General features: G+C 66.1%; 50 protein-coding genes. 32 read left to right on the top strand and 18 right to left on the bottom strand.

Features of this window, described 5'->3' with window-relative positions:
* Positions 1 to 257: 257 nt before the first annotated feature.
* A complete protein-coding gene (locus V9K97_RS15755; protein WP_337319160.1) occupies positions 258 to 1,370 on the bottom strand; it encodes a class I SAM-dependent methyltransferase in 1,113 nt (370 codons plus the stop codon).
* 26 nt (positions 1,371 to 1,396) lie between these two features.
* Between V9K97_RS15755 and V9K97_RS15760 the strand changes: the two genes are divergently transcribed.
* Genes V9K97_RS15760 through V9K97_RS15780 form a run of 5 tightly spaced genes read left to right on the top strand, consistent with a single transcriptional unit; the run spans position 1,397 to position 4,890 of the window.
* The gene (locus V9K97_RS15760) at positions 1,397 to 2,173 is read left to right on the top strand and encodes an SDR family oxidoreductase (protein ID WP_337319162.1); all 777 of its coding nucleotides are present in this window, start codon (positions 1,397 to 1,399) and stop codon (positions 2,171 to 2,173) included.
* Between the two features lie 13 nt (positions 2,174 to 2,186).
* Positions 2,187 to 2,561, top strand: coding sequence for a dihydroneopterin aldolase (locus V9K97_RS15765; RefSeq protein ID WP_126747977.1), 375 nt, complete (start codon positions 2,187 to 2,189; stop codon positions 2,559 to 2,561).
* A gap of 51 nt (positions 2,562 to 2,612) precedes the next feature.
* Positions 2,613 to 3,545, top strand: a complete 933-nt coding sequence (ttcA, locus tag V9K97_RS15770; RefSeq protein ID WP_337319164.1) for a tRNA 2-thiocytidine(32) synthetase TtcA — start codon at positions 2,613 to 2,615, stop codon at positions 3,543 to 3,545.
* Positions 3,546 to 3,590: 45 nt separating this feature from the next.
* Positions 3,591 to 4,220 carry a membrane lipoprotein lipid attachment site-containing protein gene (locus V9K97_RS15775; protein ID WP_258504083.1) on the top strand — a complete coding sequence of 210 codons (630 nt, stop codon included), beginning with the start codon at positions 3,591 to 3,593 and terminating at the stop codon, positions 4,218 to 4,220.
* A 22-nt stretch (positions 4,221 to 4,242) separates the two neighbouring features.
* Positions 4,243 to 4,890 carry a histidine phosphatase family protein gene (locus tag V9K97_RS15780; protein ID WP_337319167.1) on the top strand — a complete coding sequence of 216 codons (648 nt, stop codon included), beginning with the start codon at positions 4,243 to 4,245 and terminating at the stop codon, positions 4,888 to 4,890.
* On the opposite strand, the gene V9K97_RS15785 is transcribed toward V9K97_RS15780, so the two are convergent.
* Both V9K97_RS15785 and V9K97_RS15790 read right to left on the bottom strand, forming a co-directional pair.
* On the bottom strand, positions 4,887 to 8,051 hold the full coding sequence (locus V9K97_RS15785; protein WP_337319169.1) for an efflux RND transporter permease subunit: 3,165 nt from the start codon (positions 8,049 to 8,051) through the stop codon (positions 4,887 to 4,889). The two genes, V9K97_RS15780 and V9K97_RS15785, sit on opposite strands and share 4 nt — an antisense overlap.
* Positions 8,048 to 9,265, bottom strand: coding sequence for an efflux RND transporter periplasmic adaptor subunit (locus V9K97_RS15790; RefSeq protein WP_337319171.1), 1,218 nt, complete (start codon positions 9,263 to 9,265; stop codon positions 8,048 to 8,050). Before V9K97_RS15790 ends, V9K97_RS15785 begins: the two co-directional genes overlap by 4 nt.
* Before the next feature lie 187 nt (positions 9,266 to 9,452).
* Here V9K97_RS15790 and V9K97_RS15795 point away from each other — a divergent pair, with 187 nt between their 5' ends.
* From V9K97_RS15795 to V9K97_RS15835, 9 genes are all read left to right on the top strand, one after another.
* Positions 9,453 to 9,902 carry a hypothetical protein gene (locus V9K97_RS15795; RefSeq protein WP_337319173.1) on the top strand — a complete coding sequence of 150 codons (450 nt, stop codon included), beginning with the start codon at positions 9,453 to 9,455 and terminating at the stop codon, positions 9,900 to 9,902.
* A 91-nt stretch (positions 9,903 to 9,993) separates the two neighbouring features.
* On the top strand, positions 9,994 to 11,358 hold the full coding sequence (miaB, locus tag V9K97_RS15800) for a tRNA (N6-isopentenyl adenosine(37)-C2)-methylthiotransferase MiaB (protein ID WP_258504078.1): 1,365 nt from the start codon (positions 9,994 to 9,996) through the stop codon (positions 11,356 to 11,358).
* Positions 11,358 to 12,785 carry a sensor histidine kinase gene (locus V9K97_RS15805; RefSeq protein WP_157612079.1) on the top strand — a complete coding sequence of 476 codons (1,428 nt, stop codon included), beginning with the start codon at positions 11,358 to 11,360 and terminating at the stop codon, positions 12,783 to 12,785. The genes miaB and V9K97_RS15805 overlap by 1 nt, the downstream gene beginning before the upstream one ends.
* A gap of 98 nt (positions 12,786 to 12,883) precedes the next feature.
* A complete protein-coding gene (locus V9K97_RS15810) occupies positions 12,884 to 13,540 on the top strand; it encodes a hypothetical protein (RefSeq protein WP_337319176.1) in 657 nt (218 codons plus the stop codon).
* A 31-nt stretch (positions 13,541 to 13,571) separates the two neighbouring features.
* Positions 13,572 to 14,960 carry a sigma 54-interacting transcriptional regulator gene (locus V9K97_RS15815; protein WP_258504076.1) on the top strand — a complete coding sequence of 463 codons (1,389 nt, stop codon included), beginning with the start codon at positions 13,572 to 13,574 and terminating at the stop codon, positions 14,958 to 14,960.
* 193 nt (positions 14,961 to 15,153) lie between these two features.
* On the top strand, positions 15,154 to 15,357 hold the full coding sequence (locus V9K97_RS15820; protein WP_307655219.1) for a hypothetical protein: 204 nt from the start codon (positions 15,154 to 15,156) through the stop codon (positions 15,355 to 15,357).
* Positions 15,358 to 15,364: 7 nt separating this feature from the next.
* Complete coding sequence (gene mdoH, locus V9K97_RS15825) at positions 15,365 to 17,380, top strand: glucans biosynthesis glucosyltransferase MdoH (protein ID WP_337319181.1); 2,016 nt, start codon at positions 15,365 to 15,367, stop codon at positions 17,378 to 17,380.
* Between the two features lie 303 nt (positions 17,381 to 17,683).
* On the top strand, positions 17,684 to 18,580 hold the full coding sequence (locus V9K97_RS15830) for an RNA ligase family protein (protein ID WP_337319183.1): 897 nt from the start codon (positions 17,684 to 17,686) through the stop codon (positions 18,578 to 18,580).
* Entirely contained in the window at positions 18,577 to 19,716 is a 1,140-nt protein-coding gene (locus tag V9K97_RS15835; protein WP_337319185.1) for an AAA family ATPase, read from the top strand. The genes V9K97_RS15830 and V9K97_RS15835 overlap by 4 nt, the downstream gene beginning before the upstream one ends.
* A gap of 66 nt (positions 19,717 to 19,782) precedes the next feature.
* Here the strand turns inward: V9K97_RS15835 and ffh are convergent, their stop codons facing one another.
* Positions 19,783 to 21,171 (bottom strand): signal recognition particle protein, encoded by a 1,389-nt coding sequence (ffh, locus tag V9K97_RS15840; RefSeq protein ID WP_258504072.1) that lies wholly within the window; start codon positions 21,169 to 21,171, stop codon positions 19,783 to 19,785.
* Positions 21,172 to 21,365: 194 nt separating this feature from the next.
* On the opposite strand from ffh, the gene V9K97_RS15845 reads away from it, so the two are divergent.
* From V9K97_RS15845 to V9K97_RS15880, 8 genes are all read left to right on the top strand, one after another.
* Entirely contained in the window at positions 21,366 to 22,175 is an 810-nt protein-coding gene (locus tag V9K97_RS15845) for a cytochrome C assembly family protein (protein WP_337313405.1), read from the top strand.
* The gene (locus V9K97_RS15850) at positions 22,172 to 22,429 is read left to right on the top strand and encodes a PP0621 family protein (RefSeq protein ID WP_157612073.1); all 258 of its coding nucleotides are present in this window, start codon (positions 22,172 to 22,174) and stop codon (positions 22,427 to 22,429) included. The genes V9K97_RS15845 and V9K97_RS15850 overlap by 4 nt, the downstream gene beginning before the upstream one ends.
* A gap of 15 nt (positions 22,430 to 22,444) precedes the next feature.
* Positions 22,445 to 24,142 carry a two-component system sensor histidine kinase NtrB gene (locus V9K97_RS15855; protein WP_337297361.1) on the top strand — a complete coding sequence of 566 codons (1,698 nt, stop codon included), beginning with the start codon at positions 22,445 to 22,447 and terminating at the stop codon, positions 24,140 to 24,142.
* A 4-nt stretch (positions 24,143 to 24,146) separates the two neighbouring features.
* Entirely contained in the window at positions 24,147 to 25,706 is a 1,560-nt protein-coding gene (locus tag V9K97_RS15860) for a sigma-54-dependent transcriptional regulator (RefSeq protein ID WP_443303457.1), read from the top strand.
* Positions 25,693 to 26,310, top strand: coding sequence for a 1,6-anhydro-N-acetylmuramyl-L-alanine amidase AmpD (gene ampD, locus V9K97_RS15865; RefSeq protein WP_337319187.1), 618 nt, complete (start codon positions 25,693 to 25,695; stop codon positions 26,308 to 26,310). Before V9K97_RS15860 ends, ampD begins: the two co-directional genes overlap by 14 nt.
* 351 nt (positions 26,311 to 26,661) lie before the next feature.
* On the top strand, positions 26,662 to 29,574 hold the full coding sequence (locus tag V9K97_RS15870; protein ID WP_337297363.1) for a ribonucleoside-diphosphate reductase subunit alpha: 2,913 nt from the start codon (positions 26,662 to 26,664) through the stop codon (positions 29,572 to 29,574).
* Between the two features lie 178 nt (positions 29,575 to 29,752).
* Positions 29,753 to 30,925 carry a ribonucleotide-diphosphate reductase subunit beta gene (locus tag V9K97_RS15875; protein ID WP_126747956.1) on the top strand — a complete coding sequence of 391 codons (1,173 nt, stop codon included), beginning with the start codon at positions 29,753 to 29,755 and terminating at the stop codon, positions 30,923 to 30,925.
* Positions 30,926 to 31,121: 196 nt separating this feature from the next.
* On the top strand, positions 31,122 to 31,664 hold the full coding sequence (locus tag V9K97_RS15880; RefSeq protein WP_337319189.1) for a histone H1-like DNA-binding protein: 543 nt from the start codon (positions 31,122 to 31,124) through the stop codon (positions 31,662 to 31,664).
* A gap of 97 nt (positions 31,665 to 31,761) precedes the next feature.
* On the opposite strand, the gene V9K97_RS15885 is transcribed toward V9K97_RS15880, so the two are convergent.
* From V9K97_RS15885 to V9K97_RS15915, 7 genes are all read right to left on the bottom strand, one after another.
* Complete coding sequence (locus tag V9K97_RS15885; protein WP_337297364.1) at positions 31,762 to 32,664, bottom strand: carbohydrate kinase family protein; 903 nt, start codon at positions 32,662 to 32,664, stop codon at positions 31,762 to 31,764.
* Between the two features lie 62 nt (positions 32,665 to 32,726).
* On the bottom strand, positions 32,727 to 34,160 hold the full coding sequence (locus tag V9K97_RS15890) for a DUF3426 domain-containing protein (protein WP_337319191.1): 1,434 nt from the start codon (positions 34,158 to 34,160) through the stop codon (positions 32,727 to 32,729).
* Positions 34,161 to 34,233: 73 nt separating this feature from the next.
* Positions 34,234 to 35,124 (bottom strand): 50S ribosomal protein L11 methyltransferase, encoded by an 891-nt coding sequence (gene prmA, locus V9K97_RS15895; RefSeq protein ID WP_337297366.1) that lies wholly within the window; start codon positions 35,122 to 35,124, stop codon positions 34,234 to 34,236.
* 19 nt (positions 35,125 to 35,143) lie between these two features.
* Complete coding sequence (accC, locus tag V9K97_RS15900) at positions 35,144 to 36,493, bottom strand: acetyl-CoA carboxylase biotin carboxylase subunit (protein WP_126747952.1); 1,350 nt, start codon at positions 36,491 to 36,493, stop codon at positions 35,144 to 35,146.
* A 2-nt stretch (positions 36,494 to 36,495) separates the two neighbouring features.
* Entirely contained in the window at positions 36,496 to 36,957 is a 462-nt protein-coding gene (gene accB, locus V9K97_RS15905; protein ID WP_258504063.1) for an acetyl-CoA carboxylase biotin carboxyl carrier protein, read from the bottom strand.
* A gap of 98 nt (positions 36,958 to 37,055) precedes the next feature.
* Positions 37,056 to 37,601 (bottom strand): TlpA family protein disulfide reductase, encoded by a 546-nt coding sequence (locus V9K97_RS15910; protein WP_337297368.1) that lies wholly within the window; start codon positions 37,599 to 37,601, stop codon positions 37,056 to 37,058.
* On the bottom strand, positions 37,602 to 38,201 hold the full coding sequence (locus V9K97_RS15915; protein ID WP_157612065.1) for a hypothetical protein: 600 nt from the start codon (positions 38,199 to 38,201) through the stop codon (positions 37,602 to 37,604).
* 101 nt (positions 38,202 to 38,302) lie between these two features.
* On the opposite strand from V9K97_RS15915, the gene mpl reads away from it, so the two are divergent.
* Positions 38,303 to 39,706, top strand: coding sequence for a UDP-N-acetylmuramate:L-alanyl-gamma-D-glutamyl-meso-diaminopimelate ligase (gene mpl / locus V9K97_RS15920; RefSeq protein WP_258504061.1), 1,404 nt, complete (start codon positions 38,303 to 38,305; stop codon positions 39,704 to 39,706).
* The gene (locus V9K97_RS15925; RefSeq protein ID WP_157612063.1) at positions 39,703 to 40,212 is read left to right on the top strand and encodes a cupin domain-containing protein; all 510 of its coding nucleotides are present in this window, start codon (positions 39,703 to 39,705) and stop codon (positions 40,210 to 40,212) included. The genes mpl and V9K97_RS15925 overlap by 4 nt, the downstream gene beginning before the upstream one ends.
* 16 nt (positions 40,213 to 40,228) lie before the next feature.
* On the opposite strand, the gene V9K97_RS15930 is transcribed toward V9K97_RS15925, so the two are convergent.
* From V9K97_RS15930 to V9K97_RS15955, 6 genes are all read right to left on the bottom strand, one after another.
* Entirely contained in the window at positions 40,229 to 41,347 is a 1,119-nt protein-coding gene (locus tag V9K97_RS15930; RefSeq protein WP_126747946.1) for a 3-deoxy-7-phosphoheptulonate synthase, read from the bottom strand.
* Positions 41,348 to 41,573: 226 nt separating this feature from the next.
* Entirely contained in the window at positions 41,574 to 42,116 is a 543-nt protein-coding gene (locus V9K97_RS15935; RefSeq protein ID WP_337319194.1) for a hypothetical protein, read from the bottom strand.
* Positions 42,117 to 42,163: 47 nt separating this feature from the next.
* Entirely contained in the window at positions 42,164 to 43,624 is a 1,461-nt protein-coding gene (gene tldD / locus V9K97_RS15940; RefSeq protein WP_258504058.1) for a metalloprotease TldD, read from the bottom strand.
* Between the two features lie 94 nt (positions 43,625 to 43,718).
* Entirely contained in the window at positions 43,719 to 44,873 is a 1,155-nt protein-coding gene (gene rodA / locus V9K97_RS15945) for a rod shape-determining protein RodA (RefSeq protein WP_337297373.1), read from the bottom strand.
* A 32-nt stretch (positions 44,874 to 44,905) separates the two neighbouring features.
* Positions 44,906 to 46,741 carry a sensor histidine kinase gene (locus tag V9K97_RS15950; protein ID WP_337319196.1) on the bottom strand — a complete coding sequence of 612 codons (1,836 nt, stop codon included), beginning with the start codon at positions 46,739 to 46,741 and terminating at the stop codon, positions 44,906 to 44,908.
* A gap of 17 nt (positions 46,742 to 46,758) precedes the next feature.
* On the bottom strand, positions 46,759 to 47,484 hold the full coding sequence (locus tag V9K97_RS15955; protein ID WP_337319198.1) for a response regulator transcription factor: 726 nt from the start codon (positions 47,482 to 47,484) through the stop codon (positions 46,759 to 46,761).
* Between the two features lie 369 nt (positions 47,485 to 47,853).
* Between V9K97_RS15955 and V9K97_RS15960 the strand changes: the two genes are divergently transcribed.
* From V9K97_RS15960 to V9K97_RS15980, 5 genes are read left to right on the top strand one after another with little or no spacing between them, the layout of a single operon-like run.
* Positions 47,854 to 48,447 (top strand): YqiA/YcfP family alpha/beta fold hydrolase, encoded by a 594-nt coding sequence (locus V9K97_RS15960; RefSeq protein WP_126747940.1) that lies wholly within the window; start codon positions 47,854 to 47,856, stop codon positions 48,445 to 48,447.
* Positions 48,448 to 48,498: 51 nt separating this feature from the next.
* Positions 48,499 to 50,556 (top strand): ribonuclease catalytic domain-containing protein, encoded by a 2,058-nt coding sequence (locus V9K97_RS15965; RefSeq protein ID WP_337319200.1) that lies wholly within the window; start codon positions 48,499 to 48,501, stop codon positions 50,554 to 50,556.
* Between the two features lie 51 nt (positions 50,557 to 50,607).
* Positions 50,608 to 51,459 carry an energy transducer TonB gene (locus V9K97_RS15970; RefSeq protein WP_258504054.1) on the top strand — a complete coding sequence of 284 codons (852 nt, stop codon included), beginning with the start codon at positions 50,608 to 50,610 and terminating at the stop codon, positions 51,457 to 51,459.
* 34 nt (positions 51,460 to 51,493) lie between these two features.
* A complete protein-coding gene (gene aroE, locus V9K97_RS15975) occupies positions 51,494 to 52,351 on the top strand; it encodes a shikimate dehydrogenase (RefSeq protein WP_337319202.1) in 858 nt (285 codons plus the stop codon).
* Positions 52,348 to 53,094, top strand: a complete 747-nt coding sequence (locus V9K97_RS15980; protein ID WP_337319204.1) for a transglycosylase domain-containing protein — start codon at positions 52,348 to 52,350, stop codon at positions 53,092 to 53,094. Before aroE ends, V9K97_RS15980 begins: the two co-directional genes overlap by 4 nt.
* Here V9K97_RS15980 and V9K97_RS15985 read toward each other — a convergent pair.
* A complete protein-coding gene (locus V9K97_RS15985; protein WP_337319377.1) occupies positions 53,039 to 53,476 on the bottom strand; it encodes a ribosomal maturation YjgA family protein in 438 nt (145 codons plus the stop codon). The genes V9K97_RS15980 and V9K97_RS15985 overlap by 56 nt on opposite strands.
* 7 nt (positions 53,477 to 53,483) lie before the next feature.
* Between V9K97_RS15985 and V9K97_RS15990 the strand changes: the two genes are divergently transcribed.
* The 3 genes from V9K97_RS15990 to ruvC all read left to right on the top strand — a co-directional run bounded on the left by V9K97_RS15990 (position 53,484) and on the right by ruvC (position 56,094).
* Positions 53,484 to 54,386 carry a lysophospholipid acyltransferase family protein gene (locus V9K97_RS15990; protein WP_337319379.1) on the top strand — a complete coding sequence of 301 codons (903 nt, stop codon included), beginning with the start codon at positions 53,484 to 53,486 and terminating at the stop codon, positions 54,384 to 54,386.
* A gap of 165 nt (positions 54,387 to 54,551) precedes the next feature.
* Positions 54,552 to 55,541 carry a phosphatidate cytidylyltransferase gene (locus V9K97_RS15995; protein WP_337297378.1) on the top strand — a complete coding sequence of 330 codons (990 nt, stop codon included), beginning with the start codon at positions 54,552 to 54,554 and terminating at the stop codon, positions 55,539 to 55,541.
* A 4-nt stretch (positions 55,542 to 55,545) separates the two neighbouring features.
* Positions 55,546 to 56,094, top strand: a complete 549-nt coding sequence (ruvC, locus tag V9K97_RS16000) for a crossover junction endodeoxyribonuclease RuvC (RefSeq protein WP_126747934.1) — start codon at positions 55,546 to 55,548, stop codon at positions 56,092 to 56,094.
* The last annotated feature ends 19 nt before the right edge of the window (positions 56,095 to 56,113 follow it).

Genomic DNA, 56,113 nt, shown 5'->3' on the forward strand with positions numbered 1-56,113 from the left:
CGTTCGGTTTCCAAGCCCCTCTGTATGCGCCGAGGAGCGGAGGGTTTCGCGGATCAGGGCTCGCAGCTGTTTGAGCGCAGCGAGTTCTGCGAGACCCCGCGAAACCCGAGCACCGCAGGTTGCCCCGTAGCGAAGCGCAGGGGTCGCAGACAGTGGGGTCGCCTTTCTTTTGCCTACGTTTCTTTGGCGAAGCAAAGAAAAGTAGGTCGCCCGCCGGGGCGAGACCCGGCCTCGGAATCAAAACCAAGCCAGCAGAGTCAGAGCGTATGACTCCGATCCCCCTCCACAAACCCCATCGCCTCCCAAGCCTCCCCCACAGCAAACCCCACCACCTTGAACAGCTCCCCCATCTCATGCTCATGAACGAGCCGAGCCGCCATTCCCCTCTCCGCAGTAGAGCCCTGCTCCATCCTCGCAAGCAACCCGCAGTTCAGCAGAAACCGAGCCTGGCTGGTATAGCCCAGCACTTCAAGCCCCGCTTCCTGCCCCGCAAGCGCAATGCCCGTGAAGTTGACGTGCGCAGTGATGTCCTTGTAGCCCACGTCGGACAGCGGATCGCCGTCGGCCTGGTGCGCCCGGTGACACATCACCGTTCCCATGTGGCGCTGCGGGTGGTAGTACTCGCGCTCCGGAAAGCCGTAGTCGATGAAGAAGGCCGCGCCCTTCGTCAGGCGGTCCGCCAGGGTCGCGACAAAAGCCTCGGCCTGATGATGGATTTCGGTCAGGTAGTCGTGCTCGCCCGGCACCTCGAGCGGTGGTCGCAGTGCGGTCTCGCGGTCGGCCCAGGTCCAGCCGGTGCCTTGCGCATCGCGCACGATGCCGCGCTCGAACCATCGGCCGCCCACGCGCGCCAGCAGTTGCACCGGCATCGCGTCGAGCACCTCGTTGCCAATCACCACGCCCTGCATCGATTCCGGCAGTTCGGCCAGCCATTCGACTCTGTCTGCATAGCGCACCAGGGCCTGCTGCTGGCGCTCGCGCAAGGTGCCCGAAAGATCGACGATGCGGTAGCGCACGTCGGTGCGGCCCATTTCGTCGAGGGCATGCAGCAGCTGCACCGCCAGGGCGCCGGAGCCGGCGCCGAATTCCCAGACCGTGTCGGTTCCGGTCTTCTGCAGCGCCTCGGCCACCTGCGCGGCAAGCGCCTGGCCGAACATGGGCGTGAGTTCGGGCGCGGTCACGAAGTCGCTGCCTGAAGACGGCATGTGGCCGAACTTGGCCGAGGTGTTGGCGTAGTAGCCCAACCCCGGCGCATACAGGGCCAGCGCCATGAAGCGGTCGAACCCGATCCAGCCGCCGGCGCGTTCCACGGCGCGGGCGATCAGGGCATCGAGGGCGATGGGTAAACTGTTCGTCGTCTTTGTCGTCACCCCCCGATTCTCCCTTCTCTGTCCGCATGAGCACAGCACCGCTTTCCGCAGGCCCCCGCACCGTCCTCGTCACGGGTGCGGGCCGCCGGCTGGGGCGCGAGATTGCGCTGGCGCTGGCCACGGGGGGCTGGCAGGTGGCGGTGCACTACCGCAGCTCTCGCATCGAGGCCGAGCAAACGTCGGCCGAATGCGCGGCGCTCTCGGGCAAATCGGCCGCCTTCGAGGCCGACTTGCTCGACGAAGGCGCCACCCGTGCCTTGCTGCCGCGAGTGGCGGCGCATTTCCACGGGGTCGATGCGGTGGTCCACAGTGCGGCGCTCTTCGAGCATGACGACGCGGCCAGCTTCAGCTATGCGCTCATGGAGCGCCATGCGCGCAGCAACACCGGCGCCGCCATTCTGCTGGCACAGGCGCTGCGCGACCACCTGGCGCTGCGCGATGCGCAAGGCGCGGTGGTTCACCTGCTCGACCAGAAGCTCTGGAACCCCAACCCCGACTTCCTGAGCTACACGCTCTCCAAAGCCGCGCTGGAAGCCGCCACGCCCATGCTGGCGCTGGCGCTGGCGCCGCGCGTGCGGGTGGTCGGCGTGGCGCCGGGCCTCACGCTTTCGAGCCACATGCTGGACGACGAAAAGTTTGCCCAGCTGCACAAGCTGTCGCCGCTGGGCCGCTCTTCCACGCCGGCCGACGTGGTCGCCACGGTGAAATTTGCGCTGGAGAACAACTCGATCACCGGCACCACGCTGCTGGTGGACGGCGGCCAGCACCTGATGAGATTCGAGCGCGATTTCTCGCTCATGTGAGCACCACAACACCATGTCTTCCATACCGCACGGCCACCAGACCCTCACCCTCCAGGGGCTGCGCTTCGACGCCAACCTGGGCATCCTCGAGCAGGAAAAGCGGGCGCCTCAGCCGATCCTGGTCGATGCCGAGCTCAACCTCGGCCCGCAGCCGCTGCTGCCGCAGGACGACGACATCTTTCATGTGCTGGACTACCGCAAGGTGCGCCGCATCATCATCGACGAGTGCACTGCCGAGCATGTGAACCTGCTCGAAAGCCTGATCGGCAAGCTCGCGCAGCGGCTGCTGCAGCTGCCCGGCGTGCGCGGCGTGCGGGTGAAGATTGCCAAGCTCGAAATCTTCGACGACTGCGAGGTGGCAATCCGCATCGAAGCCGGGGAATGGTGATCCAAGGCAAAATCGGGGGTCTTCCCCTCGTTTGACTGAAGTAGCTCACCAATGAACGCCGTCTGGATCGACGAGGCGCCCGTCGCCGGCGCCGCCACCACCAATTCCCTGAAGATCGAGCGCGAAACCCACAAGCTCGAAAAGCGCCTGTGCCGCGAGGTCGGCCGCGCCATCGTCGACTACAACATGATCGAAGAGGGCGACAAGGTCATGGTGTGCGTCTCGGGCGGGAAGGACAGCTACGCCATGCTGGACATCCTGCTCAAGCTGAAGGCGCGGGCGCCGATCCACTTCGACATCGTCGCGGTGAACCTCGACCAGAAGCAGCCCGGCTTTCCGGAAGAAGTGCTGCCCAAGTACCTGAGCGAGCTCGGCGTCGCCTTTCACATCGAGAACCAGGACACCTACAGCATCGTCAAGCGCGTGATCCCCGAGGGCAAGACGACCTGCGGCCTGTGCAGCCGCCTGCGCCGCGGCATCCTGTACCGCGTGGCGGACGAACTCGGTGCCACCAAGGTGGCACTCGGCCACCACCGCGACGACATGCTGCAGACCTTCTTCCTCAACATGTTCTTCGCGGGCAAGCTCAAGAGCATGCCGCCAAAGCTGGTGAGCGACGACGGCAAGCACATCGTCATCCGCCCCCTCGCCTACGTGGCCGAGAAAGACCTGGTGCGCTGGGCGCAGCACCGCGAATTCCCGATCATTCCGTGCACCCTGTGCGGCAGCCAGGAAAACCTGCAGCGCAAGCAGGTCGGCGAAATGCTGCGCGAGTGGGACAGGAAGTACCCCGGCCGCGTGGAAAACATGTTCACCGCGCTGCAGAACGTGGTGCCTTCGCACCTGCTGGACGGAACGCGGCACGACTTCAAGGGTCTGAAAGCGACGGGCGTGGCTGACGAAGACGGCGACAAGGCCTTCGACGCGCCCTCTTTCGACTTGCTCTCCCAGGCACCCGCAGCCCTGCGCATTCTTCAGGGCTGAACCGGCAACCCAGGGAATTTTGGGCCACGCAGCCCGGAGACCCTCATGAAACGTGCGTTCTTTGCTCTCTTTTTGGCAGCAACGCTGAGCGGCTGCGCCACCTCCTGGGTGGTGGACAGCGATGTGAAGAGCTTTTCTTCGCTGCCCACGATGCCATCGGGCGCCACCTACCGCTTCGAACGCCTGCCTTCGCAGCAGGCCGACGCCGCACGGCAGGAATCTCTGGAAGCAATGGCCGCCGCGGCGCTCGAAAAGGTGGGCCTGCGCCGCGACGATGCCCGCCCGACCTACAGTGCGCAAATCGGCGCGCGCGTGACGGCCGGCCTTTCGCCGTGGGCGGACCCATGGCTCTTCGACGGCCCGTGGGGTTATGGAGGTTATGGCGGCTATGGTTACCACGGCTACGCCCGCCGCTGGTATGGCGGCGGCTGGTACGGCGGCCCGGCCTTCATGCCGCCGGCGGCCAACCCCTGGTACGAGCGCGAAGTGAGCATCGTGCTGCGCGACATCGGCTCGAACCGCGTGGTCTATGAAACGCGGGCCCGCAACGACGGGCCGTACAACGCGAGCGCGGCCATCTTGCCGGTGATGTTCGATGCCGCGCTCCAAGGGTTTCCGAATCCGCCGCAGGGCGAGCGCCGGGTGAACATCGAGCTGCCCACGGCAAAGAAATGACGCGCTTCTAGAATCCCGCCGGATGGAAGAAATTACCCGTTTGATTGCCGTTCGCCATGGCGAGACCGCCTGGAACGTCGACACGCGCATTCAAGGCCAGCTCGACATCGGGCTCAACGCCACCGGCCTGTGGCAGGCCAAGCGCGTGGGGCAGGCGCTGGCGGACGAGGACATTGGCGTGATCTACGCGAGCGACCTCTCGCGCGCCTGGCAGACCGCGCAGGAAATTGCAAAACCCCACGGCCTCACGGTGCTGCCCGAACCCGGCCTGCGCGAACGCGCCTTCGGCCGCTTCGAGGGCATGAGCTTTGCGGAGATCGAGGCGACGCTCCCCGAGCAGGCCAGGCGCTGGCGCGAGCGCGACCCCGAGTTCGAGCCCGAAGGCGGCGAGAGCCTGCTGGTTTTTCGCGATCGCGTGACGCGCATCGCATCGAAGCTCGCCGCCCGCCACCCGGGCCAGCTGGTTACGCTGGTGGCCCATGGCGGGGTGATGGACGTGCTCTACCGCGCCGCCACCCGCCAGGAGCTTCAGGCGCCGCGCACCTGGCAGCTCGGCAATGCGGCCATCAACCGCATGCTGTGGACAGCCGAGGGCTTCAGCCTGGTCGGCTGGAGCGACACCGCCCACTTGGCGGCGGACGACGACGTCCTCGACGAAACGACCACCTAGGCGTGCGATGCCGTGCCGTGCGCCGCGGCGGCTTCGGCCTTTGCTTCGCCCGGCAGGTCGACCATCGGCCCGGTGCCGCTGTAGCGGTCGAGCGCCAGGTAGATGGCGGGCGTGATGTAGAGCGTGATCACCTGCGAGAAGATCAGCCCGCCCACCACGGCCACGCCCAGCGGCTGGCGCAGTTCGGCACCAGCACCCAGCCCCAGCGCAAGCGGCAGTGCGCCCATCAGCGCGGCCAGCGTGGTCATGAGAATCGGACGGAAGCGCAGCCGGCAGGCCTCGCGGATGGCGTCGACCGGCTTCATGCCTTCGGTGCGCTGCGCGTCGAGCGCGAAGTCGATCATCATGATCGCGTTCTTCTTCACGATGCCGATCAGGAGCAGGATGCCGATGGTCGCGATCAGCGTCAGGTCGAAGCCGAATATCTTCAGCGAGATCAACGCACCCACCGCCGCGGACGGCAGCCCGGCCAGGATGGTCAGCGGGTGGATGTAGCTTTCGTACAGCACGCCCAGCAGCACGTAGATGACCAGCACGGCCAGCACCAGCAGCACGGCCTGGCTCGATTGCGAACTCTGGAACACCGCCGCATCACCGCCATAGGTGGTGATGATCGACTGCGGCATCTTCAGCTCTTCCTTGAACTGGTCGATCTTCGCGGTCGCGTTGCCCAGCGGCACATCAGGCGCGAGGTTGAACGACACCGTCACCGCCTGCAGCTGGCCCTGGTGGTTGACCGAGGTCGGCCCCACCGTGCGCTTGACGGTCGAGAAGGCCGAGAGCGGCACCAGCCGCCCCGTGGTGCTGCGCACCGAGAGGCGCGAAACATCGTCCTCGAACTGCCGGTCGCTGTCCGCGGCCGAGAGAATCACCTGGTAGGTGTTGCTCGCGCCGTAGATGCTGCCGATCTGCCGGTCGCCGTAGGCGTTGTAGAGCGCCAGGCGCAGGTCACCCACCGCAACGCCGAGCACGCCGGCCTTGTCCCGATCGATTTCGAGCGTGGCCTGCAGGCCGCGGTTCTGCGAGTCGCTGGTCACGTCGCGGAAGACAGGGTCGGCGCGCATGCGCTCCATGAGCCGCGTGGACCACGGCACCACTTCGCCGGCGTTCACGCTTTGCAAGGTGTATTGGAAGCGCGCCTTGCTCTGGCGACCGCCCAGGCGCAGGTTCTGCACCGGCTGCATGTAGACCGCAATGCCCGGAATCTCGCGAAAGCGCTGGCGCAGCGATTCGAGCACCTTGGCCATCTTGGGGCGCTCGCTGCGGGGCTTGAGAACGGCGAAAAGACGGCCCGAGTTCTGCGTGGCGGTCGGGCCGCCCACGCCGACGAATGAGCTCACGTAGGCCACGCTCGGGTCGGCCTGGAGCGAAGCGGCCACGCGCTCCTGCAGCGCATTCATGGCGGTGAATGAAATATCTTCAGCCGCTTCGGTGGTGATCTGGATCTGGCCGATGTCTTCTTCGGGGAAGAAGCCCTTCGGAATGGAAATGAACAGCCAGGCCGTGACGACGAACGTGGCGCCGGCGACCAGCAGCATCAGCGTGCGATGGCCAAGGGTCCAGTCGAGCGTTCGCATATAGGTGCCGTGCACCCAGCGGTAGCCGCGCTCGAAGGCACGGCCAATGGCGGTTCCGGGTTCCGGATGCTCTTCTTCGTGGTCGATTGCGCCTTCGGGCCGCGGCGTGTGCTTGAGCAGCCGGCTCGCGAGCATCGGCACCAGCGTGAGCGACACCACGGCCGACACCAGCACGGCCAGCGCCACCACCACCGCGAACTCGTGGAACAGCAGGCCGATCACGCCTGGCATGAAGAAGATGGGAATGAACACCGCCACCAGCGAGATCGAGATCGAGATGATGGTGAAGCCCACTTCGCGCGCACCGCGCAGCGCCGCCGCGAACGGCTCCATGCCCTTCTCGACGTAGCGCATGATGTTTTCGAGCACCACGATGGCGTCGTCCACCACCAGGCCCACGGCCAGCGTGATGCCGAGCAGCGACACGTTGTCCAGGCTGTAGCCGAAGGCATACAGCAGCGCCACCGCGCCGATGAGCGAGATGGGAATGGTGACGGCCGGAATCAGCGTGGCCACCAGCCGGTGCAGGAACAGGAAGATCACCATGACCACCAGCGCGATGGTGCCCAGCAGCGTGAGCTGCACGTCGTGCACCGCCTCGCGGATGGACAGCGAGCGGTCGTTCACCATGTGGATCTCGACCGATTGCGGAAGCTCCGCCTTGAAGCGCGGAATGAGTGCGCGCACCGCATCCACCACCTCCACGGTATTGGCATTCGGCTGCCGCTGCACAGCCAGCGAAATGGAGCTCTGGCCGTTGAAGCTGCTCGCGGTCTTGACCGACTCGAAGCTGTCTTCGATGGTGGCCACTTCGTCGAGCCGCACCGGGGCGCCGTTGCGCTGGCCGATGATCAGCTTGGCGAAGTCTTCGGCCTTCGTGAGTTGCCGGTTGGCCTGGATGGTGAGGGTCTGGCGCGGACCGTCGAGCGTGCCGACCGGCGTGTTGGCGTTGGCCGAATTCACCGCCCTGGCGAGCTCGTCGAGCGTGATGTTGCGGGCGTTCAGCAGATCGGCATTGGCCTTGATGCGCACCGCGAAGGCCTTGCGCCCGTACACGGCCACCTGCGCCACGCCGTCGATGGTGGAGAGCGTGGGCGAGATCAGGTTCTCGGCATAGTCGTTGAGCTCCGAGGGGTTCATCGACGGCGAAATGAGCGCGATGAACAGCACCGGCGCATCGGCCGGATTCACCTTGCGGTACGAAGGCAGTTGCGTGAGCTCTTGCGGCAACTGGCGCTGGGCGCGCAGCAGCGCGGCCTGCACGTCGACGGCGGCGGCATCGATGTCGCGGCTGCTCACGAACTCGAGCGTGATCGAACTCACGCCCTGGGTGTTGACCGAGCTGATGGTCTGCAGGCCCGGAATGGTCGAGAACTGCTTCTCGAGCGGCAGCGCCACCGAAGAGGCCATGGTGTCGGGGCTTGCCCCCGGCAACTGGGCGTTCACGTTGATGACCGGTGTGTTGTAGCTCGGCAGCGCGGCGACCGGAATGCTGAAATACGCAAAGATGCCCGCCACCACCACTGCGGCGGACAACAGCACCGTCATGGCGGGACGGCGGATGCACAGCTCCGAGATGTTCATGCGCGTTCCCGCGGGGTCTTGACGTCCGACGAGGCCGCGCTGCCCGGCGTGACGCCGGTCGTGCCCGCCGGGGCGGCCTTTGCGTCGACGCGGACCTTGCCGCCCGGGCGCACGTTCTGGCTGCCCTCGATGACCACCTGCTCACCCGGCTCGACGCCGCTCACCGCCACCTTCGTGCCGAAGGTATAGAGCACCTGGACTTTGCGGCGCGCCGCGGTGCCGGCCTGGTCCACCACGTAGAGCGAGGCGCCGTCGGGCAGCATCATGAGCGCCGCGGCCGGTACCACGGTGGCGCCTGCGAGCGTGCGCACCGTGATGCGCGTGCCCACGAACTGGCCGGGCCACAGGCTCTGGTCGGCGTTGTCGAACACCGCCTTCGCGCGCACGGTGCCGATCTGCGGGTCGACCGTGTTGTCGACGAAATTGAGCACCCCGCTCAGCGGCTCGCGCCGGCCGGTCACGAGCGCCTCGACCTTGGCGCGGCTGCGCGCGGCGGCCAGCAGGTCCTGCAGATTGGCCTCGGGCACAGGGAAGCTCACCGCAATGGGATCGAGCTGCGTGATGGTGACGAGGGACAGCGTGGGCTGCACCAGCGTGCCCGGATAGATGTTGACGGCGCCGATGCGCCCCGCAATGGGCGCACGCAGCGTGGCATAGCCCAGCGCCACTTGCGCCGACTGCACCGCGGCGCGGTCGGCCGCCACCGCGGCGCGCTGCGCCTCGAGCTGCGACAGCGTGGCGTCGGTGGCGCTCTTCGAAATGAAGTTCTGCGCCAGCAGTTCCTGGCTGCGCTTGTACTGGCGCTCCAGGTCGGCCAGCGTGGCCTCGTCGCGCTTCTGCTGTGCGCGGGCGCGGGCCAGGTTGGCCTGGTCATTGCGGTCGTCCAGCGTGAAGAGCAACTGGCCCTCCTTGACGAACTGCCCTTCCTTCACGTGCACCGCCGCCACGGTATTGGTGACCTGCGGCCGGAGATCGACGCTGTTGAGGGACACCACGCTGCCGTTGACCTGGACCGTGACCGGCACGTCCTGCCGTACGGCGGTTGCGAGCGTTACCAGTGCCGGCGGCGCGCCGTCGGCGGGTGCCGCGCCCTTGGCGCCCGCGGCGGCCTTGGCATTGCCTGCGGCAAGCCGATCGCCAGATCCGCTCCACCACCATCCCGCGGCGGCTACGATCGACACACCTGCAAGGGCGAAGACGAGTTTTTTCTTCATGGATTTTTTGTGCACTTTGGGCTGACAGCGGCTATTGGATCAGCGGCCAGTTCACAGTGTCGACGGGTACCGTAAAGATAAGTAAAGCGGCAACGCAATGGCCGTGCACAACCCCGCTGTGGCAGGCGCAAGGCCGAATTCAACCTCGCCGCTAAAATCGCCGCTCCACAGCCTCTGGATATACCCCATGAACCGCTGCAAGAAACCCACGAATGCTCTCACTTTCATAGCGCTTTGCACAGTAGCTGCAAGCCTTTTTTCCATTGACGCGGCGGCCCAGGCCGACATTCCCCGGCCGCAGACGCAGAACGAATCGCTCGTAGGCGGCCGTACGTTCCCGATCGGCACGCTGCGCGGCAAGTTCATGGTGATCGACGGGGTCGACGTCGAACTCGACGGCAAGCCTGACCGAATGGCGCCGGGCGGACGCATCCGCAGCGCCCAGAACATGCTGGTCATGTCGAGTGCCATCACGGGTCAGAAATTCCTGGTCAATTACACGCGTGACGCAGCAGGCCTGCTGCGCGAGGTCTGGATCCTGACGCCCGACGAAGCCGTTGCCAGGCGCGAATCGCTCGACAAGCCGCTCTTGAACATCTGGCCGTTCACCACGAACGACACCGTCAACACGCAATAAAAATGCCAGCGGGCCCTCGCCCGCCGCGCTTCCGGACGCCGCGCGCGTCCGGTATTCCGCCTTCCCGCTCGGGAGGGCAAGAGAGCACCCCATGAGCAAAAAAGTCTTTATCAAAACCTTCGGCTGCCAGATGAACGAGTACGACTCGGACAAGATGGCCGATGTGCTGAACGCCGCGCAGGGCTACGAGCCCACCCAGAACGTGGACGAGGCCGACCTGATCCTGTTCAACACCTGCTCGGTGCGCGAAAAGGCCCAGGAGAAGGTGTTCTCCGACCTGGGCCGCGTGAAGCACCTGAAGGCCAAGGGCGTGAAGATCGGCGTGGGCGGCTGCGTGGCCAGCCAGGAGGGCGATGCCATCATCGCGCGCGCGCCTTACGTCGACATCGTGTTCGGCCCGCAAACGCTGCACCGCCTGCCCGAAATGCTGAACGACCGCGAGCGGCTCGACCGCCCGCAGGTGGACATCAGCTTTCCCGAGATCGAGAAGTTCGACCACCTGCCGCCCGCACGGGTGGAGGGCGCTACGGCGTTCGTGTCGATCATGGAAGGCTGCTCCAAATACTGCAGCTACTGCGTGGTGCCCTACACCCGCGGCGAGGAAGTGAACCGCCCGCTGGACGACGTGCTGGTGGAGATTGCCGGCCTGGCCGACCAGGGCGTGCGCGAGGTCACGCTGCTGGGGCAGAACGTGAACGCCTACCGCGGCCGCATGGGCGATACGGCTGAGATTGCCGACTTTGCCCTGCTCATCGAGTACGTTGCAGAGATTCCCGGCATCGAGCGCATCCGCTACACGACCAGCCACCCGAACGAGTTCACCCCACGGCTGATCGAGGCCTACGCCAAGGTGCCGCAGCTCGTGAGCCACCTGCACCTGCCCGTGCAGCACGGCAGCGACCGCATCCTGATGGCGATGAAGCGCGGCTACACCGCCATGGAATACAAGAGCACGGTGCGCAAGCTGCGCGCCATCCGGCCCGAGCTTGCGCTCTCCAGCGACTTCATCGTCGGCTTCCCGGGCGAGACCGACGAAGACTTTGCCAAGATGATGAAGCTGATCGACGACTGCCAGTTCGACAACAGCTTCAGCTTCATCTTCAGTCCGCGCCCTGGCACGCCGGCCGCGGCGCTGCACGACGACACGCCGCATGCGGTGAAGCTTGCGCGCCTGCAAACGCTGCAGCGCGTGATCGACGGCAACGTGCGCCGCTTCGGCGACGCGCTCGTAGGCACCACGCAGCGCGTGCTGGTCGAAGGCGCTTCGCGCAAGGACGCGAACGAACTGATGGGCCGCACGGAGTGCAACCGCGTGGTCAACTTCGAAGGCGATGCACGGCTCGTCGGGCAGATGGCCGACCTGCGCATCACGCGCTCGCTCGCCTACACGCTGCGCGGCGAAGTGGCCACGCGCGAAACGTCGACGGCGCCGGCTCCGGCCGCGCTCGCCGCCTGATGGCGAAGCGGCCATCGACGCGGGGCTCGTTCCAGCAGCTCCTTCTTTTCGCATTCCTGCTCATCACCGCCTTGCTGGTGGGCGTGGTGCTGCGCTCGGTTTTCCAGTACGACGCGCTCATGAGCCAGAGCCGCGATGCGGCCGCCCGTGCGCTGCGGCTCTCGGGCGCGGCCCAGTCGCTGGCCGAGCGCAGCGCGGCCATGGAGCGCGCCGGGCGCCAGTCGCTGGTGCTGAACGATGCCGTGCTGCGGCGCCGCTTCGACGATGCCGCGCGTGAAGCGCACCAGGTGCTCGAACGGCTCGAGAACAACGGCCTTGCGCCGGCGGGCATCCAGATGTGGCGCGCCCAGCTCGGCGTGATCGAAGGCCTGATGAGCGGAAGCGCCGACAGCGCCCTCTCGCGCGAAAGCACCATGGCCATGCAGTTCCGCGAACTCGATTCGCTGAACACCAACCTGGCGCAGCAAGCGCAGTTCCTCATCGAAACGCAGAACGATGCGCTGGCCAAGCGCATCGAGAACGCGCGCCGCCGCCTCATGCGCGAGGTGATCGCCGCCAGCGTGCTCGCCGTGTCTCTGGCCTTGGCTTTCGGCATCTGGCTTGCGCGCCCGTTCAAGCGGCTGGAGCACGCCATCGTCGGCCTCGGGCAAAACCGGCTCGACGAGCCGATCGACATTCGCGGACCGGCGGACATTCGGCGCGTGTCTCAGCAGCTCGAATGGCTGCGCTTGCGCCTGACCGAACTGGACGCCGACAAGGCGCGCTTCCTGCGCCATGTATCGCACGAGCTGAAAACGCCGCTGGCCGCGCTGAGGGAAGGTGTCTCGCTGCTCGAAGACGGTGTGACCGGGCCGCTCAACCCGGCCCAGCTTGAAGTGGCGCAAATCCTGAACCAGAACACCGTCTCGCTGCAGGGCCAGATCGAGGCATTGCTGCGCTTCAATGCCGCGGCCTTCGAGGCGCGCGAGCTGCGCCGGGAACGCACCGAGCTGCTGCCGCTGATCGAGGAACAGATCGAGGCGCAGCGCCTGCAGTGGCAAGCGCACGGCCTGCGCGTACGCGCAGAGGGCGAACCGCTCACGGTCACGGTGGACCGCACCAAGCTCGGCACCGCCATTGCAAACCTGCTGTCCAATGCCATCCGCTATTCGGCGCGCGGCGGAGTCATCAATATCGTGGTGTCGAGCACGCCGGATTCGGCCTGCATCGATGTCAATGACGCCGGCCCGGGTATTGCCGAAAGCGACCGCGACCGCATTTTCGAGCCGTTCTACCGGGGCGAACGCCAACCCGAGCATGCGGTCAAGGGCACCGGCATCGGCCTTTCCATCGTGCAGGAGTACATTGCTGCCCATGGGGGCCGCATCACCCTGCAGCCGAGCGGGCCTGGCGCGCGTTTTCGCATCGAACTGCCGCGCACGGCCTGATCCCGGATCCAGCCTCCAGAACAACCCACCGCGAATCCTTCGTGAAGCCTCCGGGCATCCACCTGAAACACTGCCTTTTGTCTTTCCTTCGTCGATCCATGTCTTTTTCGTTCGTCCGCAGTTCGACCTTCTCCGGGGCGATGGCCGTGCCTTTCGTCCTGCTGCTGGCCGCCTGCGCGACGCAACCCGAACCCCCGGCCGAGGCCACCGCCCTGCCGCCGCCGCCCGTGGTGCCGCGCGTGATGCCCGTGGAGGCCGAGCCCAAGGCGCCGGCCACGCAGCCGGCATCGCTCTTCACATTGATGACTCAAGGCCCTGTGGCGGCGATGCTGGCCTATGCCGACAAGGTGCGTCCGCTGGGCGGTGCCGAACTGAGCGCCGAGATCACCCGCGCCGGCGATCCGGGCGATTCGCCCAGCGCACAGATGCAGCTGGCGCTGCTGCTTGCGCAGACGCGCGTGCCGGCCGACCTGGCGCGCGCCCTTGGGCTGATGCAGCGCGTGGCGGCCAACCCCTCGCCCGAGGCGCAGCCGCTGCAGCCGCTCGCGCGCGCGCTGGCCGCGCGCTACGTGGAGCAACGCCGCGTCGAGGACGACCGCGACAAGCAGGTGCAGCAGCTGCGCGAAAGCCAGCGCCGCATCGACCAGCTGAACGACCGCATCGAAGCGCTGCGCGCCATCGAACGCAGCTTCGCGCGCCCGAACGCGCCGGCACCCACCCTGCCCCCACCCAACGGCACCAAGCCCACCCCATGAACATCCAGCGGCTGCAGAAAGAGGTTCTTCGATGAGCACGACCGGCGCGCGCCTGCTGGTGGTGGACGACGATCCGGACATGCTGCGGCTGCTCTCGATGCGGCTGAGTTCGGTCGGCTACCAGGTCACTGCCGTGACCTCGGCCGAAACCGCGCTCACCCAGCTCGAGATCGAGCATCCGCAACTGGTACTCAGCGACGTACGGCTGCCCGGCCGCGACGGGCTCCAGTTGTTCGATGAAATAAGAAAGCGCCACCCCTCGCTGCCGGTGATCCTGCTCACCGCCCACGGCACCATTCCGGATGCGGTCGAGGCCACGGCGCGCGGCGTGTTCACTTATCTCACCAAGCCGTATGACGGCCGCGAGCTGCTCGACAAGATCGCCCAGGCGCTGGCGCTCGGCGCCCCGGCCAGCACGCCCGCCAAGGCCGGCGACGAAAGCTGGCGCGCCGAAATCGTGAGCCGCAGCAACCGCATGTCCGAACTGCTGGCCGAAGCGCGCATGGTCGCCAAGTCGGACGCCTCGGTGCTTTTGCGCGGAGACAGCGGCGCCGGCAAGGAGCTGCTGGCGCGTGCCATTCACCGCGCGAGCGCTCGCGCCGACAAGCCCTTCGTGGCCGTCAATTGCGGCGCCATTCCCGAGGCGCTGCTCGAGTCGGAACTGTTCGGCCACATGAAGGGCGCCTTCACCGACGCGCACGCCAACCACAAGGGCCTGTTCCAGCAGGCCGACGGCGGCACGCTGCTGCTGGACGAAATCGGCGACATGCCGCCCGCGCTGCAGGTCAAGCTGCTGCGGGTGCTGCAGGAGCGCGCGGTACGGCCGCTGGGCGCCAGCCAGTCGATCGAGGTCGACGTGCGCATCATCTCGGCCACCCACCGCGACCTGGACGCGGCCATGGAAGCGGGCCAGTTCCGCGAGGACCTTTATTACCGCCTGAACGTGGTCACGCTCACGCTGCCGCCGTTGTCGGCCCGGCGCGAGGACATTCCGCTCCTGGCCAACCACTTCCTGCAGAAGCTGTCGACCAAGTACGGCAAGCGCCTGTCCGGCTTCGCGCCCGAGGCACTGAAGGCGCTGGCCACCGCCGCCTGGCCGGGCAACGTGCGGCAGCTCTACAACGTGGTGGAGCAGGTTTGCGCGCTGTCGAGCTCGCCGCTCATTCCGCTGGCGCTGGTGCAGCGGGCACTGCGGGTGCCGACGGTCGAGGTCCAGACCTATGCCGAGGCCAAGCAGCGTTTCGAGCGCGACTACCTGGTCGGGCTGCTCAAACTGACCGACGGCAACGTGGCCGACGCGGCCCGCCTGGCCGACCGAAATCGCACCGAGTTCTATCGCCTGCTGCAAAAGCACGAACTCACCCCGGGCCACTTCAAGGCCGACCCTGTCGCTCCGGGCAGCGAGCCTGTCGCTGACTAGCGACGGCGCTAAGCTGTTGATTTAAAAGGCTCTTTTCCGCCAGCCTCCCAGGCTTGTCGGGATTCGGCGACAAAAACAGGGGTTTCGGAGCCTCCCAACCGGTTCCAACCCCGAAAATCGCATCCAGATCGCGCTAAGTTGTTGATCTGAAAGCGTTTTTTCATCCTGGCACAGGGTTTGCCCCTGTACAGGCATGACAGCACTCAACAGCCCATCTTTCGCACTGCGCCAGCAGCGCGACGGCCTGCGTCAAAAGCAGTTTTCCCCCGTGCGGCCCCGTGCCGCCGGTCATTCGCTGGCCGCGCTCGCAAGCGCAGGCGGCGCCGAACCGGATTGCGTGGTCAAGCGCTTTCCTGCCATTGGCGACACCCCTTCCCTCGACAAGCAACGTTGGTAAATCACACATGAAGCCGAACGACTTCTCCCAACTGAACGTGCTGACCGAAGCCGACTTTTCGCACCGCAGCCCGGTGCGTGAAGAACGCCACCCTAATTCCGTGACCGCTCCGCCGGTCAACCGCGGCTCCATGGCGCCCCGCCCCTGGCGCGGTTTCTGGAACAGCATCGGCACCGCCTTGCTGGTCAAGCTCGGCGCCGGCGGCAAGCCGGAAAGCCAAACCGCCGAAGCCGGCGAACAGGTCAAGCAGCCGTGGCAGCGCGCCGCGGCGCAGCGCCGCTTCGCCTTCATGGCGCTCACGCTGCTGAGCACCGTGATCGCCTCTGCGCTGTTTGCCGGCGTGCAGCCCGACTACGACAACATCTGGCTCGAATACGGCCAGATCGGCCTGTACGGCCTGCTTTCGGGCTGGGTCGTCACCGGTTTTGTCACGGCGCTCATGGGCTTCTATGTCTCGGTGCGCGGTGACAAGCACGCCCTGTCGGTCAAGCAGGTGGCCCACCACCCGATGAACCCCGAGGCACGCACCGCCATCATCATGCCGATCTGCAACGAAGACGTTGCCACGGTGTTCGCAGGCCTGCGCGCTACCTGCGAATCGGTCGCGGCCACCGGCCATGCCAAGCAGTTCGACGTGTTCGTGCTGTCCGACAGCTACAGCCCCGAAACCGCCGCCGCCGAGCGCGCCGCCTGGGAAGACCTTCGCGCCGCACTGGCCGACAGCCCGAACCAGCCACAGGTCGAGGTGTACTACCGCCTGCGCACCCGCCGCACGCACCGCAAGGCCGGCAACGTGGCCGACTTCTGCCGCCGCTGGGGCAAGGACTACCGCTACATGGTGGTGCTCGACGCCGACTCCGTGATGAGCGGCGACTGCCTGACCTCAATGGTCAAGCTGATGGAAGCCAACCCCACCGCCGGCATCATCCAGACCGCCACGCAGGCCATCGGCCACGTGACGCTGCATGCCCGCGCGCAGCAATTCGCCTCCCGCGTGACGGGCCGCCTGTTCACGCTGGGCATGCAGTTCTGGCAACTGGGCGAATCGCACTACTGGGGCCACAACGCGATCATCCGCGTCGAGCCCTTCATGAAGCACTGCGCTCTGGCCCCTATCAAGGGCACCGGCGGCATGTCGGGCGGCATCATGTCGCACGACTTCGTCGAAGCCGCGCTGATGCGCCGCGCGGGCTACAACGTGTGGCTCTGCGCCGACCTGGTCGGCAGCTACGAGCAGCAACCGCCGGACCTGCTGGCCGAACTCCAGCGCGACCGCCGCTGGTGCCAGGGCAACCTGCAAAACGCCCGCCTGATGGCCGAACCCGGCATTCACCCGGTGCACCGCGCAATGTTCGTGACCGGCACCATGGCTTATGTCTCGGCACCGCTGTGGCTCGCTTTCCTGACGCTGGGCACCGCGCTGTGGCTAAGCGGCTCGAGCCTCATCTCCAGCTGGAGCGTGCTGCCAGCGGAACTGGCCGGCCTGTGGATCTGGACCCTGTGCCTGTTGTTCCTGCCCCGCGTGCTCGGCATTGCCGCCGTGCTGATGCGCGGCGAGCAACGCCAGTACGGCGGCCTGTGGGGCCTGGTGAAGAGCTCGGTGCTCGAAAGCGCCCTGGCCATCGTGCAGGCGCCGGTTCGCATGCTGGCCCACTCGCTGTTCGTGCTGGTTGCCCTCACCGGCATCAAGCTCGACTGGAAGTCGCCCCCGCGCGAAGCCGCTGCCGTGCCGTGGAAGGTTGCCGTGTCGCAGCTCGCTCCCATGAGCGTGGTGGTTGGTGCGCTGGCCCTGGGCGTTGCAATGATCGACCCGAGCGCGCTGATCTGGCTCATGCCCGTTGGCCTGCCGCTGCTGCTGGCAATTCCGCTCACGGTGCTGACCAGCCAGATCGCACTGGGCACGTCGCTGCGCGACCGCGGCTTCCTGTTGATTCCCGAAGAGTCGCGTTCGCCGGCCGTGCTGCGCCGCGCATGGATGCATGCGGTGCGCCTTGCGCGTCCCGCGGCACTGGCCACAGCCTGATGCGCTGAAGACACAGCCCTCCAAAAAAGCCGGCCTCAGGGTCGGCTTTTTTTATGGTGCGTGGCTAGAATCGCGCCTTCCTTTTTTCAACCCACGGATCCCTCGATCCCCTGGAGCGCCAAGTGCCCCGATTCGCCGTCACCACCCTCTGACGCCGACAACACCACTCGCTGGTCATGTCGGGCGCCTAGCTGCGTTCCCTCACTGACCAGGCACGGCCCGCTTCGGCCGCCGAGTCGATCTCTCTTCCAGCTTCGCTCCCGCACGTTGTCGGTTCTTCCTGATTTGCATCTGGAGAACAACGTGTTCCCTCTCTCTTCTCTTTCATCCGTTCCGCTGCTCAAGTACCCGCGTACTGCGCATCTGGAAGGCTCGCGCTTGCAGGCCGGCGACACCGACGATGGCCAGACGCCGTTGTCCGCGCTGCAGGGCCAGCATGTGGTCATCGAGGAAAAGCTCGATGGCGCCAATGCGGCCGTGTCGTTTACCTCCGGGGGCGAGCTGCTGCTGCAGTCGCGCGGCCACTATCTCGCGGGCGGTGCCGGCGAGCGCCAGTTCAACCTGTTCAAGCACTGGGCCGCCGCCCACGAGCCGACGCTGCTAGAGCGGCTCGAGGACCGCTATGTGATGTACGGTGAGTGGTGCTTTGCAAAGCACAGCTGCTGGTACGACCGGCTGCCCGCGTTCTTTCTGGAGTTCGACCTCTACGATCGCCAAGCGCAGTGCTTCCTGTCGACACCCGCACGGCACGCATTGCTCGACGGCAGCCCGGTACTTTCGGTACCCGTGCTCTACGAAGGCGAGATGCCGCACCAGGCGAAGGCACTGCGCTCGCTCGTGCGGCCATCGCTCGCGCGCAGCGCCGGCTGGAAAGTGGCCTTCGAACAGGCCGTGATGCAGGAAGGCCAGCCGCTCGAGCTCGTGCGGCAGCAGACCGACCTGTCCGACTTGGCTGAGGGCCTGTACCTCAAGACCGAGTCGCAGGGCGAGGTGACCGGCCGCTACAAGTGGGTGCGGCCTGATTTCGTGCAGACCATCCTCGACTCGGGCTCGCACCACAGCCGCCGGCCCGTGCTGCCCAACCAGCTCGCGCCAGGTGTCGACCTCTACGCGCCGACGCCGCAAGTGGGCTGGCACGACCTGGGGCTACGCACGCTCCGTGACCCCGCAGAACTGACAACAACAAGGAGGCCGCGATGACCTACGACGACTTGCGCGCACTGGCGCCGACGCCTCCGCAGGGCTACGACTGGGCCGAGTGCTGCGAACTGCTGCCGGCCCTGCTGCGCCTTGAAGAGACGCCGCAAGACCCGTACTACCACGCCGAAGGCAATGTCGGCATCCACACTCGCATGGTGCTGGACGCGCTGATGCAGGATCCGCATTACCAGCGCGCCGGCGCCGAAGGCCGCTTCGTGCTGTTCATGGCCTGCCTGCTGCACGACATCGCCAAGCCGGACACCACCGTGATCGACGAAGCCAGCGGCCGTATCGGCCAGCCGGGCCATTCGCGCCGCGGTTCGGTCGATGTGCGCGTGCTGATGTGGAAGGCCCGCGTGCCGTTCGCGCTGCGCGAAGCCGTATGCCGGATCATCGCGGTGCACCAGGTACCGTTCCATGCCTTTGCCTCGCGCAAGGGGGTGCGGCCCGAGTGGTTGGTGCACAAGCTCTCGTGGGAACTGAGCCTGCCCGACCTGTGCTGCGTGGCGCGCTGCGACATGCTCGGGCGCCACTGCGAGAAGCGCGCAGACAGCATGGCCGACATCGCGCTTTTCGAGGAATTGGCCCGGGAAGAAGGCTGCTGGGAAGGCCCTCGCCAAATGGCGGATGCCCACACGCGGCTGGCTTACTTCCGAGGCGCGGACACCAGTCCCGACTACCCGTTGTTCCAGGCTGCGGGTTCGCAGGTAACGGTGATGTGCGGCCTGCCCGCGAGCGGCAAGAACCACTGGGTGGCGCAGCACCGCAAGGGCTGGCCGGTCGTGTCGTTCGACGATGCGCGTGCCGAACTGGGGTTGAAGCACGGCGAGAACGACGGGCTGGCCGCGCACCATGCGGTCGATGGGGCCAAGGCGCTGCTGCGCAAGCAGGAGCGCTTCGTCTGGAACGCCACGCACCTGAGCCAGCAGATGCGCACCAAGACGCTGGACCTGCTCTGGGCGTATCACGCCCGGATCGAACTGGTGTACCTGGAGGTGCCGCATCCCGAGCTGATGCGCCGCAACCGCGAGCGCGACACCACGTTGTCGAACGCGGGCATCGAGCGGATGCTGCATCGCTGGGAGCTGCCGGCGCCCGTGGAGGCGCACGCGACGGTCTACGACGTGCAGACCTGAAAACGACGAAGCCCGCCGGGGAATGTCCCGGGCGGGCTTCTGTCTACCTATATATATGCGTGGGGCTCAGAACGGCAGCTTCGGACCCCCAGGGCCACCCATTCCGCCCATGCCTTTCATGCCGCCCATCTTCTTCATCATCTTCATGAGGCCGCCGCCCTTCATCTTCTTCATCATCCCCTGCATCTGCTCGAACTCGTTGAGCAGGCGGTTCACTTCCTGAACCTGCACGCCCGCGCCGGCCGCGATGCGGCGCTTGCGGGTGGCCTTGAGCAGTTCGGGCTTGCGGCGTTCCAGCGGCGTCATGCTCTGGATGATGCCTTCCTTGCGGCGGATGTCGCGCTCGGCGCGGGTCATGTCGGCTTCGGTGGCCTTGGCGGCCATCTGCTGCGGCAGCTTGTCCATCAGGCTCGACAGGCCGCCCATCTGCTTCATCTGCTGCAGCTGGCCGAGAAAGTCGTTCAGGTCGAAGCCCGCGCCGCTCTTGACCTTGGCCGCGAGCTTCTGCGCCGCCGCCACGTCGACGCCGGCCGTGACCTGCTCGACCAGCGCAACGATGTCGCCCATGCCCAGGATGCGGCCGGCGTGGCGCTCGGCGTCGAACACCTCGAGCCCGTCGATCTTTTCGCTCGTGCCGGCAAACTTGATCGGCACGCCTGTGACTTGGCGCACCGACAGCGCCGCGCCGCCGCGCGAATCGCCGTCGGTTTTGGTCAGGATGATGCCGGTGAGCGGCAGCGCGTCCTTGAAGGCCTTGGCGGTGTTGATCGCATCCTGGCCCTGCATCGCATCGACCACGAACAGCGTTTCGACGGGGTCGAGCGCGCCGTGCAGCTGCTTGATTTCGGTCATCAGCACTTCGTCGATGGCGAGGCGGCCGGCCGTGTCGACCAGCAGCACATCGAAGAAATGGCGCTTGGCATGGTCGAGCGCGGCGCGTGCAATGTCGAGCGGCTTCTGGTCCGGCGTGCTCGGGAACCATTCGGCACCGGCCTGCTTGGTGACCATCTTGAGCTGCTCGATGGCGGCGGGCCGGTAGACGTCGCCCGACACGGTCAGCACCTTTTTCTTGCGCTTTTCGATCAGGTGCTTGGCCAGCTTGGCGGTGGTGGTGGTCTTGCCCGCGCCCTGCAGGCCGGCCATCAGAATGACTGCCGGCGGCTGGGCCGCAAGGTTGATGTCGGACACGCCCTCGCCCATGGTGGCGGCGAGTTCGCGGTTGACGATGCCGACCAGCGCCTGGCCCGGCTTGAGCGAACCCAGCACTTCCTGGCCGAGCGACTTTTCCTTGACGCGGGCGACGAAGTCGCGCACCACGGGTAGCGCTACGTCGGCCTCGAGCAATGCCATGCGCACTTCGCGCAGCATGTCCTGCACGTTGCTTTCGGTAATGCGCGCCTGGCCGCTCATCGTCTTGACGAGGCGGGAGAACTTTTCTGAGAGGGCGGTGGCCATGGAAGAAATGCCTTGCTGCCCGCCGGGGCGGGTCATTGGGAAGTCGTAACTGATGTGAGTGTCGGCCGCCTGCGCCCATTCGCGAAACGCCGCCAGACCGGCTTTGCCGAACCGCAGGTGTTGCCCCCGGCAGCGGGTTGGCGATGCGCCACGATGTGCGCGAAGACTGGGGGCGAGCCTATTACACTCGTGCAATGATTTTAGCGATCCCCTCCCCACTTGCCGTGGCGCTGGGCATCGCCACCGCGGCTGCCTACGGATTTGCCGCCGCCGCGGGCGCCCGCCTGAGCCGAAAAGCCACCCAATGGGCGTTGGGACTCGCATGGCTGCTGCATGCCGCGGTGCTTGCCCATGGCCTGATCGGCAGCGAGCCGCGCTTCGGCTTTGCGCCGGCGCTCTCCGTCACGGCATGGCTGGTGCTTACCGTCTACGCGGTCGAAAGCCGCATGTACCCGCAACTGAAAGTTCGGCGGGCGCTGGCTTGGCTAGGCGCGGCCGCGGTGGTGCTGGCCGTTCTGTTTCCCGGCACGCCGCTGCACGTTTCGGCATCGCCCTGGCTACCGCTGCACCTGGCGCTCGGAATTGCGTCCTATGGTTTGTTCGGCGCCGCGGTGGTGCACGCCTGGCTGATCACACGGGCTGAAAAGCAGATTCGCCTCGCCACCGAGCCGCAGGCCGGGGTGCCGCTGCTCACGCTCGAACGGCTCACCTTCCGCTTTGTCACGGCGGGGTTCGTTCTGCTTTCCGCCACGCTGCTGGCGGGCCTGCTGTTCAGCGAAACGCTCTACGGCGCCACCGTGCGCGCCTGGAAGTGGGACCACAAGACAGTGTTCTCGGTGCTGGCGTGGATGAGCTTTGCCGTGCTGCTGGTGGGGCGCGCGCGCTTCGGCTGGCGCGGCCGCACGGCGCGCCGCGTGCTGTATGCCGGCTCCGCCTTGCTGCTGCTGGCCTATGTGGGTTCGCGTTTTGTGCTCGAAGTGGTGCTGGCGCGCGGCACGGCATGAAATACCTGCTCGTCCTCGCGGTGCTCTGGGTGGCAATCTGGCTCTGGCGCAAGAACCGCCGCGAAGAAATGCGCGACGCGCAGCGCGAAAAGGCAGCCCGCGCCCAGCGCCAGCCCGCCGCACCGGCCGCACCCAAGGCCATGCTGCGCTGCGCGCATTGCGGCTTGCACCTGCCTGCGAGCGATGCGCTCGGCGGCCCGGGCGACGCGGTCTACTGCAGCGCTGCGCACCGTGAGGCCGCCGAGCGCGGCTGAACGGGTGCTGCCTCCATGAGCTCGTCTCTCTGGTCGCGCGGCGAGGCCGTCACCGACTGGGACGTGCTCGAGCCGGGCCGCAGCGAAAGCGCCGCGCTGCTGCGGCTGTGGCGCGGTTTCATGGCGGCGCGCTGCTTCGTGGCGCTGGTGCTCGTGCTGTTGCAGGGCGTGTCCTTCGCACTCGGCCAAACGATGCAGCCGTTGGCCATTGCGCTTTCGGCGGGCTACCTGGCGGCGACCTGGCTGGGTGCGCGCTACGCGCATTTCACGCCGCCGATCCGGGGCTTTGCGGCGCTCTGGTTCGTCACCATCGGCATCGACCTGGGCACCTTCACCGCGCTCCAGGTGCTGCAAGGCGGCAACATCAACTACACGCCGCTGTTCGCACTGCCGGTGCTCATGAGCGCGGTGCTCGGAACCGTGACCGTGGGTCTGGGCACCACGGCCACTGTCACGCTGCTGTTGCTGGCGGACGCGGGCTGGCACTGGCTCCAGCAGCCCGGCGACTCGTCCACCCGCTTCGTGCAGGCGGCGCTCACGGGCACCGGGCTTTTCGTGGTGGCGCTGCTGGCGCACGAGCTCGCACGCCGGCTCGCACGAGAAGAAGCCACCGCTGAGCGCAACCGCAGCAGTGCGCAAATGCAGGCGCAGGTGAACGACCTGGTCATCGAAACGCTGAGTGAAGGCGTGCTGGTGATCGACGCCGAAGGCCTGGTGCACGCGGCCAATCCGGCCGCCGATGCCATCCTCGGCCAAGGCCTGGCCAAGCTCCCCCTGCCCTTTGCGCTGCACACGCAGCCCGCTTGGCATGCGCTGGCCGCGCTGGCGCGCCAGACCTTTGCGCGCCGGGCGCCGCAATCCGAAGAAATTCCGGTGGCGCAAGCGCGCGGCGCGGCACGCGAAGTGCGGGTGCGCACGCGGCTCACGCCCACCAGCGACCAGCGCGTGGACAGCCTGTGCGTGATGTTCCTTCAAGACCTGCGCGAACTCGAGGCCCGCATCCGCACCGAGAAGCTGGCGGCAATGGGCCGCATGTCGGCTGCAGTGGCGCATGAAATCCGCAATCCGCTGGCCGCCATCACACAGGCCAGCGCGCTGCTCAACGAAGACCTCACCGATCCCGCGCACCGAAAGCTGACCAGCATGGTGCAGCACAACGCCCAGCGTCTCGCACGCATCGTGGACGACGTGCTCGACGTTTCGCGCGCGCGCCAGCAGCGCGTGCTTTCGCTCGGCGAGCAGGTCGCGCTCGACCCCGCCGTGCGCGCCCTCGCCGAAGAATGGGTGCGCCAGACGCAGCGCCCGGGCGTTCTCATCACGCTCGATGCCGCCGACAGCGAGGTGCGCTTCGACGTCGAGCACCTGCGCCGGCTGCTGGTGAACCTGCTGGACAACGCGGCGCGCTACGCCGGCAAGCGCGAGGGCTCGATCCAGGTCGTCACCACCACGCAGCGCGGAAGCTCAGGCCGGCCGAGCCTGCAGGTGTGGAGCGACGGCGCGCCGCTGGAGCCGGCGGTGCAGCGCCATTTGTTCGAGCCGTTTTTCTCTTCCGAAAGCCGCTCCAGCGGACTCGGCCTGTTCTTGTGCCGCGAGCTGTGCCGACGCCATGGCGCCACCATCGGCTACGAGCGCCGGGCGCTTGTGGCGGGCGGACCCGAAGGCAACGAATTCTTCGTCAGCTTCGCTCCCAGCGAAAACCGGCTGACACAATAGCGCCGTGAGCACTCCCAATCCCCCTTCCCTGCAGCGCCCGGCCAACATCCTGGTCATCGACGACGAGCCCGACCTGCGCACGCTGTACGAACTCACGCTGCTGCGCGAGGGCTACCGCGTGGAAGCCGCGGGCAGCGTTTCGGAAGCATGGGAGCACCTGGAGGCCGGGCAATTCGATGCGGTGATCACCGACATGCGGCTGCCCGATGGCCAGGGCATGGAAATCATCCATCGCATCCAGAAGGACCAGCGCACCGAGCGCTGCGTAGTGATGACGGCCTACGGTTCCGCCGAGAACGCGGTCGAGGCGCTGAAAGCCGGCGCGTTCGATTACCTGACCAAGCCCGTCGACCTGAAGCAGTTCCGCGCCGTGGTTGCCTCGGCCGTGCAGGCGCAGCAGGCCGCGCCCGTCAAGGCCACGAAAACGGCACCGGCGGCACAAGGCGAACGTGCCGGCGACACGCCCGGAGTGACAGGCAGCGGCATTGCGGCGCTCGAGCGGCTGGTGGGCAACTCGGAGCCGATGCGCCTGGTCAAGTCGCGCATCGCCAAAGTGGCGCGCGGCATGGCGCCCGTGCTGGTGCGCGGCGAATCGGGCACCGGCAAGGAGTTGGTGGCGCGCGCCGTGCACGCCTGCAGCCAGCGCAGCGACGGCCCGTTCGTTGCGGTCAACTGCGGCGCCATTCCGGAGAACCTGCTCGAGGCCGAATTCTTCGGCGCACGCAAGGGCTCGTACACCGGCTCGTCGCAAGACCGCGATGGCTACTTCCAGGCCGCGCGAGGCGGCACGCTGTTCCTCGACGAAATCGGCGACCTGCCGCTGGCAATGCAGTCCAAGCTGCTGCGCGCGATCCAGGAGCGCAGCGTGCGCTCCATCGGCTCCACGCAGGAAGACGCGGTCGACGTGCGCATCGTGAGCGCCACCCACAAGGACCTGCATGCCGAGGTCAACGCCGGCCGCTTCCGCCAGGACCTGTTCTACCGGCTCAACGTGATCGAGATCGCGGTGCCGGCGCTGCGCGACCGGCGCGAGGACCTGCCGGCGCTGTGCGCCGCATTGCTTGCGCGCATTGCGCACGACGGCGGACTGCAGGTGCCGCATCTTTCCGGCGACCTGCTGCACCGTCTCGCGCAGCATCCGCTGCACGGCAATGTGCGCGAACTCGAAAACCTGCTGCACCGCGCCGTGGCGCTCAACGACGGCGACGAACTGCACCTGGACCTGATGGGCGGTGGACAGCCCGCCGTCGCGGGGCTTGCGGCTTCGGCGCCCTCGTCTTCTCCGCCGCCGGACGACGGCGAACCACTCACCGCTGCAGCACCCGCGGCCGCCTTCGTTGAACCCAAGACCGCACCGCCACCCTTGCCGTCCGACCTGCAGGCCTACCTCGACCAGCAGGAGCGCGAAATTCTGGTGCGTGCGCTGCATGAAAGCGGCTTCAACCGCACCGCCGCAGCCGCGCGGCTCGGCATGAGCCTGCGCCAGATCCGCTATCGCATCGCGCGCCTGGGCATCACCACGCCCAACGGCGACGAAGGTACCGCGAGCAATGCCGACGACTGAAGCAGCAACGTCGAACGCGAGCGGCGAGGACGGCCTCTGGCGCGCCGGCTGGTACCGCTTTGCAAAGGCGCTGCAATCGCCGAATTTCGGCCCGCGACCGGCAGGCGCGCAGACCGACCTGATCGTGCTGCATTCCATCAGCCTGCCGCCCGGCGAATATGGCGGCGATGCGGTGCAGCAGCTCTTCGCGAACCAGCTCGACTGGGACGCACACCCTTACTTCCAATCCATTCGCGGCCTGCAGGTTTCCTCGCACTTCTATGTGCGGCGCAACGGTGAACTCTGGCAGTTCGTGAGCTGCGACGACCGCGCCTGGCATGCCGGCGTCTCGTCCTGGCGCGGCCGCGAAAACTGCAACGACGATTCGATCGGCATCGAGCTCGAAGGCCTGGAAGGCCAGCCTTTCGACGAGGCCCAATACGAAACGCTGGCCAGCCTTTGCGCGGCGATTGCGCAGCACTACGCCATCGCGTTCATCGCGGGCCACGAGCACATTGCGCCGGGCCGCAAACAGGATCCGGGCGCGGGCTTCGATTGGCAATTGCTGCGCGGCCAGCTCGGCTGGAGTCCGCGGATGTTCCCCGAACAGGTGCTGCCGCTCTAATTTTTTTAATCGGTCGGCGGTATGCGATGCGGCGTTCTTGCGCCGCAGCAATCTCTAAAATCCAGAGCGCGCCTCCAGCAACCATGCGCCTTGCAGGCCCAAATCCGCTTGCAAGCCACAGCCCGCGCGGGTTGCGCGACCATAGGCCAGTATTCATGGGGCATCGCTGGCCGAGTGCCGCGCCCAAACAAATACGCCACTGTGTTGAATATCTCAAAAAACACTACATCTAGTGGTTGTAGACGCTTCGCACCCTAGATATAGTGTCTTCCGTCCGGTCATCACGCACCGGCGCAATGCCCCGCCAAGGCATTGCCACCCAACAAGAATTGCCACACCGAGAGGAAGCGAATGCAAACAGCCCTGAACACCCCATCGACCCCGCGTGCCGTTCCCTCGACGCCGCAGCAGCAACGAGACACTGCTGGCTCGCCTACCGGTCAGAACCTCGCGCACTACCAGATCATCCGTCGCAACGGCGCCGTGGTTCCCTTCGAACCCAACAAGATCGCCATCGCGATGATGAAAGCCTTCCTGGCGGTGCACGGCACCCAGGGCGCGGCTTCGGCCAGCGTGCGCGAAACGGTCGACGCCCTCACGCAAGGCGTGATCCGCGCCATGGTTCGCTCGCGTCCGGGCGGCGGCACCTTCCACATCGAAGACGTGCAAGACCAGGTCGAACTCGGCCTGATGCGCGGCGGCCACCACGAAATTGCGCGCGCCTATGTGCTGTATCGCGAACGCCGCACGCAAGAGCGTTCCAAGCAAGGCACGCAGGAAACGCCGGCTGCGCCGCTGCTCCACGTGCTGGACCGCGGCGAGCGGGTGGCGCTCGACCTTAACGAGCTCAAGGGCCTGATCGAATCGGCTTGCGAAGGCCTGGGCGACGGCATCAGCGCCGCACCGATCGTCGCCGAGACGATGCGCAACCTGTACGACGGCGTGCCGCTCGACGAGGTGTACAAGGCCTCGATCCTGGCCGCCCGCACGCTCATCGAGAAAGACCCCGACTACACCTTCGCGACCGCCCGCCTGCTGCTGCACACGATCTTCAAGGAAATCATCGGCCGCGAAGTCATGCCCGCCGAGCGCGCGCAGACCTACGCCGACTACTTCCCGCAGTTCATCAAGAAGGGCGTCGAGAACGAACTGCTCGACGAGAAGCTGCTGCAGTACGACCTGCCCCGCCTGGGCGCGGCGCTCAAGGCCGAGCGCGACAACCAGTTCGACTACCTCGGCCTGCAGACGCTGTACGACCGCTACTTCCTGCACGTGCGCAAGTCGCGCATCGAACTGCCGCAAGCCTTCTTCATGCGCGTGGCGATGGGCCTCTCGCTGAACGAAATCGACCGCGAAGCCCGCGCCATCGAGTTCTACGAAGTGCTGTCTTCGTTCGACTTCATGTCGAGCACGCCCACGCTCTTCAACGCCGGCACGCTGCGCTCGCAGCTGTCCAGCTGCTACCTGACCACCGTGCCCGACGACCTGGACGGCATCTACGAGTCGATCAAGGAAAACGCCCTGCTCTCGAAGTTTGCGGGCGGCCTGGGCAACGACTGGACCCGCGTGCGCGCACTGGGCAGCCACATCAAGGGCACCAACGGCGAATCGCAGGGCGTGGTGCCGTTCCTCAAGGTGGTGAACGACACGGCCGTGGCGGTGAACCAGGGCGGCAAGCGCAAGGGCGCGGTCTGCACGTACCTTGAAACCTGGCACCTCGACATCGAGGAGTTCCTGGAACTGCGCAAGAACACCGGCGACGACCGCCGCCGCACGCACGACATGAACACGGCCAACTGGATTCCCGACCTCTTCATGCGCCGCGTGATGGAAAAGGGCACCTGGACGCTGTTCTCGCCGTCGAACGTGCCCGACCTGCACGACCTGTTCGGCGCCGACTTCGAGAAGGCGTATGTCGCCTACGAAGAAAAGGCCGCGCGCGGCGAGATCAAGCCCGCCCGCACCATCCAGGCGTCGGACCTGTGGCGCAAGATGCTGACGATGCTGTTCGAGACCGGCCATCCCTGGATCACGTTCAAGGACGCCTGCAACGTGCGCTCGCCGCAGCAGCACGCCGGCGTGGTTCACTCGTCGAACCTGTGCACCGAAATCACGCTGAACACCAGCGACACCGAAACCGCCGTGTGCAACCTGGGTTCCGTGAACCTGCTGCAGCACCTGAAGGACGGCAAGGTCGACCAGGAAAAGCTCAAGAAGACGATCTCGACCGCGATGCGCATGCTCGACAACGTGATCGACATCAACTACTACGCCGTGAAGAAGGCGCGCGACTCGAACCTGCGCCACCGTCCGGTCGGCCTGGGCCTGATGGGCTTCCAGGACGCGCTGTACGAACTGCGCATTCCCTACGCCTCGCAAGAAGCCGTGCAGTTTGCCGACGAGTCGATGGAAGCCATCTGCTACCACGCCTACTGGGCCTCGACCGAGCTGGCCAAGGAACGCGGCAAGTACTCGAGCTACAAGGGCTCGCTGTGGGACAAGGGCATCCTGCCGATCGACACGCTCGACCTGCTTGAAAAAGCACGCGGCGGCTATGTCGAGGTCGACCGCTCGGCCACCCTCGATTGGGACGCGCTGCGCCAGAAGATCAAGGCCGACGGCATGCGCAACTCCAACTGCGTGGCCATCGCACCGACCGCGACCATCTCGAACATCATCGGCGTCGACGCCTCCATCGAGCCGTGCTTCGGCAACCTCTCGGTCAAGTCGAACCTGTCGGGCGAGTTCACCGTGATCAACCACTACCTGGTGCGCGACCTGAAGCGCCTGGGCCTGTGGGACGACGTGATGGTGATGGACCTGAAGCACTTCGACGGTTCGCTGCGTCCGATCGACCGCGTGCCGCAAGACGTGAAGGCGCTCTACGCCACCGCGTTCGAAGTGGAAACCACGTGGCTCGTCGAAGCCGCCTCGCGTCGCCAGAAGTGGATCGACCAGGCGCAATCGCTCAACATCTACATGGCCGGCGCATCGGGCAAGAAGCTCGACGACACCTACAAGCTCGCATGGCTGCGCGGCCTGAAGACCACCTACTACCTGCGCACGCAGAGCGCGACGCACGCCGAGAAATCCACGGTGCAATCGGGCCGCCTCAATGCGGTGTCGTCGGGCAGCGATGCACCTTCGGGCATGAGCGCACTCGACGCAGCGGCTGCCGCAGCAAAGGCGCAGATGAACGCGATTCCCGCAACCGACATCGCGTTCTGCGGCGTGGACGATCCGACTTGCGAAGCATGCCAATGACGCGTCAGTGAAGAGAGCGAGGTCCATGCACAACGCGCGAACTCTCAGTCGATCACGGCATTGACTGACATCGCGCGATGCATGAGAGCAACATAACAACCACATAAATGGAGCGCGACGTGAACGAGCACTTTGCAACTCACATCGTTGCTCCGATAATTGAGCATTGGATTTTTCTATGTTGACCTGGGACGAAGAAGTCAAGCCCTCCTTACCAAAGGATATGCAACAAGGATTGCAGCAACACCACGCATCGACCAGCGGCTTGCCCGCAGGCCGACCGGTGGACGCTCCGACTTCGTCGATTGCACAACCCACGGCCCCCGTCGCAGCGCAGCGCGTCAAGGCTTCCGACAAGCGCATCATCAACGGCCAGACCGACGTCAACCAGTTGGTGCCGTTCAAGTACAAGTGGGCTTGGGAAAAATACCTCGCCACTTGCGCCAACCACTGGATGCCGCAAGAAGTGAACATGACGCGCGACATCGCATTGTGGAAAGACCCGAACGGCCTGACCGAAGACGAGCGCCGCATCGTCAAGCGCAACCTCGGCTTCTTCGTGACCGCCGACTCGCTGGCCGCCAACAACATCGTGCTGGGCACCTACCGCCACATCACGGCGCCCGAATGCCGCCAGTTCCTGCTGCGCCAGGCTTTCGAGGAAGCGATCCACACGCACGCGTACCAATACATCGTCGAGTCGCTCGGCCTGGACGAGAGCGAGATCTTCAACGCCTACAACGAAGTGCCGTCGATCCGCGAGAAGGACCAGTTCCTGATCCCGTTCATCGACGCCATCAGCGACCCCCACTTCAAGACCGGCACGCACGAAACCGACCAGACGCTGCTCAAGTCGCTCATCGTGTTCGCCTGCCTGATGGAAGGTCTCTTCTTCTACGTCGGCTTCACGCAAATTCTTGCGCTGGGCCGCCAGAACAAGATGACCGGCGCCGCCGAGCAGTACCAGTACATCCTTCGCGACGAGTCGATGCACTGCAATTTCGGCATCGACCTGATCAACCAGCTCAAGCTCGAGAATCCCGGCCTCTGGACCAACGAGTTCAAGGCCGAGATCAAGGCCCTCTTCATGAAGGCCGTCGAGCTCGAGTACAAATACGCCGAAGACACCATGCCGCGCGGTGTGCTCGGCATGAACGCCTCCATGTTCAAGGGCTACCTGCGCTACATTGCCAACCGGCGTGCACAGCAGATCGGCCTCGAAACGCTCTTCCCGAACGAGGAAAACCCGTTCCCCTGGATGAGCGAAATGATTGACCTGAAGAAAGAGCGCAATTTCTTCGAGACCCGCGTGATCGAGTACCAGTCGGGTGGCGCGCTCTCCTGGGATTGAATCTTTCCGATAAGAATTAATGAATTCAAGAATTGCCCTTGCCACCGATCGCGCCGAAGAGCGCGGCATGGACGAGGGCTCAGGTGTTCATGGTGCTGGAGCACAGATTCCAACGCCATGAATCGCTTTGCGCTACCAACGTGCGCGGAGTGCTTCAATAGGTTGATTTTTTCAACTTGATCAAGGAGAAATAGAAATGGCAACTGCAAAGAAAGCGCCGGCTAAGAAAGCCGCTGCAAAGAAGGCTCCGGCAAAGAAGGTCGCGGCCGCTAAGAAGGCTCCCGCCAAGAAGGTAGCTGCGAAGAAGGCTCCGGCCAAGAAGGTCGCTGCCAAGAAGGTAGCTGCCAAGAAGGCGCCTGCGAAGAAGGTAGCCGCCAAGAAGGCAGCTCCGGCAAAGAAGGCCGCTGCCAAGAAGGCTCCGGCGAAGAAGGCCGCAGCGAAGAAGGCTCCTGCCAAGAAGGCGGCGGCGAAGAAGGCTCCGGCGAAGAAGGCCGCTGCCAAGAAGGCCCCTGCGAAGAAGGCTGCCGCCAAGAAGGCTCCTGCCAAAAAGGCTGCGGCCAAGAAAGCCGCGAAAAAGCCCGCTGCCAAGCCTGCCGCTGCTGCCAAGAAGCCTGCTGCCAAGAAGCCTGCTGCGAAGAAGGCCGCCAAGGCAGCCCCTGCCGCAGCGCCTGCTCCTGCTGCGCAAACGACGCTGAACCCGCAGGCAGCCTGGCCGTTTCCGACGGCCAGCAAGCCCTGAGCTTCTCAGCGGCCTTGACGGCAAAAAGCCCGGCACCTCACGGTGTCGGGCTTTTTTTATGCGCGCCGCCCGCGAAGGCGAGCGAGCAAGCGGCGGCTCAGAGGCCCAGCGCCTTCTTGTCAATCTGGTAGTTCTGAGGCCCGCGCTGCGCGATCTTGAGCGCACCGATGCGGTTGCCAAGCGCCGCGCATTGCGCGAGCGGCCACTCCTTCTCCAGGCCGAACAGCAGCGCGCCGCGCCATGCATCGCCGCAGCCAGTGGGTTCGACCACCGCAGTCGGCGTTACGCCCGGCACGTGCTCGCGCTCGCCATCGGTCCACACTTCGCAGCCCTCGGCCGCCAGCGTGACCACCAGGCCGCGCACGCGCTTGGAGATTTCTGCCAGGCTCCAGCCGGTGCGCTGCGAAAGCATCTTTCCCTCGTAGTCGTTGACGACCACCCAGCTTGCCAGATCGATGAAGTGCTTGAGCGCCTCGCCGTCGAACATCGGCAGGCCCTGGCCTGGATCGAACACGAACGGAATGCCGGCGGCGGCGAATTGCTCGGCATGCTGCAGCATCGCGTCGCGGCCATCGGGCGCGATGATGCCGACGCGGATGTCTTCGCGGGCGGCAATCTTCGTGAGATGCGCCTGCTGCATCGCACCGGGGTGGAATGCCGTGATCTGGTTGTTGTCGACGTCGTTCATGATCATCGCCTGCGCGGTGAAGGTGTCGTCGAGCTGGCGCACGAACTCGGTGCTGATGCCCAGCGTGCGCAAGCGCTCCAGGTAGTCGGCTCCGTCGCTTCCGAGCGTGGCCATTGGCAATGCCGTGCCGCCCAGCGCGTTGAGGCTGTAGGCGATGTTGCCGGCACAGCCGCCAAAGTCACGCCGCAGGCCCGGCACCAGGAACGACACATTGAGAATGTGCAGCTGGTCCGGAAGGATCTGGTCGGCAAACCGGCCCTCGAAAGTCATGATGGTGTCGAACGCGAGGGAACCGCAAATCACTGCTGCCATGGTGAGCCGTTGGTTGAAGGATGAATGAATGAAATGAACGAGGCACGGGCGCGAACCCGGGCTTAAGGATAGAACGCTTCCACGCGGTAGCCGGCAATAGGCGGCAGCGTTGCCGCCTCCGTTGCGGACAACGTGAGCGGCAGCGATGCGGCCTGGTCGGAGCGCGCCGCAAGCACCGTCGGCGCACCGTAATCCGAAGCCGCCAGCACGCGGCGCACCACTGCCCGCTCCTGCGTGTCGAGCAGCGAAAGCTCGATGGCCGGCATGGCCAGCGGAACCGTGGCACCGTTGCGCAAGGTAAAGCTGAGCCGGTAGTCGTTGTTGCCGGTCTTCTCGCGCGCGAAGGCGGCGCCTTCGATCACGATGTCGCCGATCTGGCGCAACGCCGTGAGCTCGCAGCCGGTCAATCGGCACATGGCGGCGAATGCGGGGCGCAGGTTCGGCTGGCGGGCCACGATGCCATTGCGCTCGTGATGCAAGACCTGCGCGACGAACAGCAGAACGGCCAGCACGGCGAAGAACCAGAGCGCAAATCGTACGACGCCGCGATGCCAGAACCCTTCGGTGCCACGGTCCGCCTTCTCGTCACCGGAGAAAGGAACCCTGTCCGAATCCTCCGCTTCGTGAAGCGGCGCCGGGAGCGGCAGAGGACCCGAATCGCCGTCCAGTTCGCTCGCCTGCCTCACCATCGACGCGGACGCCTTTGCGGCGGTGCGCTCATCGCGCGCCTTGGCGCTCGCGATCTTGGCCGACTTGATGCGTGCCCGGCGCAGCGCCTTCTGCATCTGCACCTGGTCGCGGTCTTGCGCGGCCTCGTGCTTTTCGTCTTCGACGCTGGCCGATGCCGCCATTTCGCGAGCCTTGATGCGCAAGGCCGGCAAGGGAGGCGGCGGTGGTGGTGGCGGCGAAGGTGGCGCCGCGAGATTCAGGTCGATGTTCGGAAACGGGGGCAGCGAGCTCGCAGGTGGCCGCCATTCGGGCTCGTTGGCCTCGAAGTCGGACCACAACTCGTCGGCGATGATTCCGTGCGCAGGCAGGACGAAGGCCGTCGCGGACGGCGTCGCAGGTGCGGAACTTGGCGCAGGCGTCGGTGCAGGCCTGGTCTCCGGAAGCGGCGCCGGCGGCAGAAGCTCGTCCGTTTCTTCCAGCGGCGACGAAGCGACCGCGTCCGACGCTTCACCATGCTCCGGTTCGTCGTCGAAGAAGTCCGCGTCTTCCGTCGCACTCGAAGACTCCGGCCCGGCCTGCTCGGCCTGCGTAGGGTGCTGCTGCTCAGACGGCCCGGGCTCCGCCTCGGCCTTTGCGGAAGGCGCCGTCGGAGGCGGAGGTGGCGCCGCCGGACCCGGCACGCCGTCCGGCGCCTCGTGCAGATCGAGCGTGGCGTCGAACACATGGCTGCAGCGGCCGCAACGTACCCATCCATCCGAGATGCGAAGCTGGTCGCGCACCACCTTGAAGGTGGTGGCACAGGCGGGGCAACGCGTGACAAGGCTCATGACCGGGCGATTGTAGGGTTGAGCCCCCGCCTCGCGAGCGGTGCGCGACGGTGCGAAATCCCGGCCGCGCTGCTCAGCAGCGAGCCGTCATCAGGATCCAGCCGTCCTCGCTGTCGCTGACCTCGAGCGCGGCATAGGGCGCGTAGGCCTGCTTCAGTTCGTCGGCCTGCCGCTCGAGAATGCCGGCGAGCACCAGCGATCCACCCGGCGCCACGTGGCTGCGCAGCAAGGGCGCAAGCACCTTGAGCGGCGTTGCAAGGATGTTGGCCAGCACCGTGTTGTAGCTGCCCTTGGCCGCTTCCGGCAGGCCGGCATTCAGGCGCACGCCATTGGCTTCGGCGTTGAGGCGGGTCGACGAAACGGCGGCCTCGTCGATGTCGACGGCATCGATATCGCGTGCGCCGAACTTCGCCGCGCCAATGGCAAGAATGCCCGAGCCGCAGCCGTAGTCGAGCACGCGCTGGTCGCCGAATGCGCCTTCGCCCTGCTTCGCGATCCAGCGCAGGCACATGCGCGTGGTGGGGTGCGTGCCGGTGCCGAAAGCGAGCCCCGGGTCGAGCCTGATCAACTGCCTGGCTTGCTCGGGCGGCTCATGCCAGGTGGGCACGATCCAGAACTCGGGCGTGATTTCGACCGGCGCGAATTGCGACTGCGTGAGCCGCACCCAGTCTTGATCGGGCACCGGCGCCACGCCGAGCACCGCGCAGCCTTCGAAGAAGTCTTGCAGCGCGAGCACCGACGCAGCCTCTTTGGCAAGGGCTTCGTCGGCGAACAGCGCAATGACGCGCGACCGCTGCCAGCCCTCCTTGGGCGGCGGCATGCCAGGCTCGCCGAACAGCGCCTGCTCGGCATCGGTCTGCGCATCGGCGTCTTCCACCGAAACGCTCAGCGCATCGAGTGCGTCGAGCGCGTCGCTGACCATTTCGACCCGGTCTTCCGGCGCCATCAGGCGAAGTTCAAACATGGGTGGCGTCGGGTGTTGCTCAGCGCTTGTGTGCCGCCAGCCACTCTTCCAGGTAGTGGATGTTGGTGCCGCCGCTCATGAACTTGGCGTCGACCATCAGCTCGCGGTGAAGCGGAATGTTGGTCTGGATGCCTTCGATCACGGTTTCGTTCAGCGCCGTGCGCATGCGCGCCATGGCCTGCTCGCGCGTGTCGCCATACACAATGATCTTGCCGATCATCGAGTCGTAGTTGGGCGGCACGAAGTAGTTGGTGTACGCATGCGAATCGACGCGAACGCCAGGGCCGCCCGGCGGGTGCCACATGGTGATGCGCCCCGGCGACGGCGTGAACTTCCAGGCGTCTTCGGCGTTGATGCGGCACTCGATCGCGTGGCCGCGCATTTCGATCTGTCGCTGCGTGAACGGCAGCTTCTCGCCCGCCGCCACCATGATCTGCGTTTTCACGATGTCGATGCCGGTGGTGAACTCGGTCACCGGGTGCTCCACCTGCACGCGCGTGTTCATCTCGATGAAATAGAACTCGCCGTTTTCGTACAGGAACTCGAAGGTGCCGGCGCCGCGGTAGCCGATTTTCTTGCAGGCCGCCGCGCAGCGCTCGCCGATCTTCTCGATCAGCTTGCGCGGAATGCCGGGCGCCGGCGATTCCTCGATCACCTTCTGGTGGCGCCGCTGCATGGAGCAGTCGCGCTCGCCCAGATAGACCGCGTTCTTGTGCTTGTCGGCCAGGATCTGGATTTCAACGTGGCGCGGGTTCTGGAGAAACTTCTCCATGTACACGGCCGGATTGTTGAACGCAGCGCCGGCTTCCGCCTTGGTCATCTGGATCGCGTTGACCAGTGCCGCTTCGGTGTGCACCACGCGCATGCCGCGGCCACCGCCGCCGCCGGCGGCCTTGATGATGACCGGGTAGCCGATGGCGCGCGCGATGCGCTTGTTGGTGGCGGCGTCGTCGGACAGCTCGCCCTCGGAGCCGGGCACGCAAGGCACGCCGGCCTTGATCATGGCCTGCTTGGCCGAGACCTTGTCACCCATCGTGCGGATGTTGTCGGGCGTGGGGCCGATGAACTGGAAACCGCTTTGCTCCACGCGCTCGGCGAAGTTGGCGTTTTCGCTCAGGAAACCATAGCCGGGGTGAATCGCTTCGGCGTCGGTGACCTCGGCCGCCGAGATGATCGCCGGCATGTTGAGATAGCTCAGCGACGATGGCGCGGGGCCGATGCACACGGCTTCCTGCGCCAGCTTGACGTACTTTGCGTCGCGGTCCGCTTCGGAATAGACCATCACGGCCTTGATGCCGAGCTCGCTGCAGGCGCGCTGGATCCGGAGGGCAATTTCCCCCCGGTTTGCAACCAGGATCTTCTTGAACATGGTCACTCGATGATGAACAGCGGCTGGCCGTATTCGACTGCCTGACCGTTTTCGCCGAGGATCTGGGTGATCGTGCCGGACTTGTCCGCTTCGATTTCGTTGAGGATCTTCATCGCTTCGATGATGCAGACGGTGTCGCCCTCGTTGACCTTGCTGCCAACTTCGACAAAAGCCGGTGCGCCAGGGCTGGACGAACGATAGAAGGTGCCGACCATCGGCGACTTGACCGCATGCCCGGCGGGCGCGGCTTCGGCGGCCGGCGCGGCAGCAGCAAGCGCAGGCGCCGCAGGCGCACCGGCGGCGGGAGCAGCGGCAGGTGCCGCCACGGTCTGAACATATTGCACCGGGGCAGCGCCGCCGCCCTTGACGATGCGAACCTTGCCTTCGGTTTCGGTGATTTCCAGTTCGGAAATATTGGATTCCGACACCAAATCGATCAGTGTCTTGAGTTTGCGCAGATCCATGAGGCTCCAGTGCCGACTTTGCCGGTCATTAGGATGTAACTTGGCCAAAAATCGTTGATCTTTAGCGATTGGCGGCGAATGCCGAGGTGTATCTGATTCTAACCGTGAACGAGTTCACGTCGCCACGTGTCCAGATCGGCGGGCTCGAGCTTGCCCATTTTACGAGCCGCGACGGTCCCCGCGCCCGTAAGAACCAGCGTGAACGGCAATCCTCCGGCGGTGTTGCCAAGGCTTTTTACCAGTTCAGTACCCTGCAAACCGGCCAACCCAAGCGGGTAGCTGACGGGCGTCTTCTGCAGGAACTTGCGGACGGCGCTAGGCTGATCTATCGCCAAACCGACGACTTGCCAGCCGTTCGCGCCATTTTCGCGGAAGAAGCGATCGATCATCGGCATTTCTTCCACGCATGGCGGGCACCACGTGGCCCAGAAATTCAACAGCAGCGGCTTGCCGCGTAGGCTCGAGAAAACCAGTTCACCGCCCTCCGGACGGTCGAATCGCTGATCCCAGAAGGCGGCATCCAGGACTTCGCCTTTGGTGCTGCCGCCACGCTCACGCCACCACGCGCCGCCCAAGCCTGCCGCGGCGGCCGCGACCGCCACGCCGCCATACATGAGGCGGCGCCGTGTGGGCGAAGAAGTCATTCACTTGTCCTTTTCTCTTTCAATCAGCCGGCGCAGCGCGGCCAGATCGCCGCGCGGTGTGCGCCCCTGGGCGTCGGGCCGAAGCGCTCCGCGCAGGTCGTCGAGGTCGTACACCAGCAGGTGGACCCCGATTTCCTCGCCCAGCGCACGGCTTGCGGCATGCACGCTCAATGCCTCGACCTGCTCACCGTGAAATCCGGTGACCATTCGCGGCTCGTAATCCACGTGATGGTCGATGAGGGCAATTTCGGCCGACTTGGAATCATCGCAGAACAATTGAATATAAATGTCTGACAGCCGCGTGGCCGTGCCGTGCCACACAGCCCCCCCGATGTGCGGCCGGAACGCCGCCATCCGCTCCATCCATTCGAGCGCGAGCAGCCGCAAGGCATGCAGCTCCTGCGGCTGGGTGTCGGCGCAGTAAAGCGCGATGTAGTCACGCACTTCGGCCTCGACCTCGTCGTTGTTCGGCAGCGCCGTGCGCGACGACAGGCCAAGGTCTCGCACCGCCCGGCGCTTGGCCGGGCCGTACTCCAGCCCCTCCTCGACGACGAGTCGGGCTGCGGTGGCGGCGATCTCACGCTTGGTGGTCGTGTCCATCGGAACATTTTGCCCGCACTACGCCGCCCTCACACCAAACATCAGTACAAAGGGCAAGGCTGCGGCGCGGCCGCGGCATGCGGCCTCCCTAGAATCGCCCGATGCACATTCATATTCTTGGCATCTGCGGCACGTTCATGGGCGGATTGGCCGCCCTGGCGCGCGAAGCAGGCCACCGGGTCACGGGCTGCGACGCCGGCGTGTACCCGCCCATGAGCGATCAGCTCCGGTCGCTCGGCATCGACCTGATCGAAGGCTTCGGCGCCGACCAATTGGCACTTTCACCCGACATGTTCGTGGTCGGCAATGTGGTTTCGAGGGCCCGGCTGCCCGACGGCAGCCCCAAGTTCCCGCTGATGGAAGCCATCCTCGATGCCGGCAAGCCCTACACCAGCGGACCGCAGTGGCTCGCCGAGCACGTGCTGCTGGGCCGCCACGTGCTTGCCGTGGCCGGAACCCACGGCAAGACCACCACCACGTCGATGCTGGCCTGGGTGCTCGAGAAAGGCGGCAAGGCGCCGGGCTTTCTGGTGGGCGGTGTTCCGCTCGACTTCGGCGTGTCGGCCCGGCTTGGCGACGGCCCGGCATTCGTCATCGAGGCGGACGAGTACGACACCGCCTTCTTCGACAAGCGCAGCAAGTTCGTGCACTACCGCCCGCGCACGGCGATTCTCAACAACCTGGAATTCGACCACGCGGACATCTTCGATGACCTCGCCGCCATCGAACGGCAGTTCCATCACCTCGTTCGCACGGTACCCGGCAGCGGGCGGCTGGTGGTCAACGCCACCGAAGAGAGCTTGCAGCGCGTGCTGAGCCAAGGCTGCTGGAGCGGGCTCGCCCGCTTTGGCGCTGGCGGTGAATGGCAGGCGCGTGGCACGCACGACGCCTTCGACGTGCTGTACCGCGGCGAGGCCGTGGGCCGCGTTGAATGGGAGCTTTCAGGCCTGCACAACCAGATGAACGCGCTGGCCGCCATAGCGGCGGCCGAGCATGTGGGCGTTGCGCCGGCCGATGCGGCCAAGGCACTCGGCAGCTTCCGCAACGTACGCCGGCGCATGGAGTTGCGCGGTACGGTCGAGCGCAGCGGCGGCGCAATCACCGTCTACGACGACTTCGCCCATCACCCGACCGCCATCCGCACCACGCTCGACGGCCTGCGCAAGAAGCTCGACGATGCCGGCAAGCAAGGCGAGCGCATCCTCGCGGCCTTCGAACCGCGCAGCAACACGATGAAGCTCGGCGTGATGGCGGCGCAGCTCCCATGGAGCCTGGAAGCGGCCGACCTGTCCTTCTGCCACACCGCCGGGCTCGACTGGGACGCCGCCGCGGCCTTGGCGCCGATGGGCGACCGCGCGCAGGTAGCCGGTGCCGTCGAGCCGCTGGTCGCGCAGATCGTTGCCGCGGCGCGGCCTGGCGATCACATCGTCTGCATGAGCAACGGCGGCTTCGGCGGCGTGCACGACAAGCTGCTTGCGGCACTGCGCAGCGCCGCGGCTCCATGACCGCCATGCGCGCCCGCGAGCTGATCGAGAGCCTGAAGCTGCAGCCCCACCCCGAGGGCGGCTGGTACAGCGAGGTGTTCCGTTCGGCCGCGAGCGTGGTTCCCACAGACGGCCGCGCGCCGCGCAGCGCGCTCACCAGCATCTACTTTCTGCTGGAGGCCGGCCAGCATTCACGCTGGCATCGGGTGCTCTCGGACGAGGTGTGGGTCCATCTGGAAGGCGTGCCGCTGGCGCTCTGGACGTGCGATGCCGCCATGCGCACCGCGCCGGCGCACGTGCGGCTAGGGCCGGTCGACGCACACGGCACGCGCCCGCAGCACGTGGTGCCGGCCGGCCAGTGGCAGGCCGCCCGGCCAATCCAGGGCCACGCGAGCGGCGACTACACACTGGTCGCCTGCATGGTCGGCCCCGGCTTCGATTTCGCAGACTTTTCCCTGGTGCCGCCCGAAAGCGATGAAGCCACCGCCATGCGGCACCACTGGCCCGAACTGGCCGGGATGCTCTGATCCCGCCCAGCCGGGTTTATCCCCGGCGCTGCTTGACCGCCTGCGACAACACGTCGAGCACCTGCACCGAATCGTCCCAGCCCAGGCAGGCGTCGGTAATGCTCTTGCCGTATTCGAGGCCCGCGATCTGGTCCTTGCCCGGCGTGAACTTCTGGGCACCGGCTTGCAGGTGGCTCTCGACCATCACGCCGAACACGCGGTTCGATCCGCCCGCGATCTGGTTGGCGATGTCTTTCGCCACGTCGATCTGCTTCTGGTGCTGCTTGGAGCTGTTGGCGTGGCTGCAGTCGACCATCAGCGTGGGCGGCAACTTGGCAGCTTCCAGGTCCTTGCAGGCGGCCTCGACGCTCTCGGCGTCGTAGTTCGGCGCCTTGCCACCGCGCAGGATCACGTGGCAGTCGCGATTGCCGTTGGTCTGCACGATGGCCACCTGGCCGTTCTTGTGCACCGAAAGAAAGTGGTGGCCGCGCGCCGCCGCTTGGATGGCGTCGGTGGCGATGCGGATGTTGCCGTCTGTGCCGTTCTTGAAGCCGATGGGCGCCGAGAGGCCCGAGGCCAGTTCGCGGTGCACCTGGCTCTCGGTGGTGCGCGCACCGATGGCGCCCCAGGCGATCAGGTCGCCGATGTATTGCGGCGAGATCACGTCGAGAAACTCGCTGCCCGCCGGCAGGCCGAGCCGGTTGATGTCGATGAGCAGCTGGCGCGCAATGCGCAGGCCCTCGTCGATGCGGTAGCTTTCGTCCAGGTACGGATCGTTGATGAGGCCCTTCCAGCCCACCGTGGTGCGCGGCTTCTCGAAGTACACGCGCATCACGATCTCGAGAGTGCCGGCGTATTTTTCGCGCTCCACCTTCAGGCGGCGGGCGTAGTCGAGCGCGGCGGCCGGGTCATGGATTGAGCACGGCCCCATGATCACCAGCAGCCGGTCGTCCTTGCCGGCCATGATGTTGTGGATGTTGCGGCGGGTGCCCTCGATCAGCGTTTCGACCGGCGTGCCGCGGATCGGAAAGAAGCGGATCAGATGTTCGGGAGGGGGCAGCACGTTGATGTCCTTGATGCGTTCGTCGTCGGTCTTGCTGGTTTTTTCGACGCTCGCATACCAGCTGTCGCTGGCGGGGGCAGTGTTCGTGCTCATGGTGCTTTTCCTTGTTGGAGTGAAATCGTCAGGGCATAAAAAAACCGCCGGGGGCTCTGGGCCACCGGCGGTTCTGGGAGGGTGTTCGTTTGCTTTACGCGCTCGCCTCTCGTCCGCCGGAAACCGGGAACCAAAAGTAGGCAAAGAAATAAGCGCGGAGGGCGGACATGTGGGCGAAATGTAGCACGGAAAACAAAAAGCCGGGCAAAAGCCCGGCTCCGAACGCTCAGCGGTATCCCGATTCGTTGGGGTTGTGAATGATCCAGATCAGGTTGCCGCCGGAGTAGTCGCCCATGCCGCCGCCCGCGAAAACCAGCCGGCCCTGGCCCTTGTAGGTCATCTCGTAGCGGTGGCGGTCGCTGCCGAAATAGAACGGAATGAAGGCCTTGCCCGTGACATAGGCGCCCTGGTCCGTCGGCTGGCCGGCGAGGTCGGTCACCTGCCTGGCGCTCATGCCGATCTGCAGGCGCGAGAACTTGCTGTTGCGGGCGGGAACACCCGTGATTTCGCCTTCGTAGCCATTCAGGCCCTTGACGGTGCGGCCGCTGCCGGCTTCGACCTTGGACGAATCAATGACGTTGCCCTTGGCGTCCATGCCGGCCTTGACGCCGCCGCGCGCCGGGGCGGCGGGTGCGCTGGCAGCGGGGGCCGAGGCCGCGGGCTGGCTGCTGTCGCCCGAACCGCCGCGCGAAGCGCAGCCTGCGGTTGCGAGCGCCACTGCGGCGGTTGCAGCCCACAGGGCCGCGGACGAATTGATCCTGATCCTCATCGAATGCTCCTCTTTTTGAAAAATAAGGAGCGGAGCTTAGCAAGCTCTCAGGCCGTTCCGCCTACGGTCAAACCATCGATGCGCAAGGTCGGCTGGCCGACGCCCACGGGCACGCTCTGGCCTTCCTTGCCGCAGGTGCCCACGCCCGAATCGAGCGCCATGTCGTTGCCGATCATGGTCACGCGGGTGAGCGCGTCAGGGCCGTTGCCCACGATGGTCGCGCCCTTCACGGGGTACTGGATCTTGCCGTTCTCGACCCAGAAGGCCTCGCTGGCCGAGAACACGAACTTGCCGCTCGTGATGTCGACCTGGCCGCCGCCGAAGTTGGTGGCGTACAGGCCCTTCTTGATGCTGGCGACGATTTCCTTCGGGTCCTTGTCGCCGCCGAGCATGTAGGTGTTGGTCATGCGCGGCATCGGCACGTGGGCGTAGCTCTCGCGCCGGCCGTTGCCGGTGGGCTTGACCTTCATGAGGCGCGCGTTGAGCGAATCCTGGATGTAGCCCTTGAGGATGCCGTCTTCGATGAGCACGTTGCGCTGGCTCGCGTTGCCCTCGTCGTCCACGTTGAGCGAGCCGCGGCGGTCGGCAATGGTGCCGTCGTCGAGCACCGTCACGCCCTTGGCTGCCACGCGCTGGCCAATGCGGCCCGAAAACGCGCTCGAGCCCTTGCGGTTGAAGTCGCCTTCCAGCCCGTGGCCGATGGCCTCGTGCAGCAGGATGCCGGGCCAGCCGGAGCCGAGCACCACCGTCATTTCGCCGGCGGGCGCCGGACGGGCGTCGAGATTGGTCAGCGCGGCCTTCACCGCCTGGTCGACGTATTCGGCCATCTGCTCGTCGGTGAAATAGGCCAGCCCGAAGCGCCCACCTCCGCCGCCGGAGCCGACCTCGCGCCGGCCGTTCTGCTCGGCGATCACGGTCACCGACAGCCGCACCAGCGGCCGCACGTCGGCGGCCAGGGTGCCGTCGGCCCGCGCCACCAGCACCACGTCGTACTCGCTCGCCAGGCCGGCCATGACCTGGGCCACGCGCGGATCGCGCGAGCGCGCGAGCTTTTCGACCCGTTCGAGCAGCTTGACTTTGGCCGTGCTGTCGAGCGTGGAAATGGGGTCTACGCCGTTGTAGAGCGAACGGCTCGAAGCGATCTTGCGCGCCGGCGTCTTCACGCGGCCGGTGCGGCCGGCGGAGGAAATCGAGCGGACCGTGCGGGCCGCATCGAGCAGCGACGCCTCGGAAATATCGTCCGAATAGGCGAAAGCGGTTTTCTCGCCGCTGACCGCGCGCACGCCGACACCCTGGTCGATGCTGAAGCTGCCGGTCTTGACGATGCCTTCTTCCAGGCTCCAGCCCTCGCTGCGCGTGTACTGGAAGTACAGATCGGCATCGTCCACCTTGTGGGCGGTGATCTCGGCCAGGGCCTTGCTCAGGTGCGATTCGTCGAGCCCGAACGGCGTGAGCAGGAGCTGTTGCGCCGTGGCAAGGCGCTCGATGGTGGGTTCGCGAGAGATCATGAAGTGGATTCTAGGGCTCGCCTCCGGACCGCGCGCGCCCGGCGGCGCTTCGCCTTCCCCCGGCCGGGGCCAACGCCGACCCTACGGCTGCGGCCTAGCTTTGAGAAAGCTTCCTGGCACGCGCGATGGACATCAGGATGCCCAGCCCAAGCCCCAGCGTGACCATCGCAGTGCCGCCGTAGCTGATGAAAGGCAGCGGCACGCCCACCACCGGCAGGATGCCGCTGACCATGCCCATGTTGACGAAGGCGTAGGTGAAGAAAATCATCGTCACCGCCCCCGCCAGCAGCCGCGAGAACAGGCTCGTGGCGCTGGCCGCGATGGCCAGGCCGCGGAAGATCAGCAGGATGAAGGCGGCAATCAGCGCCAGATTGCCCACGAGGCCGAATTCTTCGGAATAGGCCGCAAAGATGAAGTCGGTGGTGCGCTCGGGAATGAATTCGAGATGCGTCTGCGTTCCCTGCATGAACCCCTTGCCGCCCACGCCGCCCGAGCCGATGGCGATCATCCCCTGGATGATGTGAAAGCCCTTGCCCAGCGGGTCCTTGCTGGGGTCGAGCAGGGTGCAAACGCGCTGCTTCTGGTAGTCGTGCAGCACCCGCCAGTCGACGCCCTCCGCGCACAGCCGCGATTCGAAGCTCACGATCAGCGTGATGGCCACGGCGCCGATCACCACCGGGGGCACGATGAGCTTCCACGGCAGCCCGGCAAAAAAGATCACCGCCAGGCCGGCGGCGAGCACCAGCAGCGAAGTGCCCAGGTCGGGCTGCTTCATGATGAGCCCGACCGGGATAGCCAGCAACACTGTCGCCACCACAAAATCGAGCGGCCGCAACTGGCCTTCACGGCGCTGGAACCACCAGGCCAGCATCAGCGGCATCGCGATCTTGAGGATTTCGCTCGGCTGGATCACCACGCCGAGGTTGATCCAGCGCGTGGCGCCCTTCTTCGTGATTCCGAAGAGCGCGACCGCAATCAACAGCGCCACCCCGGTCACGTACACCGGCACCGCGAACATCATCAGCCGCTGCGGCGGCACCTGGGCCACCACGAACATGATGAAGCCCGCCAGCAGCATGTTGCGGCCGTGGTCGGCAAAACGCGAGCCGTGGTCGTAGCCGGACGAATACATCGTCAGCAACCCGGCGAACGCCAGCAACAGCACGGCAAAAGCCAGAAAGCCGTCGAACCCCTGGAAGATGGGCGCGACGCGGCGCGCCAGGGAGGGCTGATTGAACACGGCGGACATGGGGCTGGATTATCCGCGCCCGGCACGCCCCGTCAGTCGAATTCGAACTGAACGACCGTGCGTCCCGGTCGGCTTTCGACCGCCAGCCGCGCGCCGACGGCGCCGGCACGCTCCGTGAGTGCCCGCGGCACCTGGGACGCGTCGAAACCCCGGCCGTCATCGATCACGCGCAACTGCACCCTTCCGGCCGGCGCTTCCGACTCGATCCGCAGCGTCTTTGCCTGGGCATGCTGCATCACGTTGGAAACCGCCTCGAACAGCAGGAACTGCAATTGCCGCATGCCTTGCGCATCGAGCCCCTTTACCGTCGGCACCTCTTCCACGCCCCACTCCAGCCGGATGCCCGCGGCCGCCAGGCGCGGCTCCAGCCGGTAGCGCAGCGCCGCCAGCAGGGCGCCCACGTCGCCCGGCGGCAGGTGAATGGAGTCGATCGAGAGCTTGAGCTGGTCGAGGGAGTCGCGCAGCGTGCGCAGCAGCTCCTCGGAGCTGGCCTGGCCGGACTGCAGTTGCCGGATGGCCGAGCTGATGTGCGAGCCCACGCCGTCGTGCATGTCGCGCAGGATGCGTTCGCGCTCATGGGTGCGGGCCTGGTCGCGGGCCACCTGCTCCAGTGCCGCGAAGGTCGATGCGAGCTCGCGTTCGCGCTGCGCCACCCGCTGGGCCAGTGCCGCCACCGAGCCGCGCGCTTCGATGCTGGCGGCGCGAAAGCGACGCAGCACGATCAGCAGCAGCGCAATACCGAAGAACACGGAGGAATAGCGCACCCAGGTGGTTTCGCCGTAGGCGTCGCTCAGGCGGATCACCAGCCAGTCCCGGATGCCGAAGCCCAGCGTTGCCAGCGCGGCGGCCGCCACCAGCAGGCGCCCCAGGTTCGGCCGCCGCACAGTCGCCACCACGAAGGCGCAGACGAACAGCGCGATGAACACGATCTCCGCCGCAAGCCAGCCGGTAAGCCAGTACGGCTCCTCGCGGAACAGCGCCATCGAGCTTGCGGCGACCGTTCCGGCAACCACTCCCCCCATTGGCCACCGCAGCCAGCGCATGCGGGGCCTGTGGTCCCAGCCCGCCAGGTGGTAGCAGAACATCATGGCGGACGCTGCCCAGCCGGCATAGCAGGCGGCCATGAGCACACCCCAGGCCGGCCAGGGCAGAGGCGGTTCGGCAATCACGCCGTCGGCCACGCGCAGCGCCCAGCAGAATTCGGCGAGCGCCGTCCAGAAATAGATGCCGTCGCGCCGATGCCGCCCCACCGCGTCGGCGTCCACCTGGGTGAGCCACAGCGCCAGTGCAATGCCGCCGACGATGAGGCTGAAGGCACTCAGGAGCACCGAGCCCGTAAAGCGCCAGCCATAGGCGGTTTCGAAAAGCTCGGTGCGCACGGGGGTGGCCGGCCCGATCGTCACGCGTGAAAGCCCGGCCCGCCGGGCGCCGTCGGCGCGGATGCGAATCTGCAAGCGGTTGTCGCCTGCTTTCAGCAAATGCCCCGGAATCGGCACATAGATGGGCGCCTTGGCGTAGTCGGGCCCGTTGCCACGGTCCAGATCGCCGTACACCTGCAGCAATGCGTCGTTGAGCGACACCTCGAGGACGTTACCGGCCCGCGGAATGAAGATGCCCCATGGCGTCTCGGGCGCGGCATCGAGCGTGAAAGGCAGTTCGAAGCTCGCGAAGCCGGGGCGCCCCCGGTGCTGGCGATCCCAATGGTAGGAAAGCTCGACGGGCGCTGTCCGCGTGGCACCGTCGACGGTGACGGTCGCCGTGCCGCTGCGCAGCTCAAGGGGGCCATCCGCCGCCGCGGCAACCGCCGGCGCCAGCAGGACTACCGCAAGCCAGAGCGCGAACAGCGCCCTTCCAGGCCTTGCGAACATGCGCCCCGCCACACGGCTCACCCGGGGTGGGACAGCAGGCCGAGGCGCGTCGCTTCGAACACCGCCTCGCTCTTGGAATGCACCGCCAGCTTGCCGTAGAGGTTCTTGATGTGGGTTTGCACCGTGTGCACGCTCAACCCCTTGAGCCGGGCGATTTCCGCATAGGAAAAGCCGCGCGCAATCAGCGTCAGCACTTCATGTTCACGGGCGGAGAGCAGGCTGGGCGCCGTGCTGTCGATGGCCGCCTGGGGCAATGCCGCGGCGGGCGTGCCCGCCGTCTGCAGGCTGCGGTACTTGGCAAGCACCCGCCGCGCGATCATGGGCGAGATCGGGGACGCGCCGGCCTTCATCTCGACGATGGTCTGCGCGATGTCCTCGGGTGCCGCGTCCTTGTGGATGTAGCCGACAGCGCCGGCCTCGATGCTGGAAAGCACGTTTTCCTCGTCGCCGAAGACCGAGATCACCAGCGGCTCGCAACCCGGAAAGCGCGCGACGGCCTCACGGATCACGTCGAGCCCGCTGCCGTCGGGCATGCCGAGATCGACCAGCAGCACGTCGGGAATGGTGGCGGTCTGCGCAAGCCATGCCAGTGCCTCATGCACGGTGCCGGCGCTTCCAAGCCAGAAGAGGCTTGCGCTGCGCTGCACGCTGGCCTCGAAGAAGGCACGCGCGCGGCTGTCGTCCTCGACCACGAGCACGCCCCAGCGGCGTGCCGTTCCAGGATCAGGAGCCTCGATATTCATGGGCTTAGCATAAGCCGCCACGTCGATTCAAAAGGCCGCGGCACCTCCCATCTTCATGGGATGCAGGCATCGATCCCGGGCCGCGAAACTTCGCGCCGCTTGCAAAAACGCAACAGCACCAGACGAACTTGGCCACTCCTGGTGCATCAGCTGAGTACTTTCGGGTTCCGGGACACGGCCCGCGCCCGATCGGATGCAGAAAAATCCCGCGGGCCGGAGATTCCAGTGGTAAACATTCACCTCCCCGCACGAAGCCTGCATGCGAGAGCCCTCACCGGCACCCGCGCCCCGCACGAGGACCTCATGCAAAATTACCCGGCTCCTTCTATGGAGTTGCGTCGAACGCAACATTTTCAGTCTCCGCCTCGCATGGATCCGAAAACCACTCACCTGTTGTATCTGCACGGTTTCCGCTCCTCGCCCCGCTCGACCAAGGCGCGGCTGATGGCGCGGCGCGTGGCGCTGGAGCACCCCAACCTGCAGTGGTGGTGCCCGCAGTTGCCGCCCTCTCCGCGCGAAGCGATCGACATGGTGATGAAAGGCATTGCCGACTGGCCGCGCAAGTCGATGGCCGTGGTCGGTTCATCGCTCGGCGGCTTCTATGCCACCTACGTTGCGGGAATGACGCGCTGCCGCACCGTGCTGCTCAACCCCGCCGTGCACCCCGCGCGCGACCTGCAGCTCTATATCGGCGACCAGACCACGTGGCAGGACCCGGCCGAGCACTTCTATTTCCGGCCCGAGTACATCCAGGAGCTGCGCACCATGGAGGTTGGCGCCCTCACGCGCCCGGAGCGCGTGCTGGCCATCATCGCCAAGGGCGACGAGGCGCTCGACTGGCACGAAATGTCCGCACGCTACCCCGACAGCAACATCAAGCTGCTCGAGGGAGGCGACCACGCGCTGTCCGATTTCGAGCAGAACCATCTGGACGACGTCATCGACTTCATCAACCCGGTCTGAAGTCCTCCGGCGCCGAGCGGCGGGCCGGGTCCAGCGTGGGACAATCGGCTCATGTTTGTATTGTTTGAAGAAGCCGGCAAGTACCTCGGCGGCCGCGTGCTGTCGGAGGCCGAAGCATCGGCGCAGGTCGAGCTCGACACCGGCAAGCGCGTCAAGGTCAAGGGCGCCAATATCGTGTTGCGTTTCGAGAAGCCGGCCCCGGCCGAGCTGATTGCCGAAGCGCGCGCCATCGCCGCCACAATGGACCTCGACCTCGCATGGGAGTTTGCGGCCGAAGGCGAATTCGGCTTTGCAGAACTCGCGGCCGACTATTTCAGCGACAAGCCCACGCTCGCACAGCAGGCCGCCGCGCTGTTCGCGCTGTTCGAGGCACCGCACTACTTTCGCCGCGCAGGCAAAGGGCGCTTCAAGAAGGCGCCGGCCGAAATCGTGCAGCAGGCGCTGGCCGCCATCGAAAAGAAAAAAGTCGTCCAGGCGCAAATCGTCGAGTGGGCCGGGCAGCTGGCCGAAGGCGTGTGCCCGCAGCCGATTCGCGAGCAGCTCTACAAGATCCTGTTCAAGCCCGACAAGAACGCGCCCGAGTACAAGGCCGTGGTCGACGCCGCGCGCGCCACGCAGCGCCCGCCGCTCGAACTGCTGGAGCGCGCCGGCGCCATCGATTCGCCCTACCAGTTTCACTGGCGCCGCTTCCTTTTCGAGAATTTTCCGAAAGGCACGGGTTTTCCGGCACTCGCCGCACCGGCCATCGCCGACGACCTGCCGCTGGCCGACGGCGTGCAGGCTTTCTCGATCGACGATTCGCAAACCACTGAAATCGACGATGCGCTGTCGGTGCAGGGCCTCGGCAGCGGCACCGTCACGGTCGGCATCCATATTGCCGCGCCGGGCCTTGCGCTCACGCCGGGCAGCGCCATCGACCAGGTGGCGCGCGCACGCATGTCCACGGTCTACATGCCGGGCCACAAGATCACCATGCTGCCCGACGAGGTGGTCAACGCCTACACGCTGCTCGAAGGCGGCGACCGGCCGGCCGTGTCGCTCTACGTGCGCTTCGACGAAGCCACGCTCGAACTGCAGTCCAGCGAGACCAAGCTCGAACGCGTGCCCATCGTGGCCAATCTGCGCCACGACCAACTCGACAGCGTCGTCACGCAACCCTGGCTCGAAGACGCATCGTTCACGAACGAGAACACGCCCGAGGCGGCTGCGAACTTGCGCGCACCGCTTTCCTTCCTGTTCCGCCTTGCAAAGCAATTGAAGGCCCAGCGCGAAGTGGTGCGCGGCAAGCCCGAGAACTTCAACCGGCCTGACTACAACTTTCGCCTGGTCGGCAACGACGGCGAGCCGGACGGCAGCGAGCAGGTGCAGATCACCACGCGCCAACGCGGTGCGCCGCTCGACCTGATCGTGTCCGAGGCCATGATCCTGGCCAACAGCAGCTGGGGCGGCTGGCTCGGCGAACTCGGCGTGCCCGGCCTCTACCGCAGCCAAGCCAGCTTGGCGCCGGGCATCAAGGTGCGCATGGGCACGCGGGCATTGCCGCATGCGGGCCTGGGCGTGAAGAGCTACGCCTGGAGCACCTCGCCGCTGCGCCGCTATACCGACCTCGTGAACCAGTGGCAGATCATTGCGGCCGCCCGCCACGGCAAGACGGCCGCGCTGGCCGCACCCTTCAAGCCGAAGGACGCGGACCTGTTCTCGATTCTCTCGGGCTTCGACGCCGCCTACGCAACCTACAACGCCTATCAGGGCGGCATGGAACGCTTCTGGACGCTCAAGTACCTGGAGCAGCAAGGCATCACCGAGCTTGAAGTCACTGTCATCAAGGACATACAGAACGGCGCGCTGGTGCGTGCGGACACGCTGCCGCTGGTGTTCCCGGTGGCGGGCCAGCAGGAGCGCGGTGCGCGCCTGCGCGTGAAGCTCGGCGAGATCGACGAAATTGCGCTCGACGTGCACGGCACGGTGCTCGAGCGCCTCGATGCGCCCAAGGCGGATGCCGCAGCCGACGAAGAAAGCGGCGACGAGGAAGAAGAAGTGGCCGGTCCCATCGCGATTGCGGTCGACCTCACCGACAGCGAGCCGGCACCGGAGAACACGCCGGCGTGAGCGCCGCGCGGAACATAAAAACCATTCAATGAGCCGCGAGGAGCGTCGTCAATGAACTTCAGGGATCTGAGCACGCTGCAGATTGCACTCGGTGTGTCGATCATCGCGCACGCCGCGCTTCTGACGGTGCGCTTCGTCGACCCTGAATCGTTCAACCGGGTCTTCAGCGACACGCCGCTCGAGGTGATCCTGGTCAACAGCAAGACCAACGACAAACCCGACGCCACGGCCCGCGTCATGGCGCAAACCTCGCTGGCCGGCGGCGGCGACCTCGAACGGGGCCGCGCCACGAGCCCGCTGCCGCCGTCGAGCTTTACCGCCGTGGGCGACTCCGCCGAGGAAGCGCAGCGCCAGGTCGAGGCCATGCAGGCGCAGCAGATGCAGCTGCTCGCGCAACTCAAGCGCGACCTGGCCGCCATGCCCGCGCCTGATCCACGCGTTTCGGGCGACCCGAAGGAAGCCGTGGCCCGCGAGGAAAAGCGGCGCCAGATGGTCGAGCTGCTGGCCGAAATCGAACGGCGCGTGAACGAAGAAAACGCACGCCCCAAGAAGCGCTACCTGAGCCCTTCCACACGCGAGGCGGCCTATGCCATCTACGTGGACACGCTGCGCCGCCGCATCGAGGTGCGGGGCACCGAGAACTTTCCCACCGCCGCCGGCAAGAAGCTCTACGGCCAGCTCAAGATGACGATCACCATCAACCATGACGGCAAGATCCTCGACACCGTGGTCGATGAAAGCTCGGGCGACACCACGCTCGACCGGCGCGCCAAGGCGATCGTGCACAGCATCGGCAACTTCGGCAAGTTCACCGATGCGATGCGCAAGCAGACCGACCAGATCGTGCTGCAGTCGCGCTTCAAGTTCACGCGCGACGAAACCATCGAGCTCTCTTCTCAATAGCAACCCAATAGCAACAACTGCGAATCACGGCGCCATGGACCTGTACTGCGTAATGGGCAACCCCGTCGAGCACAGCCGCTCGCCGCGCATCCATGCCCGATTTGCCGAACTCTGCGGCCAGGAGCTGGAATACACCCGCCGGCTCGTGCCGATCGGCGCCTTTGCCGAAGGCGTCGCCAACTTCCGGCGAGAGGCCGCGGAGCAGGGCAACGCCGCGCGCGGCTGCAATGTCACGGTGCCGTTCAAGTTCGATGCCGCCGCAATCGCGCAGCACACCAGCGAACGCGCCCTGCTCGCGCAAGCGGTGAACATGCTGCGCTTCGAAGCGGACGGCAGCGTTCATGCCGACAACACCGACGGCATCGGCCTGGTCAACGACATCGTGCGCAACGCCGCCGTGCCGTTGGCCGGCAGCGAACTGCTGCTCATCGGCGCGGGCGGCGCTGCCGCGGGCGTGCTCGGGCCGCTGCTCGATGCGGGCGCCTGGCGCATCGTCGTGGCCAACCGGACCGTCGGCAAGGCCATGGCCCTGGTGCAGCGCCATGCGGCCTCGGCCTTGCGCCACGGCGCCACGCTCGAAGCATGGGCGCTCGACGAAGTACCCGGCAATTTCGACGTGGTGATCAACGCCACCGCCTCCAGCCTTGCGGGCGATGCGGTGCCGGTGCGTGCGCAGGTGCTGCGCCCCGGCGCGCTCGCGGTCGACCTGATGTACGGGCCTGCCGCCGCCGGCTTCATTGCCTGGGCCGAAGCGCACGGCGCTGTGGGACGCGATGGGCTCGGCATGCTGGTCGAGCAAGCGGCCGAAGCCTTCGAGGCCTGGCGCGGCGTGCGCCCGCCCGCTGCGCAGGTGCTGACCGAATTGCGCGCTTCAATCGCCGCCGGCCAATGAAGGGGCTGCTGCGGCTGATTGCGTACCTGCTGGTCGCGGCGGTGGCGCTCGAGCTTTTCTTCGTGGCGCGCATTGCCGCGATGGCCGTGATCGCTCCGCAGAGCACGGCGTTCCAGCGCTCCGAAGCCTGGCAGATCGCCATTCACCAGGGCAGCAAGGGCGCCTGGCGCCAGGAGTGGGTGCCCTACGCACAGATCAGCGACAACCTCAAGCGGGCCGTCATCGCCAGCGAGGACGCCGACTTCATCGACCACAACGGCGTGGAATGGGAAGCCATCGAACGCGCGCGGCAGCGCAATGCCAAGGCCGAGGAGCTTGCGGCCCGGCGCGCGGCGCGTGCCATTGCGCGCGGCAAGCCGGTGCGACCCGTGCAGTTGCGTGGCGGCTCCACCATCACGCAGCAGCTCGCGAAGAACCTGCTGCTTTCCGGCGAGCGCACGCTGCTGCGCAAGGGCCAGGAACTGGTGCTCGCCATGACGCTCGAGGTGCTGCTCGACAAGCGCCGCATCCTCGAGATCTATCTCAACAATGTCGAATGGGGCGAAGGCGTGTTCGGTGCCGAGGCTGCCGCCCAGTACTACTTCAAAAAGCCCGCCTCGCGCCTGAGCGCCGGCGAGGCCGCGCGTCTGGCGGTGATGCTGCCGAGCCCCAAGTTCTTCGAGCGCCGGCTGGGCTCTTCTTCTTACCTCAGCGGACGGGCTTCGACCATCGTGGCGCGCATGCCGTCGGCCGAGTTGCCCTGACTGCACCGCACAGCGCTTCGATGGCCAGGACGGCCGCAAAGCCGATCAGGTAGGCCACCACGTCCCACCAGTCGGCCGTACTGCCGAGCACGATGCGCAAGGCGCGGTTCGGAATGTGCAGGTGCCAGGCCGATGCCAGGAACTGGCCCAGCTCGACCGCCAAGCCCACGCCGAGTGCGGCCAGCGCCAATGGCAGCACGCGCGCGGCAATGAAGGTCTTGAAGACGACATAGACCCACGCCACGGCCAGCACGTCGCCGAAGAAACTCCGCAGCCAGCCCCATCGCGCGCCGACGGTGGCCAGCAGCACGAGAACCACGAACAGGGCCACCGCCCACACCAGAGAAAGAGGATCGAAACGCCATCGCATGCCCCGTATCATCGCGCCCATGCTGGCAAAGCTCACAGGTTGGTTGTTGTTGGGAATCGTCCGGTTGCTCACGGGGGCCCAGGCACGCTGGTACGGCTGCCCGCCCAAGGCCGAGCAGCGCATCTATTTCGCCAATCACCAGAGCCACGCCGACCTCGTGATGATCTGGGCAGCCCTGCCCGAAGAGCTGCGCAGCATCACGCGGCCCATTGCGGCGCGCGACTACTGGGCCAATACGCCGTTCAAGCGCTGGATCACGACCGAGGTTTTCAACGCCGTTTACGTGGAACGGGCGGCCGCTGCGCCCGCTTCGGCAGCACCGGCGGCAGCCGCGGCGGAACCTGAGGCGCCGCCCGCGCCAGTACGCGACACCGTTGCAGCGCCAGCCGAGCGCATCGAGCCTTCGATGGAACCGTTGCTTCCACTGGCGCCAGCGGCCCAGACCGTCGTCGATGTGACTCCCGAGGCTTTCGACGAAGTGCAAGGGCGGCTCGATCTTCCCGCGCCGCCGCCGCCACCGCCCCCGGTCGCACCCCCTGTCGAATCACCGTCCGTCGCGTCGGAAACAGCGCCTTCGGAACCCGCTGCAGCTCCCACCTCCGATCCGCTCGCACCCTTGGTCGAAGCACTGCGCAGCGGCGACTCGATCATCATCTTTCCCGAAGGCACACGCGGCCACACGGGCGAGCCGCAGAAGTTCAAGTCCGGCCTTTACACACTCGCGACGATGTTTCCCGAAGTGGTGCTGGTGCCGGCATGGATCGACAACGTGCAGCGCGTCATGCCCAAGGGCGAGATCGTGCCGGTGCCGATCCTGTGTTCCGTGACCTTCGGTGCGCCAATCCGCGTGGAAGAAGGCGAAGAGCGCCGCCCTTTCCTCGATCGCGCGCGTGCTGCGGTGATTGCTTTGCGCGATGTTTGAAATGAAGGCTTTTGCTTTGCGTGGTGTTTTTTTGCGGGCCGTCTTCGGGACGCGCACCCGCCGACGGGGGACATTCGCGGAGGGGAGTACCCGGTGGCCTTTGCACAAGCCCCGAACAACAGCGCCTAGAACGCAGTCCCCAACAACGCGCGAAGGAAAACTGACATGAACCAGTTCCTGCGCAGCCTCACTCCGACCCAGCAAGTCGCGACCCTGTTCCTCATCGTCTTCGGCCTGCTCGTGATCGCAAGCACAGCGGCGCTCTTCCTGAGCTTCAGGGAACGCCGCAACCCCGTGCACGATGCCACCTGGCAAGCCGAACTCGCCCACTATCGCAAGCTGCTGGGCACCACCTGGTTCATGGTCATCGTGTTCTGGGTTGGCTGGGCCTTGGGCGAAACCGTGGCCACCGTGCTGTTCGCGCTCATCGCCTTCTTCGCGCTGCGCGAGTTCATCACGCTCTCGCCCACACGCCGCGGCGACCACCGCAGCCTGATCCTGGCCTTCTTCGTGGTGCTGCCGATCCAGTTCTGGCTCGTGGCCACCGCGCGCTTCGACCTGTTCACCGTCTTCATTCCGGTCTACGTGTTTCTCGCGATCCCGGTCGCAAGCGCACTCGCCAACGATCCCAGCCACTTTCTCGAGCGCAACGCCAAGCTGCAGTGGGGCATCATGGTCTGCGTCTACGGCATGAGCCACGTGCCGGCGCTACTGCTCCTGAGCTTTCCGGGCTACGAAGGCAAAAGCGCATTCCTCGTGTTCTTCCTGGTGTTCGTGGTGCAGACCTCGGTGCTGGTGCAGCACGTGATCTCGCGCCGCACGCAGCGCAAGCCCTTTGCGCCCAACGTGAGCCGCAGCTTCAACTGGACCAGCTGGGGCATCGGCATCACGGTGGCCAGCCTGGTGGGTGCGCTGTTCTCGTTCATCACTCCGTTCAAGTTCGGTCAGGCGCTAGCCGTGTCGTTCATCGCCTGCATCGCGGGCTCCATGGGCCACCTGGTGATGAAGGCGCTCAAGCGCGACCGCGGTATTCCCAACTGGGGCAAGAAAGGCGTGGGCGTGACCGGCGCCAATGGCCTGCTCGACCGTGTGGATGCGCTGTGTTTTGCGGCGCCCATCTTCTTCCATTCGATCCGCTGGTACTTCAACGTCTGACCACATGCGCATTCTCGGCATCGACCCCGGCCTTCTCACCACCGGCTTCGGCGTGGTGGATGCGGACGGCCATGCGCTGCGCTACGTGGCAAGCGGCACCATCAGCACGCGGCACCTGGGCAGCGGCAACCTGCCGGCGCGCCTCAAGGTGCTGTTCGACGGCATCGCCGAAATCGCCGAGCGCTACCAGCCCGACGCTTCGGCGGTCGAAATCATTTTCGTCAACGTCAACCCGCAGTCGACACTACTGCTCGGCCAGGCGCGCGGCGCCTGCGTGACCTCGCTGGTGAACAGCAAGCTCACGGTGGCCGAATACACCGCGCTGCAAATGAAGAAGGCCGTGGCGGGGCACGGCCAGGCTGCCAAGGCACAGGTACAAGAAATGGTGAAGCGCCTGCTCGACCTACCGGGCCTGCCGGGCGCGGACGCAGCCGATGCACTAGGCATTGCCATCACGCATGCGCAGGTGGGCCGTTCGATGGCACGGCTGGCCGAAGCGGCCGATCTGTCGAAGACGCACGCCGGCACCTACCGGCAAGGCCGCTCGAGGTAGCGCCGTTCAGGCGCTCATC

The sequence above is a fragment of the Variovorax sp. CCNWLW186 genome, from assembly GCF_037203865.1.
GTDB lineage: Bacteria > Pseudomonadota > Gammaproteobacteria > Burkholderiales > Burkholderiaceae_C > Variovorax.

Excerpts from the sequence above, each read along its gene's own strand:
- V9K97_RS15760 (WP_337319162.1), top strand. The coding sequence starts at position 1,397 with ATGAGCACAGCACCGCTTTCCGCAGGCCCCCGCACCGTCCTCGTCACG.
- V9K97_RS15765 (WP_126747977.1), top strand. The coding sequence starts at position 2,187 with ATGTCTTCCATACCGCACGGCCACCAGACCCTCACCCTCCAGGGGCTG.
- ttcA (WP_337319164.1), top strand. The coding sequence starts at position 2,613 with ATGAACGCCGTCTGGATCGACGAGGCGCCCGTCGCCGGCGCCGCCACC.
- V9K97_RS15775 (WP_258504083.1), top strand. The coding sequence starts at position 3,591 with ATGAAACGTGCGTTCTTTGCTCTCTTTTTGGCAGCAACGCTGAGCGGC.
- V9K97_RS15780 (WP_337319167.1), top strand. The coding sequence starts at position 4,243 with ATGGAAGAAATTACCCGTTTGATTGCCGTTCGCCATGGCGAGACCGCC.
- V9K97_RS15785 (WP_337319169.1), bottom strand. The coding sequence starts at position 8,051 with ATGAACATCTCGGAGCTGTGCATCCGCCGTCCCGCCATGACGGTGCTG.
- V9K97_RS15790 (WP_337319171.1), bottom strand. The coding sequence starts at position 9,265 with ATGAAGAAAAAACTCGTCTTCGCCCTTGCAGGTGTGTCGATCGTAGCC.
- V9K97_RS15795 (WP_337319173.1), top strand. The coding sequence starts at position 9,453 with ATGAACCGCTGCAAGAAACCCACGAATGCTCTCACTTTCATAGCGCTT.
- miaB (WP_258504078.1), top strand. The coding sequence starts at position 9,994 with ATGAGCAAAAAAGTCTTTATCAAAACCTTCGGCTGCCAGATGAACGAG.
- V9K97_RS15805 (WP_157612079.1), top strand. The coding sequence starts at position 11,358 with ATGGCGAAGCGGCCATCGACGCGGGGCTCGTTCCAGCAGCTCCTTCTT.
- V9K97_RS15810 (WP_337319176.1), top strand. The coding sequence starts at position 12,884 with ATGTCTTTTTCGTTCGTCCGCAGTTCGACCTTCTCCGGGGCGATGGCC.
- V9K97_RS15815 (WP_258504076.1), top strand. The coding sequence starts at position 13,572 with ATGAGCACGACCGGCGCGCGCCTGCTGGTGGTGGACGACGATCCGGAC.
- V9K97_RS15820 (WP_307655219.1), top strand. The coding sequence starts at position 15,154 with ATGACAGCACTCAACAGCCCATCTTTCGCACTGCGCCAGCAGCGCGAC.
- mdoH (WP_337319181.1), top strand. The coding sequence starts at position 15,365 with ATGAAGCCGAACGACTTCTCCCAACTGAACGTGCTGACCGAAGCCGAC.
- V9K97_RS15835 (WP_337319185.1), top strand. The coding sequence starts at position 18,577 with ATGACCTACGACGACTTGCGCGCACTGGCGCCGACGCCTCCGCAGGGC.
- ffh (WP_258504072.1), bottom strand. The coding sequence starts at position 21,171 with ATGGCCACCGCCCTCTCAGAAAAGTTCTCCCGCCTCGTCAAGACGATG.
- V9K97_RS15845 (WP_337313405.1), top strand. The coding sequence starts at position 21,366 with ATGATTTTAGCGATCCCCTCCCCACTTGCCGTGGCGCTGGGCATCGCC.
- V9K97_RS15850 (WP_157612073.1), top strand. The coding sequence starts at position 22,172 with ATGAAATACCTGCTCGTCCTCGCGGTGCTCTGGGTGGCAATCTGGCTC.
- V9K97_RS15855 (WP_337297361.1), top strand. The coding sequence starts at position 22,445 with ATGAGCTCGTCTCTCTGGTCGCGCGGCGAGGCCGTCACCGACTGGGAC.
- ampD (WP_337319187.1), top strand. The coding sequence starts at position 25,693 with ATGCCGACGACTGAAGCAGCAACGTCGAACGCGAGCGGCGAGGACGGC.
- V9K97_RS15870 (WP_337297363.1), top strand. The coding sequence starts at position 26,662 with ATGCAAACAGCCCTGAACACCCCATCGACCCCGCGTGCCGTTCCCTCG.
- V9K97_RS15875 (WP_126747956.1), top strand. The coding sequence starts at position 29,753 with ATGTTGACCTGGGACGAAGAAGTCAAGCCCTCCTTACCAAAGGATATG.
- V9K97_RS15880 (WP_337319189.1), top strand. The coding sequence starts at position 31,122 with ATGGCAACTGCAAAGAAAGCGCCGGCTAAGAAAGCCGCTGCAAAGAAG.
- V9K97_RS15885 (WP_337297364.1), bottom strand. The coding sequence starts at position 32,664 with ATGGCAGCAGTGATTTGCGGTTCCCTCGCGTTCGACACCATCATGACT.
- V9K97_RS15890 (WP_337319191.1), bottom strand. The coding sequence starts at position 34,160 with ATGAGCCTTGTCACGCGTTGCCCCGCCTGTGCCACCACCTTCAAGGTG.
- prmA (WP_337297366.1), bottom strand. The coding sequence starts at position 35,124 with ATGTTTGAACTTCGCCTGATGGCGCCGGAAGACCGGGTCGAAATGGTC.
- accC (WP_126747952.1), bottom strand. The coding sequence starts at position 36,493 with ATGTTCAAGAAGATCCTGGTTGCAAACCGGGGGGAAATTGCCCTCCGG.
- accB (WP_258504063.1), bottom strand. The coding sequence starts at position 36,957 with ATGGATCTGCGCAAACTCAAGACACTGATCGATTTGGTGTCGGAATCC.
- V9K97_RS15910 (WP_337297368.1), bottom strand. The coding sequence starts at position 37,601 with ATGACTTCTTCGCCCACACGGCGCCGCCTCATGTATGGCGGCGTGGCG.
- V9K97_RS15915 (WP_157612065.1), bottom strand. The coding sequence starts at position 38,201 with ATGGACACGACCACCAAGCGTGAGATCGCCGCCACCGCAGCCCGACTC.
- mpl (WP_258504061.1), top strand. The coding sequence starts at position 38,303 with ATGCACATTCATATTCTTGGCATCTGCGGCACGTTCATGGGCGGATTG.
- V9K97_RS15925 (WP_157612063.1), top strand. The coding sequence starts at position 39,703 with ATGACCGCCATGCGCGCCCGCGAGCTGATCGAGAGCCTGAAGCTGCAG.
- V9K97_RS15930 (WP_126747946.1), bottom strand. The coding sequence starts at position 41,347 with ATGAGCACGAACACTGCCCCCGCCAGCGACAGCTGGTATGCGAGCGTC.
- V9K97_RS15935 (WP_337319194.1), bottom strand. The coding sequence starts at position 42,116 with ATGAGGATCAGGATCAATTCGTCCGCGGCCCTGTGGGCTGCAACCGCC.
- tldD (WP_258504058.1), bottom strand. The coding sequence starts at position 43,624 with ATGATCTCTCGCGAACCCACCATCGAGCGCCTTGCCACGGCGCAACAG.
- rodA (WP_337297373.1), bottom strand. The coding sequence starts at position 44,873 with ATGTCCGCCGTGTTCAATCAGCCCTCCCTGGCGCGCCGCGTCGCGCCC.
- V9K97_RS15950 (WP_337319196.1), bottom strand. The coding sequence starts at position 46,741 with ATGTTCGCAAGGCCTGGAAGGGCGCTGTTCGCGCTCTGGCTTGCGGTA.
- V9K97_RS15955 (WP_337319198.1), bottom strand. The coding sequence starts at position 47,484 with ATGAATATCGAGGCTCCTGATCCTGGAACGGCACGCCGCTGGGGCGTG.
- V9K97_RS15960 (WP_126747940.1), top strand. The coding sequence starts at position 47,854 with ATGGATCCGAAAACCACTCACCTGTTGTATCTGCACGGTTTCCGCTCC.
- V9K97_RS15965 (WP_337319200.1), top strand. The coding sequence starts at position 48,499 with ATGTTTGTATTGTTTGAAGAAGCCGGCAAGTACCTCGGCGGCCGCGTG.
- V9K97_RS15970 (WP_258504054.1), top strand. The coding sequence starts at position 50,608 with ATGAACTTCAGGGATCTGAGCACGCTGCAGATTGCACTCGGTGTGTCG.
- aroE (WP_337319202.1), top strand. The coding sequence starts at position 51,494 with ATGGACCTGTACTGCGTAATGGGCAACCCCGTCGAGCACAGCCGCTCG.
- V9K97_RS15980 (WP_337319204.1), top strand. The coding sequence starts at position 52,348 with ATGAAGGGGCTGCTGCGGCTGATTGCGTACCTGCTGGTCGCGGCGGTG.
- V9K97_RS15985 (WP_337319377.1), bottom strand. The coding sequence starts at position 53,476 with ATGATACGGGGCATGCGATGGCGTTTCGATCCTCTTTCTCTGGTGTGG.
- V9K97_RS15990 (WP_337319379.1), top strand. The coding sequence starts at position 53,484 with ATGCTGGCAAAGCTCACAGGTTGGTTGTTGTTGGGAATCGTCCGGTTG.
- V9K97_RS15995 (WP_337297378.1), top strand. The coding sequence starts at position 54,552 with ATGAACCAGTTCCTGCGCAGCCTCACTCCGACCCAGCAAGTCGCGACC.
- ruvC (WP_126747934.1), top strand. The coding sequence starts at position 55,546 with ATGCGCATTCTCGGCATCGACCCCGGCCTTCTCACCACCGGCTTCGGC.